Source organism: Marinobacter sp. UBA3607 (assembly GCF_002375525.1).
GTDB lineage: Bacteria > Pseudomonadota > Gammaproteobacteria > Pseudomonadales > Oleiphilaceae > Marinobacter > Marinobacter vinifirmus.
On sequence record NZ_DFLY01000017.1, the window covers coordinates 164805 to 220215 of the forward strand.

The 55411-nt window shown below is 57.4% G+C and carries 41 protein-coding genes (1 of these 41 running past the window's edge); 34 read left to right on the plus strand and 7 right to left on the minus strand.

Annotation, left to right across the window (positions count from 1 at the left end):
* Both recB and recD read left to right on the plus strand, forming a co-directional pair.
* Positions 1 to 3320, plus strand: the 3' portion of a protein-coding gene (gene recB, locus B2589_RS06980) for an exodeoxyribonuclease V subunit beta (protein WP_286816051.1). 406 nt of this gene lie to the left of the window's left edge; only the last 3320 of its 3726 coding nucleotides appear in the window; its start codon lies off the left edge, out of view; it ends in the stop codon at positions 3318 to 3320.
* Positions 3317 to 5569, plus strand: coding sequence for an exodeoxyribonuclease V subunit alpha (gene recD / locus B2589_RS06985; protein ID WP_286816052.1), 2253 nt, complete (start codon positions 3317 to 3319; stop codon positions 5567 to 5569). The genes recB and recD overlap by 4 nt, the downstream gene beginning before the upstream one ends.
* Before the next feature lie 150 nt (positions 5570 to 5719).
* On the opposite strand, the gene B2589_RS06990 is transcribed toward recD, so the two are convergent.
* A complete protein-coding gene (locus B2589_RS06990; RefSeq protein WP_286816053.1) occupies positions 5720 to 7516 on the minus strand; it encodes an ABCB family ABC transporter ATP-binding protein/permease in 1797 nt (598 codons plus the stop codon).
* A gap of 109 nt (positions 7517 to 7625) precedes the next feature.
* Between B2589_RS06990 and B2589_RS06995 the strand changes: the two genes are divergently transcribed.
* On the plus strand, positions 7626 to 8393 hold the full coding sequence (locus B2589_RS06995; protein WP_199457680.1) for a VC0807 family protein: 768 nt from the start codon (positions 7626 to 7628) through the stop codon (positions 8391 to 8393).
* 93 nt (positions 8394 to 8486) lie between these two features.
* Here B2589_RS06995 and gyrB read toward each other — a convergent pair whose 3' ends face one another.
* Genes gyrB through dnaA form a run of 5 tightly spaced genes read right to left on the minus strand, consistent with a single transcriptional unit; the run spans position 8487 to position 16004 of the window.
* Positions 8487 to 10901 (minus strand): DNA topoisomerase (ATP-hydrolyzing) subunit B, encoded by a 2415-nt coding sequence (gene gyrB, locus B2589_RS07000; protein ID WP_094624305.1) that lies wholly within the window; start codon positions 10899 to 10901, stop codon positions 8487 to 8489.
* A gap of 28 nt (positions 10902 to 10929) precedes the next feature.
* On the minus strand, positions 10930 to 12057 hold the full coding sequence (gene recF / locus B2589_RS07005; protein ID WP_286816055.1) for a DNA replication/repair protein RecF: 1128 nt from the start codon (positions 12055 to 12057) through the stop codon (positions 10930 to 10932).
* Positions 12058 to 12088: 31 nt separating this feature from the next.
* The gene (locus B2589_RS07010; protein WP_058342179.1) at positions 12089 to 13360 is read right to left on the minus strand and encodes an ABC1 kinase family protein; all 1272 of its coding nucleotides are present in this window, start codon (positions 13358 to 13360) and stop codon (positions 12089 to 12091) included.
* Between the two features lie 18 nt (positions 13361 to 13378).
* Positions 13379 to 14482, minus strand: coding sequence for a DNA polymerase III subunit beta (gene dnaN, locus B2589_RS07015; protein WP_058342178.1), 1104 nt, complete (start codon positions 14480 to 14482; stop codon positions 13379 to 13381).
* 52 nt (positions 14483 to 14534) lie between these two features.
* Positions 14535 to 16004 carry a chromosomal replication initiator protein DnaA gene (gene dnaA, locus B2589_RS07020; protein ID WP_094624301.1) on the minus strand — a complete coding sequence of 490 codons (1470 nt, stop codon included), beginning with the start codon at positions 16002 to 16004 and terminating at the stop codon, positions 14535 to 14537.
* 641 nt (positions 16005 to 16645) lie between these two features.
* Here dnaA and rpmH point away from each other — a divergent pair.
* From rpmH to B2589_RS07055, 7 genes are all read left to right on the plus strand, one after another.
* Complete coding sequence (gene rpmH, locus B2589_RS07025; protein ID WP_008172542.1) at positions 16646 to 16780, plus strand: 50S ribosomal protein L34; 135 nt, start codon at positions 16646 to 16648, stop codon at positions 16778 to 16780.
* A 15-nt stretch (positions 16781 to 16795) separates the two neighbouring features.
* The gene (gene rnpA, locus B2589_RS07030; RefSeq protein ID WP_232901983.1) at positions 16796 to 17218 is read left to right on the plus strand and encodes a ribonuclease P protein component; all 423 of its coding nucleotides are present in this window, start codon (positions 16796 to 16798) and stop codon (positions 17216 to 17218) included.
* Positions 17218 to 17502 (plus strand): membrane protein insertion efficiency factor YidD, encoded by a 285-nt coding sequence (gene yidD / locus B2589_RS07035; protein ID WP_082641126.1) that lies wholly within the window; start codon positions 17218 to 17220, stop codon positions 17500 to 17502. The genes rnpA and yidD overlap by 1 nt, the downstream gene beginning before the upstream one ends.
* Before the next feature lie 4 nt (positions 17503 to 17506).
* The gene (yidC, locus tag B2589_RS07040) at positions 17507 to 19210 is read left to right on the plus strand and encodes a membrane protein insertase YidC (RefSeq protein ID WP_199457676.1); all 1704 of its coding nucleotides are present in this window, start codon (positions 17507 to 17509) and stop codon (positions 19208 to 19210) included.
* 72 nt (positions 19211 to 19282) lie between these two features.
* On the plus strand, positions 19283 to 20653 hold the full coding sequence (mnmE, locus tag B2589_RS07045; RefSeq protein ID WP_286816056.1) for a tRNA uridine-5-carboxymethylaminomethyl(34) synthesis GTPase MnmE: 1371 nt from the start codon (positions 19283 to 19285) through the stop codon (positions 20651 to 20653).
* A gap of 8 nt (positions 20654 to 20661) precedes the next feature.
* A complete protein-coding gene (locus B2589_RS07050) occupies positions 20662 to 21321 on the plus strand; it encodes a DUF2959 domain-containing protein (protein ID WP_286816057.1) in 660 nt (219 codons plus the stop codon).
* Between the two features lie 136 nt (positions 21322 to 21457).
* Positions 21458 to 23650 carry a TonB-dependent receptor domain-containing protein gene (locus tag B2589_RS07055; protein WP_286816058.1) on the plus strand — a complete coding sequence of 731 codons (2193 nt, stop codon included), beginning with the start codon at positions 21458 to 21460 and terminating at the stop codon, positions 23648 to 23650.
* 144 nt (positions 23651 to 23794) lie between these two features.
* Here B2589_RS07055 and B2589_RS07060 read toward each other — a convergent pair whose 3' ends face one another.
* Positions 23795 to 25615, minus strand: a complete 1821-nt coding sequence (locus tag B2589_RS07060) for an acyl-CoA dehydrogenase C-terminal domain-containing protein (RefSeq protein WP_286816059.1) — start codon at positions 25613 to 25615, stop codon at positions 23795 to 23797.
* Between the two features lie 246 nt (positions 25616 to 25861).
* Between B2589_RS07060 and B2589_RS07065 the strand changes: the two genes are divergently transcribed.
* The 24 genes from B2589_RS07065 (at position 25862) to B2589_RS07180 (ending at position 55122) form a co-directional block, all read left to right on the plus strand.
* The gene (locus B2589_RS07065; RefSeq protein WP_414673937.1) at positions 25862 to 26431 is read left to right on the plus strand and encodes a DUF3833 domain-containing protein; all 570 of its coding nucleotides are present in this window, start codon (positions 25862 to 25864) and stop codon (positions 26429 to 26431) included.
* 30 nt (positions 26432 to 26461) lie between these two features.
* A complete protein-coding gene (locus B2589_RS07070; RefSeq protein ID WP_286816062.1) occupies positions 26462 to 27556 on the plus strand; it encodes an efflux RND transporter periplasmic adaptor subunit in 1095 nt (364 codons plus the stop codon).
* A 3-nt stretch (positions 27557 to 27559) separates the two neighbouring features.
* Entirely contained in the window at positions 27560 to 30706 is a 3147-nt protein-coding gene (locus B2589_RS07075; protein WP_286816063.1) for an efflux RND transporter permease subunit, read from the plus strand.
* Complete coding sequence (locus B2589_RS07080; RefSeq protein ID WP_286816065.1) at positions 30706 to 32001, plus strand: MFS transporter; 1296 nt, start codon at positions 30706 to 30708, stop codon at positions 31999 to 32001. The genes B2589_RS07075 and B2589_RS07080 overlap by 1 nt, the downstream gene beginning before the upstream one ends.
* Positions 32002 to 32339: 338 nt before the next feature.
* Positions 32340 to 34226 (plus strand): tRNA uridine-5-carboxymethylaminomethyl(34) synthesis enzyme MnmG, encoded by a 1887-nt coding sequence (gene mnmG / locus B2589_RS07085; protein ID WP_199457668.1) that lies wholly within the window; start codon positions 32340 to 32342, stop codon positions 34224 to 34226.
* Position 34227: 1 nt separating this feature from the next.
* Positions 34228 to 34875, plus strand: a complete 648-nt coding sequence (gene rsmG / locus B2589_RS07090) for a 16S rRNA (guanine(527)-N(7))-methyltransferase RsmG (protein ID WP_199457667.1) — start codon at positions 34228 to 34230, stop codon at positions 34873 to 34875.
* A 23-nt stretch (positions 34876 to 34898) separates the two neighbouring features.
* A complete protein-coding gene (locus B2589_RS07095) occupies positions 34899 to 35693 on the plus strand; it encodes a ParA family protein (protein ID WP_058342165.1) in 795 nt (264 codons plus the stop codon).
* A gap of 60 nt (positions 35694 to 35753) precedes the next feature.
* A complete protein-coding gene (locus B2589_RS07100; RefSeq protein ID WP_286816079.1) occupies positions 35754 to 36629 on the plus strand; it encodes a ParB/RepB/Spo0J family partition protein in 876 nt (291 codons plus the stop codon).
* A gap of 228 nt (positions 36630 to 36857) precedes the next feature.
* Complete coding sequence (locus tag B2589_RS07105; RefSeq protein ID WP_232901992.1) at positions 36858 to 37238, plus strand: ATP synthase subunit I; 381 nt, start codon at positions 36858 to 36860, stop codon at positions 37236 to 37238.
* 15 nt (positions 37239 to 37253) lie between these two features.
* A complete protein-coding gene (gene atpB / locus B2589_RS07110) occupies positions 37254 to 38108 on the plus strand; it encodes a F0F1 ATP synthase subunit A (RefSeq protein WP_058342164.1) in 855 nt (284 codons plus the stop codon).
* A gap of 53 nt (positions 38109 to 38161) precedes the next feature.
* A complete protein-coding gene (gene atpE, locus B2589_RS07115; RefSeq protein ID WP_014423137.1) occupies positions 38162 to 38389 on the plus strand; it encodes a F0F1 ATP synthase subunit C in 228 nt (75 codons plus the stop codon).
* Positions 38390 to 38476: 87 nt separating this feature from the next.
* Positions 38477 to 38947, plus strand: a complete 471-nt coding sequence (locus B2589_RS07120; protein WP_058342163.1) for a F0F1 ATP synthase subunit B — start codon at positions 38477 to 38479, stop codon at positions 38945 to 38947.
* Between the two features lie 12 nt (positions 38948 to 38959).
* A complete protein-coding gene (locus B2589_RS07125; protein WP_058342162.1) occupies positions 38960 to 39496 on the plus strand; it encodes a F0F1 ATP synthase subunit delta in 537 nt (178 codons plus the stop codon).
* A 28-nt stretch (positions 39497 to 39524) separates the two neighbouring features.
* The gene (gene atpA, locus B2589_RS07130; protein WP_058342161.1) at positions 39525 to 41069 is read left to right on the plus strand and encodes a F0F1 ATP synthase subunit alpha; all 1545 of its coding nucleotides are present in this window, start codon (positions 39525 to 39527) and stop codon (positions 41067 to 41069) included.
* 70 nt (positions 41070 to 41139) lie between these two features.
* Positions 41140 to 42000, plus strand: coding sequence for a F0F1 ATP synthase subunit gamma (gene atpG, locus B2589_RS07135; RefSeq protein ID WP_058342160.1), 861 nt, complete (start codon positions 41140 to 41142; stop codon positions 41998 to 42000).
* Positions 42001 to 42054: 54 nt separating this feature from the next.
* Positions 42055 to 43449, plus strand: a complete 1395-nt coding sequence (gene atpD / locus B2589_RS07140) for a F0F1 ATP synthase subunit beta (RefSeq protein WP_286816070.1) — start codon at positions 42055 to 42057, stop codon at positions 43447 to 43449.
* A 38-nt stretch (positions 43450 to 43487) separates the two neighbouring features.
* Positions 43488 to 43910, plus strand: a complete 423-nt coding sequence (locus B2589_RS07145) for a F0F1 ATP synthase subunit epsilon (protein ID WP_058342158.1) — start codon at positions 43488 to 43490, stop codon at positions 43908 to 43910.
* Between the two features lie 149 nt (positions 43911 to 44059).
* Complete coding sequence (gene glmU / locus B2589_RS07150) at positions 44060 to 45424, plus strand: bifunctional UDP-N-acetylglucosamine diphosphorylase/glucosamine-1-phosphate N-acetyltransferase GlmU (protein ID WP_286816071.1); 1365 nt, start codon at positions 44060 to 44062, stop codon at positions 45422 to 45424.
* Positions 45425 to 45453: 29 nt separating this feature from the next.
* On the plus strand, positions 45454 to 47286 hold the full coding sequence (gene glmS / locus B2589_RS07155) for a glutamine--fructose-6-phosphate transaminase (isomerizing) (RefSeq protein ID WP_286816072.1): 1833 nt from the start codon (positions 45454 to 45456) through the stop codon (positions 47284 to 47286).
* Between the two features lie 141 nt (positions 47287 to 47427).
* The gene (locus B2589_RS07160) at positions 47428 to 48249 is read left to right on the plus strand and encodes a TnsA endonuclease N-terminal domain-containing protein (protein ID WP_091704497.1); all 822 of its coding nucleotides are present in this window, start codon (positions 47428 to 47430) and stop codon (positions 48247 to 48249) included.
* Positions 48233 to 50308, plus strand: a complete 2076-nt coding sequence (locus tag B2589_RS07165; protein ID WP_286811843.1) for an integrase catalytic domain-containing protein — start codon at positions 48233 to 48235, stop codon at positions 50306 to 50308. The genes B2589_RS07160 and B2589_RS07165 overlap by 17 nt, the downstream gene beginning before the upstream one ends.
* Positions 50305 to 51966 (plus strand): AAA family ATPase, encoded by a 1662-nt coding sequence (locus tag B2589_RS07170; protein ID WP_286816073.1) that lies wholly within the window; start codon positions 50305 to 50307, stop codon positions 51964 to 51966. Before B2589_RS07165 ends, B2589_RS07170 begins: the two co-directional genes overlap by 4 nt.
* 5 nt (positions 51967 to 51971) lie before the next feature.
* Positions 51972 to 53537, plus strand: a complete 1566-nt coding sequence (locus B2589_RS07175) for a TnsD family Tn7-like transposition protein (protein WP_286811842.1) — start codon at positions 51972 to 51974, stop codon at positions 53535 to 53537.
* Positions 53473 to 55122, plus strand: a complete 1650-nt coding sequence (locus tag B2589_RS07180; RefSeq protein ID WP_286811841.1) for a Tn7-like element transposition protein TnsE — start codon at positions 53473 to 53475, stop codon at positions 55120 to 55122. The genes B2589_RS07175 and B2589_RS07180 overlap by 65 nt, the downstream gene beginning before the upstream one ends.
* Positions 55123 to 55411 lie beyond the last annotated feature (289 nt).

The following is a 55411-nucleotide window of genomic DNA, read 5'->3' on the forward strand; positions in this document are numbered from 1 at the left end:
TGGACGAAGCCGCGGTGTCCACCATCCACGGCTGGTGTAACCGCATGCTCAGCGAACACGCCTTCGACAGCGGCAGCCTGTTCAAACTCACCCTCGCCACCGACCAGAGCGAACTGCTGGAAGACGTGGCACGGGATTACTGGCGTACCTTTGTCTACCCGCTGCCGCCGGCCCTGATGGACGAAGCCCTCAGCCACTGGAAAACCCCCACCGACCTGCGCAAAGCGGTGCGCAACCTGATCGACGATCCGGACGCCCTGGGCACACCGCCAGAGAACGTGCACCAGGCCATCAACCAGGTGGTCAGCGAACGGCAGGCACGGGCCAATGAACTGAAAGCCCACCCCTGGGCCCAGTGGCAGCAGGAAGTCACCGATCTGTTGAACGACCTGCACAAAGCCAAGCGCCTGCACGGCGGCAGCAAGAACGCCATGATCAAGGTCTGGGACAACCTGCTGGCCTGGGCCGATTCCGACGAACTGCTGCCGGAGAAACTGGACAGCGCCGCCGGTTACAAGAACCAGACCCCCGAAGGCCTGGATAACATCCTGAAAGGGGAGGAGCCCGGCCCCCATCACCCGGCCTTCGACGCCATCGAAGCCTTGATGGAGTTCGGCCAGAACCAGCCCAGCGCCAAGTCCGACATCCTGCGCCACACCAGCCACTGGATTGCCAACCGGCTGGAAGCGGAGAAACAGCAACGGTCGGAAATGGGCTTTGACGACCTTCTCACCCGCCTGGACGATGCCCTGCACGGCCCCCGGGGCGACCAGCTGGCGGCCACCATTCGCCGGCAGTTCCCGGTGGCGCTGATTGACGAATTCCAGGACACCGACCCGGTGCAGTACCGCATCTTCAACCGGGTCTATAACGTGGAAGCGAACAGCCCGGACACCTGCCTGCTGATGATCGGTGATCCGAAACAGGCCATTTACGGCTTCCGGGGCGCCGATATCTACACCTACCTGCAGGCACGGCTGGGTGTGCAGGCCCGCACTTACACCCTGGGCAAGAACTTCCGCTCCGCCGAATCCATGGTGAGCGCCGTCAACCGGGTGTTTGAACACAGCGACCAGCACAGCGCCAAAGGCGCCTTCCTGTTCGGCAAGGGCGACAGCACGCCGCTGCCATTCCAGGGTGTGGATGCCAACGGCACCAAACGCCTGTGGGCGGTGAACGGAGAAATCCAGCCCAGCCTGGTGTTCTGGACCCACGAATCCGCTGAAACCGACAAGGAAGGCAACCCGAAGGGGCTGGCCAAGGGCACCGCTACCACCGAGGTAGCCGAAACCTGCGCCAGCGAGATCGCCCGGCTGCTGACCCTGGGCCAGGCCGGACAGGCCGGCTTTGCCCTGCCGGATAACCCCGCCGACCTGGAGCCGGTGGCACCGAAAGACATCGCCGTGCTGGTGAACAATCGCAACGAGGCGGCCGCGGTGCGGGATGCCCTCGGGCGCCGGCGCATCAAGAGCGTGTACCTGTCAGACCGGGATTCGGTGCTGACCTCCCAGGAAGCCAAGGAAGTGCTGTGCTGGCTGCGGGCCTTCGCCGAGCCCCGGCAACTGGCGTTTATCCGCGCCGCACTGGCCACACCAACCCTGGGCCAGAGCTGGCAAGCGCTGGATTTACTACTGACCGACGAGCTGGTACTGGAACGGGAAATCGAGCGCTTTCAGGGCTACCAGCAACAATGGCAAAGCCAGGGCGTGCTGCCCATGCTGCGCAGCTTTCTGATGGACTTTGAAGTGCCGGGCCGTCTGCTGCAGCGCCCGGATGGTGAGCGAAGACTGACTGACATCCTGCACATTGCCGAACTGCTGCAGCAGGACAGCCTGCAACTGGACGGCGAACATGCGCTGGTGCACCACTTCACCCAGATCCTGCGGGCCGCGGATGAAGAGGACGAACACCGCACCCTGCGCCTGGAAAGCGACGCCGGGCTGGTAAAGGTAATTACCGTGCACAAATCCAAGGGCCTGGAATACCCGCTGGTGTTCCTGCCTTTCGGCACCGCCTTCCGGGCAGAGAACCAGAAGCAGGCGTATGTTCGCTACCACGACGACTCCGGCAAGCTGGTAACGGTGTTCGACCCCACGCCGGAAGACATCGAGCAAGCCGACCAGGAACGCCTGGGCGAGGACATCCGCAAACTCTACGTGGCCCTGACCCGGGCCCGGTTTGCCACCTGGGTGGGCGCGGCAGCTGTGGATAACTGGCATCAGAGCGGCCTGGGTTACGTGCTGGCCGGCTCACCGGAGCAGGGCATCAGCCAGGCGCTGGCAACCCTGGCCCAGGGTCGCCCGGAAATCCGGATGACCCCGCTGCCGGAAGCCGAAAGCACGGTATTCACCGAAACCGCCCCGGAAGCCCTGGGGCCGGCGCTGGTCTCCAGCCGGGAAGCGAAGGAAGACTGGTGGATTGCCAGTTACTCCAGCATCGAATACACCGGCATGGCCGGCACCGGTATTACCTTCACCGGCGAGGTGGAAGACGCCCAGACCCAGAACCTGCTGGAAGAAAGCGCCCAGGAACCAGCCGAAGAAGCCCCGGCCATGCCCAGCGTACGGAACCATCACCACTTCCCCAAAGGCGCCGGCCCCGGCACCTTCCTGCACGAATTACTGGAATGGTGCACAGCCCAGGGCTTCCAGCGGGTTGTGGATAACTCCGAGCCGCTAAACGAACAGCTCACCCGCCGTTGTGGTACCCGGGGCTGGGGCGATTGGGTGGAACCCCTGCAACAGTGGCTGCTGGCGTTGATCCGGAAACCGCTGAAACTGGACCGGGACGGGCAGCAAAGCGCCAGCCTGGCAGAGCTGGGCAACCTGCGCCCGGAGCTGGAGTTCTGGTTTGAAAGCCGCAACGTCAGCATCCGACAACTGGATGCGCTGGTCACCCGTCACACCCTGAACGGTGCGGACCGGCCCCGGGCCGAAACCTACCGCTTCAACGGCATGCTCAAGGGCTTTATCGACCTGGTGTTTGAACACAAGGGGCAGTATTACGTGCTGGACTACAAATCCAATGCTTTGGGCGAGGACGACGCCGCCTACACCGACCAGGCCATGGGCCAGGCGATCCTGGACAAGCGCTACGACCTGCAATACGTGCTCTACCTGCTGGCCCTGCACCGGCTGCTGAAAGCCCGGCTGCCGGGTTACGACTACGACCAGCACATCGGCGGCGCGGTGTACCTGTTCCTGCGCGGGGTGAATTCCGCCAGTGGCGGCGCGTTTACCGACAAGCCCCCGAGAGTGCTGATTAAACAACTGGATGCCCTGTTCGATGGCGAGCCAGTCTCCGGGGAGGTAGCCGCATGAGCCGTACCCGCCACACCGAAAACCAGTTTGCCCTGGACCTGGGAGACGACTCGCCGGTGAACACAACAGCAACGGAGCCGCGCAAGCCTGTGGATAACTCACAGCTACTGGCCAGCCTGAACGAAACCGAAACCCTGTTAGGGCAATGGCAGCAGGCCGGCTGGATTCGCCCGCTGGATACCGGCTTTGCCCGACTGATCCGGGAACTCAGCGAAGAGCAGGGTCAAAGCCCGCAGCCTCTGGTGCTGCTGTTGGCCGCGCTGACCTCCCACCAGGTGGGGCGGGGGCACGTGTGTATCGACCTGGCCACGCTGCTGGCCGATGCCGGCCATACCCTGGCGCTGCCGCCGGAAGAACCGGCCAACACCGGACTGTCCGAAGCCGAGGTAGCCAACCTGCAAGGGATTTATCCACAGGATCTGCTGGCCCGGGTGCAACTGGCCGACTGCCTGGTGGGTCTGCAAGGCTCTCTCGCTGTTAGCGATGGCTCCGAGCCGGCACCGCTGGTACTGAACGGCACCCGGTTGTACCTGCGCCGGTTCTGGCGCTACGAACAGCGTATTGCCGACGGCATCCAGCAACGGCTGGCCTTGCCATCAACCCTGGCTGACCCGCAATCAGTGGCCGCGCAAACCTTATCCACAGCCCTCAACACGCTGTTCCGGTCCACCGAACCGGTGGATTACCAGAAACTGGCCTGCGCCCTGGCGGCCCGCAACCGCTTTGCGGTGATCACCGGCGGCCCGGGTACCGGCAAAACCACCACCGTGGTGAATCTGCTGGCTGCGTTGCAGGCGGTAGCGGGAGAAACTCCGGAGCGGGCCGGGCGCAAGTACCGTATCCGCCTGGCCGCGCCCACCGGCAAGGCCGCCGCCCGCCTGAACGAATCCATTGGCGGCGCCGTCAGCAAACTGCCACTGGCAGACTTACCGGGTTCCGTGCAACTGGACGACATTCCCACCAAGGTCACCACATTGCATCGGTTGCTGGGTAGCCGGCCGGATACCCGCCAGTTCCGCCACAACCAGGACAACCCGCTGCTGGTGGATATCCTGGTGATCGACGAAGCGTCCATGGTGGATGTGGACCTGATGGCCTCGGTGTTCGACGCCCTGCCCGCCAACGCCCAGCTGATCCTGCTGGGTGACAAAGACCAGCTGGCCTCGGTGGATGCCGGTGCGGTTCTGGGCGAGCTGTGCCAGCGGGCCTTCGACGCCCATTACACCCCGGACACCGCCAGCTGGCTGGCCGCCATCACCGGCGCCCGGGTACCCGATGGCCTTGTGGATAACTCAGGCCAAGCCTTGGACCAGGCCGTGGCCATGCTGCGCAAGAGCTACCGGTTCGGGCAGGACAGCGGTATCCGCGAACTGGCGGAAGCTGTGAACACCAGCGCGCTCACCAGCCGTGTATTGGGGCAGATCCGGGGCGCCGAGTTCGAGGATGTGATCTGGCTGAACGGCGACACGCCGAGACCCGACCCGGAACAGACGCTTGAGCTGATCTGCCGCCACGCCATCACCGGCACCCCGGAGAGCTTCCGCAACGCCGGGCAGGGACGGGTGGTGAATGGCAAAGCACTGCCACCGCCGGTGGGCTATCGTCATTATCTGGAAGTTATCCACAGCTCAGGTTTAACCGCGGACAGTCCCCGGGAAGCCTGGGATGCCCACGCCGCAGAGGTGCTGGAAGCCTTCAACGATTTCCAGGTTTTGTGTGCGTTAAGGAAAGGACCTTGGGGCGTAGAGGGCCTGAACCAGCGCATAGCCCAAGAGTTGCTGGCAGAAAAGCTGATCGACAAAACCGACGGCTGGTACGCCGGCCGGCCGGTACTGGTCACCGGCAACGACTACAACCTGGGCCTGATGAATGGGGATATCGGGATTACCTTCAGTGTACCCTGGGATAAAACTGCCAGTGGCGAGCCCAAAGACACCCTGCGTGTGGCGTTCCCCAGTGGCGACAGCACCGGCGGCATTCGCTGGATTTCCCCCAGCCGTCTGCAGCAACTGGAAACCGTATACGCGATGACTGTACATAAGTCCCAGGGCTCGGAGTTCAACCACACCTGCCTGGTGCTACCAGATCGCCTCAGCCCGGTGCTTACTAAAGAGCTGGTTTATACCGGCATCACCCGGGCCAAGAACTGGTTCAGCCTGATTACCGGCGATGCGCAGGTGTTCAAGGACAGCGTAGGACAGCAGGTGGTGCGGGCTTCGGGTCTGGCGCTTCGGCTTGTGGATAACTAGGCCCTGGTATTCGGTCTTTGAGGGCTCCGGGTCGCCAGTAAGCGGAGGGCCTTGCCAAAACACGCTCCTTCGGCACATCCCTGTGACGCTTGAGCTCCGCCATCCATGGCTCCGCACAGTTTTGGCAAGGCCCTCCGCTCACTGGCTCAGCTAGGAGTTGTCCTCACTCCGGTGCTGCTGCTCCCACAGATGGGCGTAGTGACCACCGGCAGCTAACAGTTCATTGTGACTACCACTTTCCACAATCCTGCCACCGTCCATCACCAGAATGGTATTGGCGTCACGAATGGTAGACAGCCGGTGAGCAATTACCAGAGTGGTACGCTGACGACTAACCTCCTTCAAAGCACCGAGGATTGCCTGTTCGGAAAGGGAATCCAACGAAGAGGTCGCCTCGTCCAAAATCAATAACGGCGGGTTCTTCAAAATCACCCGGGCAATGGCCACCCGCTGCTTTTCGCCACCGGATAACTTCAGGCCACGCTCTCCCACTTTAGTTTCGTAACCTTCCGGCAGGCTGTGGATAAAGTCTTCCAGATGGGCCATGCGGGCGGCCCGGTAGACTTCTTCCTCGGTCGCTTCGGGCCGACCGTAGGCGAGGTTGCGGTAGAGGGTGTCGTTGAACAGGACGGTGTCTTGCGGAACCACACCAATGGCTGAACGCAGGCTGTCCTGGGTTACTTCACGAATATCCTGGCCATCAATCCGGATGGCACCTTTATCCACATCGTAGAAGCGGAACAGCAGCCGGGCGAGGGTAGATTTGCCGGCACCGCTGGCACCCACCACCGCTACCGTGTGGCCAGCCGGAATGGTGAAATTCACATCCTGAAGGATGGGGCGGTCCGGGCGGTAGGCGAAGTGGATGTGTTCGAAGCGTACCCCGCCGTTATCCACAGCCAGAGGTTTGGCATCCGGTGCGTCCTGGATAGCGGGTTTATCCCCAAGCAGTTTGAACAGGCGCTCCACGTTTACCAGGGCCTGGCGGATTTCCCGGTAGACAAAGCCCAGGGCGTTCAGGGGAATGAACAGCTGGATCAGGTAGGCGTTGATCATGGTGAAGTCACCCAGGGTGATCTCGCCGCTGGCCACTTCGCCCACTGCCATGGCCATGATCACAATCAGCGCCACGCCGATGATCAGGGCCTGGCCGGCGTTCAGGGTGGCCAGGGACAAGCGGTTTTTCAGGCGGGCCTTTTCCCAGTCGTCCAGGTCCTGGTCGTACAGTTCGGTTTCGTAGCGTTCGTTATTGAAGTATTTGACGGTTTCGTAGTTGAGCAGGCTGTCGATGGCCCGGGAGTTGGACTGGTTGTCCCTTGCATTCGCTTCCCGCACGAACTTCGTTCGCCACTCGGTGATCTTGATGGAGAACACCACGTAAACCACCACTGCCACCAGGATGGCCAGTACATAGCCGACGTTGAACACGACTAACAGGATGCCCGCGACCAGCAGGATTTCCAGGATGGTGGGCACGATGTTGAACAGGGTGAAGCGCAGCAGGAAGCTGATGCCGTTGGTGCCCCGTTCGATATCCCGTGCCAGGCCACCGGTTTTTCGGTCCAGGTGAAAGCCCAGCTCGCGCTGGTGCAGGTGTTCAAAGATCCGCAACGACACCCGCCGCATGGCCCGCTCGGCTACCCGGGCAAAGACGGCATCCCGAAGCTCGTTGAACAGGGTGGCGCCAAAGCGCAGGGAGCCGTAGGCCACCACCAGTACCACCGGAATCCACAGCAGCATGTCCGCGCCGCGGTTCTGGCCCAGGTAATCCACGATGTATTTCAGGGCGACCGGTGTGGCTACCGTGGCCAGCTTGGCCAGTACCAGCAAAGACAACGCCAGTGCTACCCGGCCCCGGAACTCAGTCAGATAGGGCCAGAGCCCGGCTATCACTTTCCAGTCGGGTTTGTGGTCGGCGGGGTAGTCGTTATCAGCGTAGGCGCGCACGGGATTTCCTGTTCGGTTGGTAAGGAGCAGATTGTGCCAGATTCATCGTATACTGTGGGCATTCACAGGGTGCCTGAACAGCACCAAATTTTCAGACTCAGGTATTTACATGACTTCGGATAATTCCCAGCCCAAGACCACGCCGGATCACCAGCCGCGCCCCTGGATCGATTTGCTGGTCAGTATCGTGATTCCCTCCGTTATTCTGATGAAGTTCAGTGGCGATGAGCACCTGGGCAGTGTTAATGCGTTGATCCTCGGCCTGGCCTTCCCGTTAGGCTGGGGCTTGTTCGAACTCATCCGGTACCAAAAGAAGAACTTCATTGCCCTGCTGGGCCTGATCAGTGTGGGCCTGACCGGTGGTATCGGCCTGCTGGAGCTGGACGCCGGCTGGCTGGCTATCAAGGAAGCGGCGGTACCCGCGGTGATCGGGCTGGCAGTGCTTATCTCCACCCGCACCAAATACCCGCTGGTGCGCACCCTGCTGTATAACCCCAATGTTCTGGATGTGGATAAAATCCATGCTTCATTGGAGGAGCGGGGCAGTGTGGATGAATTCGAAGAGCGGCTGATGAAGGCCAGTTACTTCTTTGCCGGAACCTTTCTGTTCTCGTCTATCATGAACTACGTGCTGGCGAAGTGGATTGTGGTGAGCCCGTCTGGCACCCAGGCGTTCAATGAGGAGCTGGGGCGGATGACCCTGGTCAGCTACCCGATGATCGCCATTCCCTCCATGGTGATGATGATGCTGATTTTCTGGTATCTGTGGCGCACCATTCGCAGGCTTACCGGCCATACCCTGGAAGAGGTGATGGCACCGCACCTCGTGGAGAAAGAGAAAGAGAAGGAACGGAAGCGGGCACAGTCTTCCAAATAGTACGAACTGGAATATCCTTTCGGTACTGATAACAAAAAACGGTGGCTTCCTGCGGATGCCACCGTTTTTTTTGCCCTGGATAGCGCCCGGGAATCAGACGTCCAGGTTGGTCACTTCCAGTGCATTGGTCTGGATAAACTCACGGCGCGGTTCCACATCGTCGCCCATCAGGGTGGTGAAGATCTGGTCCGCCGCAAAGGCGTCTTCAATGGTGACCTTCATCATCCGGCGGGTTTCGGGATCCATGGTGGTTTCCCACAGCTGTTCCGGGTTCATTTCACCCAGACCCTTATAGCGCTGGATGTTCAGGCCACGTGAGGCTTCCTTCATCAGCCACGCCAGGGCGCCTTCAAACGACAGTACCGCCTGCTTGCGCTCACCACGCTGGATGTAGGCACCCTCCTCGATCAGGCCTTCCAGGGTTTCGCCAAGGCGGGCAATGGCCTTGTAGGAAGCAGATTCGAAGAAATCGTGGCTGAAGACGTGCTCGTAGGGAATACCGTGCACGTAGATAGTCACTTTCGGCAGGTACAGGCCACGCTCTTCGTCACGGGTAACGGAGAAGGTGTACTTGGTGCCGGTCTTGGTGTCCAGTTCCAGGCCTTCGCCCAGACGTGCCACCCAGCGTGCGACCGGTTCTTCGTCCTTCAGCTGCTCCGGTGTCAGGGTGCTGTTGTAGATCATCTGCTGCAGCACCATGGCCGGGTAGGCACGGGACAGGCGATCAATCATTGCCATAACGGCCTGGTAGTCCTTCACCATGGTTTCCAGGGCGGAATCCTTGATGGCAGGTGCCTCAGGGTTCACGTACAACTGGGCGCCTTCCAGGGCGGTCTGGGTCAGGTAGGCTTCCTTCGCCTTTTCATCCTTCAGGTACTGTTCCTGCTTGCCGCGCTTGACCTTGTACAGGGGCGGCATGGCAATGAACACATGGCCACGCTCGATGATTTCACGCATCTGCCGGAACAGGAAGGTCAGCAGCAGGGTACGAATGTGAGAGCCGTCTACGTCGGCGTCGGTCATGATAATGATGGAGTGGTAACGCAGTTTGTCCGGGTTGAACTCTTCCCGACCGATACCGCAACCAAGGGCGGTAATCAGCGTACCCACTTCGGCAGACGACAGCATCTTGTCGAAACGGGCTTTCTCTACGTTGAGGATCTTACCCTTCAGGGGCAGGATGGCCTGGGTTTTCCGGTCACGACCCTGCTTGGCACTACCACCCGCAGAATCACCCTCCACTATGAACAGTTCAGACAGGGCCGGGTCTTTTTCCTGGCAGTCGGCCAGCTTGCCGGGCAGGCCGGCGATATCCAGCGCACCCTTGCGACGGGTCATATCCCGGGCTTTACGGGCGGCTTCACGGGCACGGGCCGCTTCGATCATCTTGTTGACGATAACCTTGGCTTCGTTCGGCTTTTCCTGCAGGTAATCGGCAAACTTCTGGTACAGCTCCTGCTCAACCGCGGTTTTCACCTCGGATGAAACCAGCTTGTCCTTGGTCTGGGAGGAGAACTTCGGGTCCGGCACTTTCACGCTGACAATGGCTGTCAGGCCTTCCCGGGCATCATCACCGGAGGTGGCTACCTTGGCTTTCTTGCCCAGGCCTTCGTGCTCGATGTAGTTGTTCAGGGAACGGGTCAGAGCCGCCCGGAAGCCGGCCAGGTGCGTACCACCATCCCGCTGGGGGATGTTGTTGGTGAAGCAGTAGATGTTCTCCTGGAAGGCATCGTTCCACTGCATCGCGACTTCCACGGCAATTCCGTCTTCACGTTCGTGGGTGAAGTGGAAAACCTGGTTCAGCGGGGTCTTGTTGGTGTTCAGGTGCTCAACAAAGGCCCGCAAGCCGCCTTCGTACTCGAAAATCTCTTCCTTGCCGCTGCGCTCGTCTGTCAGGCGGATACGCACACCACTGTTCAGGAACGCCAGTTCCCGCAGGCGCTTGGCCAGGATGTCGTAATGGAATTTGATGTGAGTGAAGGTTTCCGGTGAAGGAATAAAGTGAACCTTGGTACCGGAATCCTGGGTGTCGCCCACTTCGGCCAGCGGTGCGTTGGGAACACCGTGGGTATAGGTCTGCTCGTAGACCTTGGCATCACGACGGATGGTCAGGGTCAGGGTAGAGGACAGGGCGTTAACCACTGACACACCCACACCGTGCAAACCACCGGAAACCTTGTAGGAGTTGTCGTCGAACTTACCGCCGGCGTGCAGCACCGTCATGATAACTTCGGCGGCGGATACACCTTCTTCTTCATGGATATCCACAGGGATACCACGGCCATTATCCTTGACCGTGATGGACTCATCGGGGTGGATGATCACGCCGATTTCAGAGCAGTAACCCGCCAGAGCCTCGTCGATGGAGTTATCCACCAATTCAAAGACCATGTGGTGCAGGCCGGTGCCATCGTCGGTATCGCCGATGTACATACCCGGGCGCTTGCGCACCGCATCCAGTCCCTTGAGGACTTTGATGCTGGAGGAATTGTAGTTCGATTCACTCATTAACGAGACTCCTGAGGTGATTCCCGGTCTATTCTTCCGTCAATTTTCCATGTTCCACGTGGAACATTCTGTATTCAGGGGCATCGACACCGGCCCACAACACGTCGGGTTCCGGGTGTTCGATGGAGGTAATAAACACCTGACAACGCAATTCCTGGAGCTTGCGAGCCAACATAATCCGGTTGCGCACATCCAGCTCCGCATTGATGTCATCCAGCAGGAAGGTAACCTGTTTACCGAGATCGCTCAGAACCTTGCCCTGGGCAATCTTCATCAGGATCACGAGGGTTTTCTGCTGTCCCCGCGAAAAGGTTTCTGCCACCGGACGCCCGCCTAGCTTCAAGCGAATGTCCGCACGGTTGGGGCCGTACAGGGTGTGCCCCATCCGGCGTTCCTGTTCCCGGTGACCGGCCAGTACCTCAACCAGTGACTGGCTGCGATCCCAGCCCGGATAGAACTCCAGCTTGAGGCCTTCTGTCCATCCGGCATCCAGTTCCTTTAGCACTTCATTGAAGGCTGTTTTGAACTTCCTGAAAACCTGTTCCCTGATGTCGCTGAGGGTTTCTGCAAGGGCACCAAACTGATTGTCCCATACCCGCATCAATGATTCGTCCAGTCTACCATTTCTGAGCGTTTGATTCCGCTGTGATGTCACTCTCTGGCATTGTTGCCAGGTTAAAGAAAAGGAAGGTTCCACGTGGAACACTAACCAATCCAGAAACTGGCGACGCTTGCCCGGCCCCCCGGCCACAATGTCGAAGACGCCGGGATCAATAACCGACACCGGAAGATGCATAGCCAGTGCCGACAAACTACGAACAGCCTCACCGTCCACGCGAAGAGAGGTTTCCTTGGCTGAAACATCCCGGGCGATGCCCAGGCGATGAACAACAGGTTCCTGGCTATCATCCGGAGATCCTGCCATGCCTTTATCCAGGCCACCAAACACTGTGAGTTTGCTCTGACCATGGGCAACCACCGCCTGGTGCCGTGTGACCCGGAACGAGCGACCGAGCCCCAGATAACCAATGGCTTCCAGAATGCTGGATTTACCACTGCCATTGGCACCGTAGATCAGGTTAAAGGAGGGAGAGAAGCTGATGGGATCCGGCGCCAGGTTACGAAAATTCTGGGTCTGAAGTTTCACTAGCGCCATAGGGAGAAAATCTCGATAAACCTGGGCCCCGTTAATGCAGCATGGTCAGGCGTTCATCCATAAACACATCCATTTCCGGCGCCAGGATATGCACATAACGGTCGAAGTACAGGAACTGTTTCAGTAACAGCGCGAACTCACGCGGGAAGTGCAGCCCGTGGCTTTCGCCAACCTTAACCATATCCATCAGGATGTTGTTCACGTCATCCTCGGCCTGGTCCACCTGATAGGGCACATCGTCCGGCACCATGCGATCCATCTGACGGTATAGTTTCTGCAAATCCGCAGACAAATCTTCCACCCGCACAGAGCGACGGGTCACGCCGATACGAATCATGGCATCGGCCATGCCATCGAAGTTGCCCACCATGATGGCGGAAATAAAATCGCTTACCGCCTGCCAGGTGTCCGGCTTGATACGGCCCACAATGCCGAAATCGATAAACCCGACCCGTCCGTCCTTCAACACCATCAGGTTACCGGCGTGCACATCCGCGTGGAAAAATTCGCACTTGGTCAGGCTGGCAAACCAGGTATTCATGGCCGTAATCAGGGTGCGTTCCGGATCGCTGGAAAATCCGCGAATACTTTCCAGGTCGGTCAGCGGTACGCCATGGAAGCGTTCCATGGTGAGGATCCTACGGCTGCTGCAATGCTCGTACACCAGGGGAACCGTGGCGTCTTCGTTGTGGGTATCGTTCAGGAACTGTCGGAAAACCTTGAGGTTATTGGCTTCCTTGATGAAATCACATTCTTCCATCATGGTTTGCTGGATTTCATCGACAATGCCCGACAGGGAAGTCCAGGACAGTTTCGGAGCCAGGGTTTCCAGGATACGGGCAGACAGATACAGAAAATTCAGGTCCGTCAGCAGGATGTTTTCCACACCCGGCTTCTGAACCTTGATCACCACATCTTCACCGGTCACCAGCTTTGCCGCATGTACCTGGGCAATGGATGCGGAGGCGAGGGCCACCGGATCGATCTCGGCAAACACCTGGTCAATCGGCCGGCCCAGTTCATCCCGGATAATCTTGCGGATGACGCTGAAGGGCAGGCTCGGGGTTTTATCCAGGCAATACTGGAACTCCTCCACATACTCCTTCGGGAAAAAGGTAGGCGAGCTGGCGATAAACTGGCCCAGCTTGATGTAGGTAGCACCCAGGTTTTCGAAGGTCTGGCGCAGCAGCTGCGGGGTAGGGGGGCGATCGCCCCGCACCCAGTTCAGCCCGGTACGGCCCAGCACCGACAAGGTCTGGCCAATTCGGAAAGCACCTTTGATTCCATTCGTTACGGCACCCATAAAGTCCTCCGGAAATAATTACAGCCGCATGGGCATGACAACATACAGACAGCTGTTGTCATTTTCGGCTTCAATCAGCGCACTGCTGTTTGGATTAGACAGAGTGATCTTCACCTGGGCATCGTCCAGGACGTTCATCACATCCACCAGGTAGCCTACATTGAAACCGATCTGCAGGGATTCGCCCTGGTAGTCTACCGGCAGTGCATCTTCGGCCTGTTCCTGGTCCGGGTTGTTGGCAAATACCTGCAACTGTCCCGGGGACAGGTTCAGGCGTACGCCGCGAATGTTTTCGTGGGACAAAATACCGGCCCGCTGCAGGGTATTCTTCAGGGTCGCGCGATCGGCCAGGACAATCTTGTCGCCGCCACGGGGAATAACCCGGTTGTAGTCCGGAAACTTGCCTTCAATCAGCTTGGAGGTAAAGGTGTACGCACCCACCGTGGCCCGGAGGTGGTTATCGCCGATCACCAGGGTGACGGGGGACTCGTCGTCATCCAGCAGGCGGGCCAGCTCAAGCACCCCTTTTCTCGGCACAATCACCTGGCGCAGGTCCGGACAACCGGTCTGCAGATCACAGTGAGCCATGGCGAGGCGGTGGCCATCGGTAGCCACGGCACGGACATGGCCGCTGTCCACTTCCAGTAACAGACCGTTCAGGTAATAACGCACATCCTGCTGGGCCATGGCGAAGGCAGTGGCATCGAACATGCGGCCGAGTTCCTTCTGGGGCAATTCCAGGCGGAAACTTTCCGGCTCGTCTTCCACATTCGGAAAATGCTCAGCCGGCAGGGTGGACAGGGTGAAGTGGGAATTACCCGCGCGCACGTGCAAGCGATCGCCTTCCAGTGCCAGGTCAATCGGCGCCTCGTCGCCAAGCGCACGACAGATATCCGACAGCTTGCGGGCCGGAACCGTGATCCTGCCAGGCTGGTCCACGTGTACCGGGGTTACCCGGCCTACCAGCTCCACTTCCATATTGGTACCGGTCAGCGTCAGGGTGTTGTCTTCCGCTTCCAACAACACGTTGGACAGCACCGGCATGGTCTGTTTCTTTTCCACAACGCCCGCAATGCTTTGCAGCGGGGTGAGCAGGGATTCACGGCTGATTGTCAGTTTCATGGCACTCGGCTTCAGTTATCGGAAGTGAATGTTATTGGTTTTGCCACCCCGGTCAGGTGGTCAGCAGTCTCATAAAGTTCTGGTAGTCTTCCCGGATGCCCGGATCGGTTTCCTGCAATTCGATTATCTTCTTGCAGGCGTGCAGCACCGTGGTGTGGTCACGGCCGCCAAAGGCATCGCCAATTTCCGGCAAACTGTGGTTGGTCAGTTCCTTGGCCAGGGACATCGCCACCTGGCGGGGCCGGGTGACGGTACGGGTCCGGCGCTTGGACAACAGGTCCGATACTTTGATCTTGTAATACTCCGCCACGGTACGCTGGATATTATCAATACTGACCTGCTTTTCATGCAGCGCCAGAAGGTCTTTCAGGCTTTCCCGGATAAACGGCGGGGTAATCTCAGAGCCAGTGAAGTGAGCATTCGCTATCACCAAACGCAGCGCGCCTTCAAGCTCCCGGACGTTGGAGCGTATTTTCTGGGCAATGAAAAACGCCGCTTCGCTGCTCAGCTTCACATTGGCCTGCTCGGCCTTCTTCATCAGAATCGCGACCCGGGTTTCCAGCTCCGGCGGCTCGACCATCACCGTCAGGCCCCAGCCGAACCGGGATTTCAGTCGCTCTTCCATATCCACGATTTCTTTCGGGAAACGGTCACAGGTCACAATCACCTGCTGACCACCCTCAAGCAGCGCATTGAAGGTGTGGAAAAACTCTTCCTGGGAGCGCTCCTTGCGGGCGAAGAACTGGATATCGTCAATCAGCAAGGCATCGACCGAGCGGTAGTAGCGTTTGAATTCATTGATGGCGTTCAGCTGCAGCGCCTTGACCATATCGGCCACAAACCGTTCCGAGCGCAGGTACGCCACCTTGGCCTTCGGGTTGCGACGGACAATCTCGTTACCGATGGCGTGCATCAGGTGGGTTTTACCCAAGCCTACGCCACCATAAAGGAATAACGGGTTATAGGCGCCACCGGGGTTCTCTGCCACCTGCATGGAGGCCGCGCGGGCCAGCTGGTTGGATTTACCTTCTACAAAGGTATCGAAGGTAAAGGTTTCGTTCAGGAAACTCTGGTGCTTGATATCACCCTCAACCTGCACCGGGCGCCGTTCGTTACCACCGGTCCTGCCGGCAGACGTGCTGCCTGGCGCCTGGCGCGGACTGGCCACCGTAGCCGCCACGCTTTTCTCTTCTTCAGTAACGGTCTCGCCGGTTTCATCAGACAGGCGTTCCGGAACCGGCTCGGCCACCGAACGCACCACCGGCTCGCTCGCCTTGGGGGCAGACCCCACTTTCATCTGAACCCGGGGGGCCTGACCGCCTCCCAGCTCCTTTAATACTTCTTCTATACGGCGCAGGTATTTTTCATTCACCCAATCCATCACGAAACGGTTGGGAGCGAACAGCATCAACTGCCCTTCGCGCTGATCCGACTGGAGGGGCCTCAACCAGGTATTAAACTGCTGTGCGGGAAATTCATCCCGGAGTACTTCAAGACATTGATGCCACATACTGTTCGGCACGACCGCCTGCTCCCGACTACCTGACTGTTCTTACACCGGAAAGGGCTTTCCCGTTGCTCAAGGTGACCCCGGATTCTACCCCGAGCCGGGGTTCAGTAAAAGGCCGGCTGTGCAGGTCATGAACAGCCTGTGGAAACTTTTTATTTTCAGTTTCAAATTCTTACAAACCTATCTACAGCCTTGTGTACAGAAAACCCCTGAAAAAAAGTTATACACAGGGCTCTGTGTAAACCACCGCTTCAACCCTGTGTGCAACACCTTGACCGAACCATGGATAACTCGCTCCCTGATTCCGAACCGGACTTGTTCACAATTCGACAGGGTGTTCTCCACAGGGCTCAGAGCGACCTTTCACAAGCCTTATCATTATTCTATTTTTTTGTTTCTGTTGAGATTTTTAGGCTTTTCCACAGAAATCATGGTGCGTAATAACAGTAATAAATAATCTTTGAAAGAATTTAAAAAAGACTTATAGATTCTGTTAGTGAGCCTTGCGGGTTTTACCCATACGGAAAACTTGCTTTACCTGTCGCTCAAACATTGAACTTGTCTCAGGATTTGACTAGAATGCCGCTCCTGTTTTGGCTGTCTATTTTCCAGCCAGTTACCAATGTCCATTGACGATTTGTGAGATCATCACCATGAAAAGAACATTCCAGCCAAGCGTCCTGAAGCGCAAGCGTGTTCACGGTTTCCGTGCCCGTATGGCGACTGCGAACGGCCGTAAGGTAATTTCCCGTCGTCGTGCCAAAGGCCGCGCACGTCTGTCTGCGTAACTTTACGCTCGCCTCATGAAGGCTTTGACGTTTCCGAAGTCTCATCGACTGTTGAAACCTTCGGACTACAGCAAGGTCTTCGATGGCGTACAGCTGAAAGTTCCGCACAGGAATTTTCTGATCCTGGCTGCTCCCAATAATCTGGGTCACGCCAGGGTCGGACTGATTTTCTCGAAGAAAAACCTGAAACTGGCGGTCCAGAGAAACCGGATCAAACGCCAGGTACGGGAAACCTTCAGAAATCAGCAGGATTTACCCGCCCTGGACATTATTGTTCTTGGCAGACAAGGCCTTGCCCAGCTGGAAAATCCAGCGGTGCATTCCGCTTTGGACGATATCTGGCGCAGAGTGAAAAAGCAGTTCAACAAGCAACTCGAAAAAACGTACCGAAAATCAACGTCTGAGGGCTCAGACGCGACGTCCCGAGGTACAGATTGATGCGCCAATTACTGCTTTTACCCATCCGGTTCTACCAATATGCCATCTCTCCAATGATGGCGAGCCATTGCCGGCACTACCCTACCTGTTCACAATACGCTGTCGAAGCCATTCAGCATCATGGCGCTCTCAAAGGCAGTTACCTGGCAGGTGCGCGTCTACTCAGATGTCATCCCTGGGCCGAAGGCGGTTATGATCCTGTACCGGGAACCGGGCACGTTGCTCCAGAGCCAACCGGCAACCTGACTGAATCCACTCACACCACTACTCAGACCAGACCCTAAGTTTATGGATATTCAACGCATCGTTTTGTTTGCCGGTCTTGCGATTGTCAGTTACCTGATGGTGCTAGCCTGGAACGAAGATTATAACCAGCCGCAAACTACCCAGGTGGTAGAGGCTGAGTCCTCCGTTAACGGCAACGCAATGGCAGACGATATGGTGTTGCCGGAGTCCGGATCGACAGCATCAGGCAACGATGAATTCGCGACACCGGAAACCGGTAGCCTGTCGTCAACGTCTGCAGCTGCGGAAGGTTCAGTCAGCAACCGCTACATCACCGTAACCACCGACGTTTTCCAGCTGAAGATTGACCGCATTGGCGGCAACGTGGTGGAAAGTTCACTGCTCCAGTACGACGAATCCCTCAACAGCGAACAACCCCTGAAACTGTTGTCCAGCACCCAGACCCGTACCTACCTGCTGGAAAGCGGACTGATCGGCCGTGATGGCCCGGATGGCCGTAACGCCTCCCAGGCTCCGGTATTCAACGCTGAAAGCAGCGAGTTCGAATTATCTGAAGGCCAGGACGAACTCAACATCGACCTGACCTTCACCACCGATCAGGGCGTGGCTATCACCAAGCGTTACCAACTGGCCCGGGACAGCTACGAAATCGGTGTCCGTTACCTGATCAGCAACAACTCGGAATCCGACTGGCAGGGCAACTTTACCGGCAAAATCGTTCGTGACCAGGCTCCGGACCCCACTTCCCAGGCCAGCATGGGTATCAAGGCCTATCTGGGTATGGTGGTCAGTACGCCGGAAGACCCCTACGAAAAATACGACTTTGATGATCTATCCGAAAACCGCATCAACCAGTCTGTTACCAACGGCTGGCTGGCGTTTCTGCAGCACTACTTCCTGACCGCCTGGGTTCCTGACCGTGATCAGACAGCCCAGTTCCAGAGTACCCGTCGGGATCAGTTGCACGTGATGGGCTTTGTTTACCCCGCCACCACGGTGGCTGCCGGTGATACCGCGGAAATTGGCGCAACCGCCTACGTGGGCCCGAAGATCATTGATCGCCTGGAAGCCCTGGCACCCAACCTGGACCGCACCGTTGATTTCGGCTGGTTGTTCTTCATCTCGCTGCCGCTGTTCATCATCCTGGAATGGTTCTATGGCCTGGTGGGTAACTGGGGTGTGGCCATTATCCTGCTGACGGTTCTGGTAAAGGCGGTGTTCTTCCACCTGTCTGCCACCAGTTACAAGTCCATGGCCAAGATGCGTGCGGTCGCTCCGCAGCTGACCCGCCTGAAGGAACTCTATGGCGACGACCGCCAGCGTATGTCCCAGGAAATGATGGCGCTATACAAGCGCGAAAAAATCAATCCGCTGGGTGGCTGTCTGCCGATCCTGGTTCAGATGCCGGTGTTCATTTCCCTGTACTGGGTACTGTTTGAAAGTGTGCAGCTGCGCCACGCGCCGTTCATGCTGTGGATCCAGGATCTGTCCCAGATGGACCCGTACTTCATCCTGCCAATCCTGATGGGTGCCAGCATGTTCATCCAGATGAGCCTGAACCCGACACCGCCGGATCCCATGCAGGCCAAGATCATGAAGCTCATGCCGCTGATCTTTACTGTGTTCTTCCTGTGGTTCCCGGCAGGCCTGGTACTGTACTGGTTGGTGAACAACATTCTTTCGATCTCCCAGCAGTGGTACATTACCCGCAAGATCGAAGCGGAAACTGCAGGCAAGAAGTACTGATTTAACAGTCCTTCTGACCTGACAAAGGCTCCCTTGGGGAGCCTTTGTTTTTTCTATCCCGGGAAAATGAAGATGCAGCCAGCTACAGACACCATTGCCGCCATAGCCACTGCTCCGGGCCAGGCCGGTGTAGGTATTGTTCGGGTGTCCGGCCCGAAAGCCATGACTATAGCCCGCGCCATGCTGGGCTTTGAGCCCAGACCCCGATATGCCCATTATGGTCCGTTCCGGGACCAACAGGGTGAACTGATCGATGAAGGCATCGGCCTGTACTTCCCCAATCCGAACTCCTTTACCGGCGAGGATGTATTCGAACTACAGGGCCACGGCGGTACCGTGATCCTGGATATCCTGTTGCGGGAAGTCTGCAGCCTGGGTGCCCGGCTGGCCCGCCCCGGTGAATTCTCCGAAAGAGCCTTCCTGAATGACAAGCTGGACCTGGCCCAGGCCGAAGCCATTGCCGATCTGATCGAAAGCAGCTCGGAACAGGCCGCCCGATGCGCCGTCCGTTCCATGCAGGGGGTATTCTCCAAGCGTGTGGATAACCTGGTGGAGGCTATCACCCATCTGCGCATTTACGTGGAAGCGGCCATCGATTTTCCGGAAGAGGAGATCGACTTCCTGGCGGATGGCAAGGTGGCAACCGACCTGCAGAACCTGCTGGAACAGGTAGAGCAGATCCTGGGCGAAGCCCAGCAAGGCACTATTTTGCGGGACGGCATGAAAGTGGTGATCGCTGGCCGGCCCAATGCCGGAAAATCCAGCCTGCTCAATGCCCTGGCGGGCAGGGAAGCGGCGATTGTGACCGCTATCGAAGGCACTACCCGGGATGTGTTACGGGAACATATCCACATCGATGGTATGCCGCTGCACATCATCGACACGGCCGGCCTGCGGGACAGCCCGGATGAAGTGGAACGCATCGGCATTGCCCGGGCCTGGGAAGAAATCCGCCAGGCCGACCGAATCCTGCTTATGGTGGATGCCACCACCACCGACAAAACCGAACCCCATGAAATCTGGCCGGACTTTATCGACCAGCTGCCCGCCAGCGCACCGGTCACCGTTATCCGTAACAAGGTGGATTTGTCCGGTGAAGCGGTAGGTATCACTGCAGAGCCGCATCAAACCGCCCCGGTTATCCGGCTTGCCGCCAAGGTCGCGGAAGGCCTTGAAGTACTTCGGGATCACCTGAAACAGTGCATTGGCTTTGCCAGTACCACCGAAGGCGGCTTCCTGGCCCGGCGCCGGCACCTGGATGCGCTCGAACGGGCACGGGATTCCTTGCTCCAGGGCCAGACTCAACTCGAAGGTTACGGCGCCGGTGAATTACTGGCGGAAGACCTGCGTGCGGCCCAGGATGCCCTGGGGGAAATCACCGGGCATCTGACGCCGGATGAGCTTTTGGGTAAGATTTTCAGCAGCTTCTGCATCGGAAAATAGGAACAACCATGAAAAACAACTCCCTGAACACCATTGGCATATTCACTCTGTTCGCGGCGCTGGTGCTGACCGGCTGCAGCACCGTGTACTACAACACCATGGAAAAGCTCGGGTTCGAGAAGCGGGATATCCTGGTCGACCGGGTCGAGAACGCCCGGGATGCCCAGACCGACGCCCAGGAAACCTTCCGCTCGTCGCTGGAACGGTTCCAGAGTGTGGTGGCCATTCCCGACACTGAATTGAAGGCGAAGTACGAAGAAATCCGCGATGCCTATGAAGACAGCGAAGATGCTGCCGAGAACGTCCGGGACCGGATCGACAGCGTCGAGGATGTGGCGGGTGCCCTGTTTGCGGAGTGGGAAGACGAGCTGGACCTGTACGAAAGCGCATCCCTGCGCCGCAGCAGCGAGCAGCAACTTCAGGAAACCCGCAATCAGTACGGGCAGCTGATTAACCGGATGCACCAGGCGGAATCCCGCATGGATCCGGTGCTTCAGGCGTTTGAAGACCAGGTGTTGTACCTCAAGCACAACCTGAATGCCCAGGCCATCGGTGCGCTGGAAACGGAGCTGGGTAAAATCCGCAGCGATGTCGACAGTCTGATCCGCAACATGGAAGCCTCTATCGCCGAATCCGAAGCCTTTATCCGCCGCTTTCGGGATCAATAACCTCGGCGAAAAGGTGGCGACGGCTTGACTGTTCCAGTTTTCGGCACACATTGTTCCAGTTAACTTGCTGTAATTCTCAATTGATAACAAATATCATTCGCTCCTGAAATTCATTGCTTAATTTTGGGAGCGACACATGGTGTTCAGGTCTTCATTGCTGGCGACCTCGGTTGCGGTAATCTCTGCCGGTTATTCACTGCAAGCCACTGCGCAGCCGGTGCAAATGGACGAGCTGGTGGTCTCCGCCGCCGGTTTTGAGCAGAAGGTTACCGATGCGCCGGCGAGCATCAGTGTGATCAATCAGCAAAGCCTGCAGCAGAGTCAGTTTTCCAACCTGGGGGAAGCACTCGAAACGGTAGAGGGCGTGGATGTACGCCAGAGCACCGGCAAAACCGGCGGCCTGAACGTCAGCATTCGGGGCCTGCCCAGTGAATACACCCTGATCCTTATTGATGGCCGTCGCCAGAACCCACCGGGTGACGTTACCCCGAACGGATTCGGCGACACCTCCACCAGTTTCATTCCGCCCCTTTCCGCCATTGAGCGTATCGAAGTCATTCGTGGCCCCATGTCTACTCTCTATGGTTCCGATGCCATCGGCGGTGTGGTCAACATCATCACCAAGAAAGTCTCGGATGAGTGGACAGGCTCGGTCACCCTGGAGCATACCTTCCAGGAAAACCGGGACTATGGTGATACCGGCAAGACCAGTTTCTACACCAGCGGTCCGTTGATCGAGAGCGTATTGGGGCTGGCCTTACGGGGCAGCGTGCTCGACCGGGAAGCGGCCGACCTGGACTTTGAAGACGGTAGCGAGGCACCCAAGCGCGGTGTTGCACCGGTGGATGGCCGCAATCATACCCTGGGTGCCCGCCTGACCCTGGTGCCGGCCGCCGGCCACGAGTTCTATCTGGATGCGGAGCAGGGCCGTCAGGTTTACAACAACGAGTCCTGTCAGCTTGGTACGCTGGATGGCCGGGACCGCAGTTGTGGAGACGACCCTGGCGTGGCGAATGGCTATTCCGATGAACTGCGTTTCAACCGGGACCAGGTGGCGTTGGGTCACTCAAGCCAGCTTGGCTTTGGCACCTGGAGCAATGACCTGACCTACAACGTGACGGAGACTGAAGGTCGTACCCTGCCGGGGACTATCGGTACTGCCTACGACGCCCCCTACCAGAACCTGGTGGGAGGGGCCGAGCGGGAACTGGAATCCAAAGACACCGTCTTTGACACCAAGCTGGTCGCTCCGCTAACCGATAACCATATCGCAACCTTCGGGGCCCAGTACCGGGACACCGAACTAACCGACGGCATTGCCGACACGACCTTTGAGCAGAATTCCTGGGCGGTTTTTGCTGAAGACGAGTGGTATCTGAGAGACAACCTGGCGCTGACGCTGGGCGGTCGCTACGAAGATCACGATGCCTTCTCCGGCCACTTTACGCCACGAGCCTACCTGGTGTGGAACAGCACACCGTCGTGGACCTTCAAGGGCGGGGTCAGTCAGGGGTATCGTACGCCGGACATCAACGATCTCCACGATGGCATCAACGGTGTCACAGGACAGGGTGAAGATATCACCATCGGCACTCCGGACCTGGAGCCGGAGAAGAGCACTAACTACGAAGCCGGCGCCTACTTTGACAACCTTGACGGCTTCAAGGCCAATGCCACCGTGTTCTTCACACGCTTTGAGGACAAGATTGATGATGGCTCAGAGGTGACCATCAGCGGTGATCCCCGGATTCCCGATGGCACCTACGATCAGCTGGATAACATCGGCAAGGCGGAAACCCGGGGTATCGAGCTGGCCTCCAGCTGGCAGTTTGCCCCGGACTGGAGCCTTCGCGGCAACTACACGTATACCGATTCTGAGCAGAAAAGCGGTGACAACAAGGGTGAAAAGCTGACCAACACACCCGAACATGTGCTGCACGCCCGGCTTAACTGGCAGGCAACAGCCAAACTGGGGTTGTGGCTGTCAGGTGAATACCGGGGCGAGCGTACCCGCTACCTGAAGACCCGGGAAAACCTGAGTACGGAAGAGCTGGCCATTGACCAACAGGTCGGAGAGCTGAGCGATTATGCGCTGTTCCATCTGGGTGGCTCTTACCAGGCCAGCGACAAGGTTCGACTGACGGCGACCATCTACAACCTGTTTGACAAGGACTTCCTCGAGGGCAGCAATTACAGCTATATCAACGCGGACGGTGACCAGGTAACCGACTGGGCATCTGATTACATCTACGTGTTCCGCGGCATGGCCAGCGGCGGTACGGTGGAAGAGGGCCGCCGCCTGTGGCTTTCCGCCACTGTGGATTTCTGAGTTATCCACAGCTTCTGTTAATAAAATCCGACAACGTAAAAAGGGGAAGCCAGGTGCTTCCCCTTTTTGTGGAACCGGGATTCCAAGGCCCCGGATCCGGAAGAAAAAAGTCCCGGGAAAACCCGGGACCGGAAGTTACCGGGGTTACCCGGTAAAGGCCATGTTCTCGGCTTCAATCTGCATCAGGCTGCGGGTCGGGCTGAGCATGCTGGTGGCATGGGTCTGGGCCCGGGGCAGCAACCGCTCGTAGTAGAACTCGGCGGTGTTGAGCTTGGTCTGGTAGAAGGATTCAGACTCTTCACCGCCATTATCCAGTTTATCCACAGCCACGGCGGACTGGCGCAGCCACATGTAGGCCATACTCACGTAGCCGCTGTACATCAGGAAGTCGTAGGCTGCTGCACTGACCACATCCCGGTCTTTGCGGGCCGCCAGCATCACCCGTACCGTCAGCACGTTCCACTGGGCCGTGAGTTTCAGCAGCTCCACCGCCATCGGGCGCAGGCGCTTGTCGGTCAGGTGCTTGCGGGCAAAGTTGGCCACCTTGAAGGTGAACTCGCGCACCGCGCCGCCCTGGGTCATCAGCAACACCTTACGGCCCAGCAGGTCCAGGGCCTGGATACCGGTGGTGCCTTCGTACAGGGTGGCAATACGGGTATCGCGGGCGATCTGTTCCATACCGTGTTCGCGGATGTAACCGTGGCCGCCGAACACCTGCATCCCCAGGTTGGCCGCTTCACAACCCAGTTCGGTCAGAAAACCTTTCAGGATCGGGGTCAGGAAGCCCAGTTTGTCGTCGTACTTCTCGGCTTTTTCAGTATCACCTGCGGTATGGGCTTCCACCATGTGGTCGGCTACCCGGGCCGCGTAATAGAGCATGGCCCGGCCACCTTCGGCGATGGCTTTCTGGGTCAGCAGCATGCGCCGAACATCGGCGTGGTGAATCAGGCTGTCGGCCACCTGGTCCGGCTCTTTCTTGCCAGACAGCGCGCGCATGGAGCGGCGTTCTTTGGCATAGTCCAGCGCCCACTGGTAAGACAGCTCGGCCGGCCCCACACCCTGAATGGCGGTACCAATCCGGGCGGTGTTCATAAAGGTGAACATGCACTCCAGGCCCTGGTTTTCCGGGCCGATCAGGTAACCGGTGGCGTCGTCAAAGTTCATGACGCAAGTAGCGGACGCCTTGATGCCCATTTTCTTTTCCAGGCTGCCGCAGCTTACGCCGTTGCGCTCGCCCACACCGCCATCGGCGGCCGGCATGAACTTGGGCACAATGAACAGGCTGATGCCCTTGGTGCCTTTCGGGGCATCCGGCAGGCGGGCCAGGACAATGTGCACAATGTTCTCGGTCAGGTCATGCTCGCCGGAGGAGATAAAGATCTTGGTGCCGGTCAGTTTGTAGCTGCCATCGGCCTGGGGTTCAGCCCTGGTTTTCACCTGGCCCAGGTCGGTGCCGCACTGGGGCTCGGTCAGGCACATAGTGCCGCCCCAGCGGCCTTCGGTGAGAGGCACCAGGTAGGTTTGTTTCTGCTCGTCCGTACCGTGCAGGAAAATGGTGTTCATGGCACCCAGCGACAACCCCGGGTACATGGAGAACGACCAGTTGGCCGTGCCCATCATTTCCTGCTTGAACAGGCCCATGGAAGCCGGCAGGCCCTGGCCGCCAAACTCTTCGGGGGCAGACAAGCCCTGCCAGCCACCCATCACATACTGCTGGTAGGCTTCTTTGTAGCCCTTGGGGGTGATTACTTCGCCGTTTTCCAGCTTGCAGCCTTCTTCGTCGCCGCTCTGGTACAGGGGGCTCAGCACTTCTTCACAGAAGCGGCCACACTCGGTAAGGATTGCATCTACAATGTCCGGAGTGGCGTTTTCGCCGGAGGCCAGGCCCTGGTAATGGGTCGGGTAGTCGAATACATCATTCAGCAGGAATTTCATGTCCCGCAGGGGCGCTTTATACACAGGCATAGCCGGTCCTCGTTTAATCTCAGTCCGATTCGTGCGGGCCCGAAAGCCCGGATGAGTGCAGTTTTACGGCATTCCCGTGGGGCTGCCATTGACGGAAAGCGCCTGAATGGCTGTCAGAATGGACAATTGGCTGAAATGACGCAGTGGCGATTTTCTGATCGGAAACGGCAAGCAGGCCGTAGATCTCTGCACTGTCAGGCTGTTCTGGCGTTAACCCGGAGTGTAAAAGTCATGCAAAATTCCCGGATGCGACCCAAGGCCAGTGGTCTGGGGCCGTTGAGTCTTATATTGTTGATGTCTCTGGTGCTGGCAGGCTGTGCCGGGCCCGCACTGGATGATTACCAGAGCACCGGGCCAGACCTGGTGCCAAGCCAGTTCTTTACCGGCGAACTTTCTGCCCGGGGTGTGGTCAAGGACTTCTCCGGCGAGGTCATCCGCACCTTCGATGCGGATATCGTGGCCAGCTGGGACGACAACGGGGTGGGCATCCTGGATGAAGTGTTCCGTTTCGATGATGGCGAAGAGCAGACCCGGGTCTGGACCCTGACGCCATCGGAGCAGGGCTACCACGCCGAGGCTGGCGATGTCGTTGAACCGGGCACCATGCGCTGGCAGGGCAATGCCATCCACATGAACTATGTTCTGCGGGTGTCATACGGCGATGGCACGATTGATGTCAGAATGGACGACTGGATGTATCTGGTTACCCCCGATACCCTGATCAACCAGACCACCATGAGCAAGTGGGGTGTGGACGTCGGGGAAGTGGTACTGGTGATCCAGAAAAAAGGCGCGGGGCCGGCTCCGCAATCCTGATAACAGAATACGGACAGGTAACTGATACCCATGTGGAAGCAATGGCTGGTGGCGCTTGTGTTGGTTGGAGTTGTGGTGGCAGGTGCCGGCGTGTATCTGAGCCTGGAAGACCCGGCTGATGCGGAAGCCGAAGACGAACCCACGGCATCCACGGTAAATATCTCGGCACCGGAAATGCGCAGGGTGCGGGATGAGGTATCGGCCGTTGCCAACCTGAATGCCATGGATGCGGTGGCCCTGACCACCGAAGTCAGCGGTCGGGTAGTGGAACTCAACCTGCAAACCGGGCGCAAGGTGCAGCAAGGCGATGTACTGGTGCGGCTGGATGATCGCCAGGCGACCGCCGATCTGGCCGTAATTGAAGCCCAGCTGGCAGACGCCCGCCGGCAATATGACCGGGCCCGCAGCCTGCGGGCCAATAACAGCGTATCCCAGTCCCAGGTGGACGAGCTGAGAACTGCGGTGGATGTTGCCATTGCCCAGCGCGAAGCAGCCCGGGTCCGGCTTCAGAATCACCGGATTGAAGCGCCGTTCTCCGGTGTGGTCGGGCTGTCGGACATCAGTGTGGGCGCCTACCTGCAAGCCGGCACTGTGATTACCACCCTGGATTCCATGGATCAGCTGGAACTGAACTTTGCAGTGCCCGAGCGGTTTGTTGGCCAGGTTCAGCTGGGCCAGCCGGTGCGGGCCACCTCTCCGGCATTCCCCGATGAAATCTTTGAAGGCGAGCTGGTAGAGCTGGCTACCCGCATCAGCGAGCTGAGCCGCACCCTGGCGGTGCGGGCCCTGATTAATAACCTCGATGGCCGCTTGCGGCCGGGCCAGTTTATGTCCGCCTCTTTGACCCTGCAGGAACGGGAAGGCCTGGTGGTACCGGAGCAGGCGGTGATGCTGCGGGGCGACCAGAAATACGTATTCGTGGCTGAAGATGGCCAGGCCCGCCGGGTTTCGGTAAAAACCGGCAGCCGCCTGCCCGGATGGGTGGAAGTCACCGATGGCCTGACCATGGAGGATGCGGTGATTATTACCGGCCAGGACCGGCTGAGTTCCGGCAACCGGGTTCGGGTGATCGAGTCAGATCGTGCCATTCCGGAGAACCGGTTCGACTCTGTGCAGGGGTCCTGAGCCATGGTGCTGTCAGACGTCTCCATCAAGCGCCCGGTCTTCGCCACGGTTCTGAGCCTGCTGATTGTTGTGTTCGGGCTGGCCGCCCTGATGGGCCTGCCGGTTCGGGAATATCCGGACATTGATCCGCCGGTGGTCTCCGTAGCTACCGACTACACCGGTGCCGCCGCCGAAGTGGTGGATACCCAGATTACCCAGGTGATCGAAGGTGCCATCAGCGGCATTGAAGGCATTCGTTCTATTGAGTCCTCCACCGAGCAGGGTGAATCCCGCACCACCATCGAGTTCAACACGTCCCGCGATATCGATATCGCCGCCAACGATGTGCGTGATGCGGTCTCCCGGGTGTTGAACCAGATGCCGGACGAAGCCGATCCGCCGGTGGTTAGCAAGGCCGATTCCGATGCCCGGCCGATGATGTGGATAACTCTGACCAGCGAAGTCTGGGATGCCGCCGAACTGAGTGATTTTGCCGACAGAGTGCTGAGCGACCGGTTGTCGGTGCTGGACGGCGTGGCTGATGTGCGCATCGGTGGCGAACGCCGCTATGCCATCCGGGTCTGGCTTGACCGGGAACGGCTGGCGGCCCGCAATATCACCGTGTCGGAAGTCGAGCAGGCCCTGCGGGCCAACAACGTGGAATTACCCGCCGGCTCGGTGGATTCCTCTACCCGCAACTTTACCGTGCGGGCCGAGGGCCGGTTATCCACAGTGGAAGAATTCCGTAACCTGGTCGTACGCCGGGATGGCAACGACCTGCTGCGACTGGGTGAAGTAGCCAACGTGCAGATGGGTGTGGAATCGGATATCGGCCGCCTGCGGGCTGCCGGCCGCACGGCCATTGGCATGGGGGTTATCCGCCAGTCCAAGGCCAATACCGTTGCGGTGTCTGACGGCGTGCGGGCCGAGCTGGACAAGATCCGTGAAACCCTGCCACCGGAAGTGTCGATCAGCGAAAGCTACGACGAATCCATCTTTATCCGTGCCTCCATCAAGGAGGTTCTGGTGACCCTGGCGATCTCGGTATCGCTGGTCATCCTGGTGATTTTCCTGTTCCTGCGGTCCTGGCGCGCCACGTTTATTCCGGCGGTCACCATTCCGGTGGCGGTCATCGGTGCCTTTATCGGCCTGGGCTTTCTGGGCTTTTCCATCAACGTGCTGACCCTGCTGGCGGTGATCCTGGCTATCGGCCTGGTGGTGGATGACGCCATCGTGATGCTGGAGAACATCCAGCGCCGGATTGATGAAGGCGAGCCACCGTTGCTGGCGGCCTATCGTGGTGCCAAGCAGGTTGCCTTTGCGGTCATTGCCACCACCCTGACGCTGGTGGCGGTGTTTGTGCCCATCTCGTTTATGGGCGGTAACGTGGGCCGGTTGTTTGCCGAGTTCGGGTTTACCCTGGCGGCGGCGGTGATCTTCTCCAGCCTGGTGGCGCTCACCCTGGCCCCGATGCTGTGTTCCAAGTGGCTGCGCCACAGTCCGGAATCGGCGGAAGGCCACCGGCTCTGGGCCTTCAGCGAGAAGGTGCTCAATGGCCTGACCAATGGCTACAAGCGCCTGCTGGAGTTTTCCCTGAACCAGCCAGGCCTGTTGCTGGGCCTGGGGATTGCCGGGCTGATCGTGGCGGCGGTGATTTATCCCCGCTTGCCGCAGGAACTCGCGCCCATTGAAGACCGTGGCGTAATCATCATGCCCACCAGTGCACCCCGGGGCTCCACCGTCGAATATACCGACCACTTCGTGCAGCAGGCCGAGCAGCGGTTGCTGACCTACCTGGAGGAGGGCACCGCCGAGCGGTTACTTTCCATTGTCGGTTTCCGGGATGAAGAAGACAGCGCCTTCATGATCATGGGGTTGGTGCCCTGGGAGCAGCGGAATATCAAGCAACAGCAGGTGACTACGGATATCCGTGACAAGCTGTCGGATATATCCGGTGCCCGCATCAACGTCATCAACCCGCCGGGCCTTGGCCAGCGGGGCTTCAGCCAGCCGGTGGAATTTGTGATTGCCGGCCCGGACTACGAATCGGTCCAGGCCTGGAGTGAAGAGATCATGGAGCGGGCCAGGGAAAACCCGAACCTGCTGAATGTGGATACCGATTTCGAGCTTACCCGCCCGGAACTCCGGGTGAACATCGACCGCGACAGGGCGGCCGACCTGGATATCACCGTGCAGGATGTCGGGCTCACCCTGCAGACCATGCTGGCGTCCCGACAGGTGACCACCTACCTGGACCGGGGCCAGGAGTACGATGTGATTATCCAGGCCGAGGATGCCAATCGCGCCACCCCGGATGACCTGGAGCAGATTTTCCTGCGGCCGAGGGCAGGGGGGGAGCTGATCCCACTGAAAGCCCTGGTGTCGGTGGAGGAAATCGGCGCTAACCCGGATCTGCGCCGGATCGACCGCCTGCCGGCGGTAGTGATCAGCGCTTCCCTGGCCGATGGCTACGATCTGGGTACGGCCCTGAATTACCTGAATAACCTGGCTGTGGATAACTTGCCGCCGGAAGCCCGGCTGAGTTACAAGGGCTTGTCTCGGGAATTCGAGGATTCCTCGGCGGCCATCTTTATCACCTTTGCCCTGGCCTTTGTGATTGTGTTCCTGGTGCTGGCGGCCCAGTTTGAAAGCTGGATTCACCCGATGATCATCATGCTGTCGGTGCCCCTGGCGGTTACTGGTGCGCTGATTGCCCTGGCCTGGTCCGGCATCAGCCTGAACATCTACAGCCAGATCGGGATCATCATGTTGCTGGGGTTGATGGCCAAGAACGGTATCCTGATCGTGGAATTCGCCAACCAGCTGCGGGACAAAGGTTACAGTGTGCGGGATGCCATTCTGGAAGGCGCCACGCTTCGCTTCCGCCCGGTACTGATGACCACCATCTCCACTGTGTTTGGTGCAGTACCCCTGGTGATTGCCACCGGGGCCGGTGCCGAAAGCCGCGCGGCGATCGGTATGGTGATTCTGGGCGGGCTGATCTTCGCCACCACCCTGACCCTGTTTATTATCCCGGTGCTGTATAACCTGCTGGCCCGGTTCGCCAAGTCTGCCAACGCGGTGGAAAAAGAGCTGGACCGGCTGGCGGCCGGCCCGTCCGGGGGCTCCGGCCTGGCAAGCAGCCCGGCAAAGAAGGCCGATGAGTTCTGATGCCTGTGCACAGCCAGTTCCGGTTGCTGGGCCAGCGGCGGTTTCTGCCGTTCTACCTGACCCAGTTTTCCGGTGCCTTTAACGACAACCTGTACAAGAATGCCCTGCTGTTGCTGATCACCTATCAGGCGGGTGGCCTGATGGGCTTGTCGATCAATGTGGTGGTCAATATTGCCGCCTTCCTGTTTATCCTGCCGTTTTTCCTGTTCTCCGGCATTGCCGGCCAGATGGCCGACCGCTATGAAAAGGCCTGGATTATCCGCCGGGTCAAGGCGGCGGAAATCGGCATCATGTCCCTGGCGGCGCTGGCTTTGTGGTTTGGCTGGTACGAACTGCTGCTGGTGTTGTTGTTCCTGATGGGCGCGCAGTCCACGTTCTTCGGGCCGGTGAAATACTCCATCCTGCCCCGGGTGCTGGCAAACGACGAACTGGTGGGTGGCAACGGCCTGGTCAGCATGGGGACCTTCGTGGCCATTCTTCTGGGCACCATTGCCGCCGGTGTTATCGCCGGTGCCGAGCAGGCAGCACGTATTACTGCTGTGGCCGTGCTGGTGATGGCGGTGCTGGGCTACCTGGCGGCGCGCAAGGTACCGGATACCCGGGATGAAGCACCGGAAGTGATGGTGCGTTTCCGGCCCTTGCTGGAAACCTGGCGGCTGATGGCCGTGGCCCGGGAACGCCCCAAAGTGTTGGGGGCGATCCTCGCCATTTCCTGGTTCTGGTTCCTTGGCGCGGCGTACCTTACCCAGTTTCCCAACTTTGCCAAAACCTGGCTGGCGGGTGACGAAACCGTGGTCACCTTGCTGCTGGCCATGTTCATTATGGGTATCTCCGCAGGCTCCATGCTGTGCGAACGGCTGACCAAGCATCGAATAACCCTGGCGCCGGTACCCTGGGGCGCCCTGGGCCTGACCTTGCTGGGCATTGACCTGTTCTTTGCGGTACCGGCCAACCCGGAACCGTCCACCTGGCTCAGCCTGATGACGGAACCTGTGTATATCCGGGTGTTGCTGGACCTGGTGGGTATTGGCATCTGCGGTGGCCTGTTCATTGTGCCGCTGTATGCGTTTATCCAGTATGAAACCCCGGATCACAAGCGGGCCCGCATTATTGCTGCCCTGAATGTGATCAATTCCCTGTTCATGGTGGCCAGTGCCATTGCCGGTATCCTGGTGCTCGGGGTCTTTGACCTGGGAATCCCGACCTTTTTCCTGATTTTATCCCTGGTGAATGCGCTGGTGTGGGTAAGTGTGCTGGGGCTCCGGCGCCGTGCCGCCCAATCTGTGGATAATTAATGGGAAAAGCTACGGATAACCGTTGGATCGTTTTTTATAAATGCAATAATAACACTAAGTTATAGTCGTAAAGCCGGGTCTGAAAAGCCTTTGTAAATGTGGATAACTTTCTTGAAAACTTTTCTGAACTGCCGGCTACAAGCTTCTGAAAAACCGATAGTTTCGGTTTTTACCTAGATTAAAACCGGTCGCCGAACCCGGGTTGTACCCGGTTCCCCCACCTGGCGGCTTTCGGATACCCGAAGTTCTGGTTAAAATTTGCACATTCTGACTGTAATTTCCCGGGCGAGGCGTTATACTCGCCGCCCTGTTTTTTTCCCCGATTTCCGAGGTGTAGTGTGGAGTTTCCGACCCGTTTCGATGTCATTGTCATTGGTGGTGGCCATGCCGGCACTGAAGCTGCGTTGGCGGCTGCGCGCATGGGCTCGCAAACCCTGCTGCTGACCCACAACATTGAGACCCTGGGGCAGATGTCCTGCAACCCGGCCATCGGTGGCATCGGCAAGAGCCACCTGGTGAAGGAAATCGACGCCCTCGGCGGTGCCATGGCCCGGGCGACAGACCAGGCCGGTATCCAGTTCCGGGTACTCAACAGCCGCAAGGGCCCGGCCGTACGCGCCACCCGCGCCCAGGCTGACCGGATTCTGTACAAGGCAGCCATTCGCCACATGCTGGAAAACCAGCCCAACCTGACCCTGTTCCAGCAGGCCGCGGACGACCTGGTTGTGGAAAACGACCAGGTAGTAGGCGTGGTCACCCAGACCGGCATCCGCTTCAACGCCAAGACCGTTGTGCTGACCACCGGAACCTTCCTCGGCGGAGTTATCCACATCGGTATGCAGAACCACGCGGGTGGCCGTGCCGGTGATGCGCCGGCCAATGCCCTGGCCAGGCGCCTGCGGGAACTGCCGTTCAACGTCGGCCGCCTGAAAACCGGTACACCGCCGCGTATCGACGCCCGCACCGTGGATTTCTCCGCGATGCAGCAGCAGTGGGGTGACGACCCGACCCCGGTGATGTCGTTTATCGGCAGCCGTGACGAGCATCCGGAGCAGATCTGCTGCTACGTGACCCGCACCACCGAAGAAACCCACGACATCATCCGCAGCGGTTTTGACCGCTCGCCCATGTTCGCCGGTAACATCGAAGGCGTGGGCCCGCGCTATTGCCCGTCCATCGAGGACAAGGTCAACCGCTTTGCCGATAAAGACTCGCACCAGATTTTTGTGGAGCCGGAAGGCCTGACCACCAACGAGTTGTACCCGAACGGCATTTCCACCAGCCTGCCGTTTGATATCCAGCTCAAGGCCGTGCGTTCCATTCCCGGTTTCGAGAATGCCCACATCCTGCGCCCGGGCTACGCCATCGAGTATGACTACCTGAACCCGCAGGACCTGCGCCATACCCTGGAAACCAAGTTTATCCAGGGCCTGTATTTTGCCGGCCAGATCAACGGCACCACCGGTTATGAAGAAGCCGGCGCCCAGGGCTTGCTGGCGGGTATCAACGCTTCGCTGCGGGCTCAGGACAAAGACGAGTGGTACCCGCGCCGGGACGAAGCCTATCTGGGCGTGCTGGTGGACGACCTGATCACTATGGGCACCCAGGAGCCGTACCGCATGTTCACCAGCCGCGCCGAATACCGGCTGATCCTGCGGGAAGACAACGCCGACCTGCGCCTGACCGAAACCGGCCGCAAGCTGGGCCTGGTGGATGACGAGCGCTGGCAGAAATTCAGCGACAAGTGCGAAGGCATAACCAAAGAGCGCAGCCGCCTGGAAAGCACCCGCATCCACCCGAACACCGAAGCGGGCGAGCGTGCCAACGGCTACCTGAAACAGCCGATGACCCGGGACCAGTCCCTGGCTGAGCTGCTGCGCCGGCCGGAAATTGTCTACGACCACATCGCCGAGATCAGTGCCGAGCGGGCTGAAGACCCCAATGTAGCCGATCAGGTGGAAATCGAGATCAAATACGAAGGCTACATCTCCCGTCAGGCGGACGAGATCGAGCGCCTGCGCAAGAACGAGAACACCGCGCTGCCGCTGGATCTGGATTACGACGTGATCGGTGGCCTGTCCAACGAGATCAAACAGAAGCTCAAGGATGTGCGCCCGGAAACCGTGGCCCAGGCCTCCCGCATCCAGGGAGTGACCCCGGCGGCAGTCAGCCAGATCCTGGTACACCTGAAAAAGCGTGACCTGTTGAAAAAGCAGAGCGCCTGAGATGAGTTATCCACAGCTATGGCAAAGCCAGCTGCAGGATGGCCTGGCGCAAATGGGTGTTGCCCTCAGTGACAGCCAGCAGGCTCAGTTGCTGGCGTTCCTGGCCCTGCTGAACAAGTGGAACAAGGCCTACAACCTGACCGCGGTCAGGGATGAACAGGTCATGGTGTCGCGCCAGTTGCTCGACAGCCTCAGCATCATGCCCTGGGTAACCACCGACCACCTGCTGGACGTAGGCGCCGGCGGCGGCCTGCCCGGCATTCCCCTGGCCATCGTATTTCCGGACAAGTGCTTTACCCTGCTCGACAGCAATGGCAAGAAAACCCGGTTCCTCAACCAGTGTGTGCTGGAACTGGGCCTGGCCAACGTTGACGTCATCCACGGCCGGGCCGAAGATTGCCAGCCGGAACAACCTTTCAGCCAGATCAGCAGCCGCGCCTTTACCGCGCTGGAGAACCTGGTTAGCTGGTGTGGCAGCTTGCTGGCGAATGACGGCCAGTTCCTTGCCATGAAAGGTCTGTATCCGGATGATGAAGTGGCTGCCCTTCCGGAAGGCTGGCAGGTAGAATCCAGCCATTCCCTGAAGGTACCCGGAGCAGACGGCGAACGGCATTTGCTGATCGTCACCCGGGCCGACCAATCCCGGTAACCCGAAACAGCAGGAGGCAAGGCATGGCGCGCGTGATTGCAGTGACCAATCAGAAAGGCGGTGTGGGCAAAACCACCACCTGCGTGAACCTTGCTGCCTCACTGGCTGCTACCAGGCGCCGGGTGCTTTTGGTAGACATGGACCCCCAGGGCAACGCCACCATGGGTAGCGGTGTGGATAAAAACGCCCTGGAACTGTCGGGTTACGATGTGCTGACCAAGCGTGCCAGCCCGGCAGAAGTCATCGTGAAAACCGACGCCTCGGGCTTTGACCTGCTGCCGGCCAATGGCGACCTGACGGCCGCCGAAGTGGAACTGATGAACGAAATCGGCCGGGAGCACCGGCTGCGGCTGGCGCTGAACAGCGTCCGGGAAAATTACGACTACATCCTGATCGACTGCCCGCCGTCGCTGAACCTGCTGACCGTAAACTCCCTGTCGGCGGCGGACTCCGTACTGATTCCGATGCAGTGTGAATACTACGCGCTGGAAGGCCTGGCGGCACTCATGAACACGGTCGAACAGATCAAGGAAACGGTCAATCCGAACCTGGAGATCGAAGGCATCCTGCGTACCATGTACGACCCCCGCAACAGCCTGACCCTGGATGTTTCCGGCCAGCTCAGTGAATACTTCGGCGAGAAGGTGTACCGGGCGGTGATTCCCCGCAACGTGCGCCTGGCCGAAGCCCCCAGCTACGGTATGCCGGCACTTGCCTACGACAAGACCTCGAAGGGTGCGGTGGCCTACCTGGCCCTGGCGGGCGAGATGGTGCGCCGGCACGGTTCAAAAAAGACATCCGCCGCCGTTGCGGTGTAACATAGTTTGCCGTCGGGCAACCATGCACCAACTTTTTCAACAGGAAGAATGACAAACACCATGGCGGCGAAGAAACGAGGCTTGGGCGAACGGGGTTTGGGAGCGCTGTTACAGGGTTCGAAGGTTAACCTGAACCAGCAAGTGGCCGAACACGACGGCGAACTGCGGGAGATTCCCGTAGACCTCATCCAGCGTGGTCGTTACCAGCCGCGCCGGGATATGGACCCCGCCGCCCTGCAGGAACTGGCAGATTCCATTCGCCAGCAGGGTGTGATGCAACCGGTGGTGGTGCGCCCGGTTTCCGAAGGCCGCTATGAACTGATTGCCGGTGAACGCCGCTGGCGCGCGACCCAGATTGCCGAGCTCGACAGCATTCCCGCCATCATTCGTGATGTGCCGGATGAAGCCGCCATCGCCATGGCGCTGATCGAGAACATCCAGCGCGAAAACCTGAACCCGATCGAAGAAGCCTTTGCCCTCCAGCGCCTGCAGGAAGAGTTTGGCCTGACCCAGGCCCAGGTGGCAGAGGCTGTGGGTAAATCCCGCACCACCATTACCAACCTGTTGCGGCTGATCGGCCTGACCGAAGATGTGCGCACCATGCTCGAGCATGGTGACCTGGAAATGGGCCATGGCCGCGCGATGCTGACCTTACCCCCTGAACAGCAGATGCAGGTGGCCCGCCAGGTGGTGGCCAAGTCGCTTTCCGTGCGCCAGACCGAAGCCCTGGTGCGCCGCATCCAGCAGGAAAAGCCCGCAACGGAAGATGCCGGCAGTAAGGCGCTGGACCCGAACATCCGGGCCCTGCAGGATGACCTTTCCGACCGGCTCGGTGCCCGGGTGTCCATTGCCCACGGCAAGCGGGGCAAGGGTAAAGTGGTGATCGAATACAGTTCGCTGGATGAGCTGGACGGTATTCTGGGCCATATCCGCTGAGCGCCCGGAAATTCCTGAAAATCATCCTAAAGTATCCATTCAGGCCAGAAACACCACATCTGGGTGCAGCCGAAGCCTGATAACACAACCTGTGTAAAAGCAGGCCTTTTCATCTTGAAATCTGGTTAAATTTTCGCCATTTTTTCCGTCGGGTTATGTTGAACAGCTACCGGTTAACACATATAATTCCGCGCGCTTGGAATGACAGCTGGTGATATGAGCCGTTCAATGAAAGCCATCACGTACGTGCCGCTGAAACAGTGGCTGACCATAGAGATGGCCGCTCTCACCGTTCTGAGCCTTTTGTGGTTGCTGGAAAGTCGTTTGGCCGGTTATTCCGCGTTTATCGGCGGTCTTATTTTTGTCATACCAAACGCTTACTTTGCTCACCGGACGTACCGGTACCAGGGCGCAAGGCAGATGCACCTGGCAGTCAGCAACATTTTCAGGGCAGAGAGCATCAAACTCGCCCTTACCGCAGTGTTTTTTGCGGCCGTTTTCACTTTAATGGAGCCAGTACACGTACCGGCTCTGTTATTCACTTTTGCTGTGATGGTTGTGTTGGGTACGGCATTGCGCTGGCTCATCCGGCCGCGACCACAGCGATGACTGGACGAGAGCAGTATGGCAGCTGATACCCCAGTAGAGTATATAAAACACCACCTCACCAACCTTACCTATGGCAAGCTTCCGGAAGGCTATGAGCGCGCAGACGGCAGTGTTGTGCAGGAGGCCACCTGGACCTTCGCACGCACCGGCCAGGAAGCCGCAGACATGGGCTTCATGGCGCTCCACGTCGATACCCTCGGCTGGTCTATCGCCATGGGTATCCTGTTCCTGGGTCTGTTCCGCTTTGTGGCCAGCCGGGTCACCGACGGCGCACCGAGCGGACTGCAGAACCTGGTCGAAATGACCTTTGAATTCGTTCAGGGTATCGTGCGCGATGTTTTCCACGGCAAGAACCCGTTGATTGCCCCGCTGGCACTGACGATTTTTGTCTGGATCCTGCTGATGAACATCCTGAAGCTGATCCCGATCGACTATATTCCGTCTATCGCCCATGCGATGGGTCTTGAGTACTTCAAGATTGTGCCGACCACCGATCCCAATGGTACGTTCGGTATCTCCATCGGTGTGTTCCTGCTGATCCTGTTCTACAGTTTCAAGGTGAAAGGCGTAGGTGGCTTTACCAAAGAACTGGCCTTTAACCCGTTCAATCACTGGATCATGGTTCCGTTCAACCTGTTGCTGGAAATCCTGGCGCTGATCATCAAGCCGATCAGCCTGGCACTGCGTCTGTTCGGTAACATGTACGCCGGCGAAGTTGTCTTTATCCTGATTGCGTTGTTGCCGCTGTGGGTCCAGTGGACACTGAACGTTCCCTGGGCGATCTTCCACATCCTGGTGATCCCGCTTCAGGCCTTTATTTTTACTGTGCTTACTGTGGTTTACCTCAGCGCAGCACACGAAGATCACTGATAAACCCTTAAATACACAAACCCTTAACTATCTGAAAAACTGAGGAGTCTTCAATGGAAATGGTATTTATCGCAGCTGCGTTGATCATCGGTCTGGGTGCCCTGGGCGCTGGTATCGGTTTTGGTCTGCTGGGCGGCAAACTGCTCGAGTCCACTGCGCGTCAGCCGGAAATGGCTAACCAGCTGCAAACCAAGGCATTCATCATGGCTGGTCTGCTTGACGCGGTTCCCATGATCGGTGTTGGTATCGCGATGTACCTGATCTTCGTTGTTGCTGGTTAATCAGCCGAGAATTGAGGGTGGCAGTGCCCGGCACTGCCACCGCATTCCGGACACCAGGACGCAACGAATAGCAAGAGGTATATTGCCGTGAATATAAACCTTACGTTGATAGGGCAATCGATTGCCTTCGCTATTTTCGTCTGGTTCTGCGTCAAGTATGTATGGCCGCCGATTACGGCTGCCATGGAAGCGCGCCAGAAGAAAATTGCAGACGGCCTCTCTGCCGCAGATCGGGCTTCCCTCGATCTGGAACTTGCGCAGGAAAAAGCCGCTAAAGAACTGCAGAAGGCGAAAGAAGAAGCTGCAGCCCTTATTGACCAGGCCAACAAGCGTGCCGCCCAGATCGTCGAAGCCTCCAAGGACGACGCTCGCAAAGAAGGCGACAAGCTTATTGAGCAGGCAAGGGCGGAAATTCAACAGGAGCGTGTTCAGGCTCGCGACGCACTGCGTGCAGAAGTGGCCACTCTGGCCATTGCCGGTGCCGAGAAGATTCTGGAAACCTCTGTAGACGCCAAAGCTCACAGCGAGATGCTGGACAAGCTGGCCGCAGAACTCTAAAAGAGGGTCATCATGGCAGAACTTACAACGTTAGCCCGACCCTACGCGAAAGCCGTTTTTAAAGCCGCGCAGGACCAGAATGCCGTTGATCAGTGGGATCAGGCCCTGGCTTTCGCAGCTATGGTTGCGGCTGACCAAGAGGTAAAGAACATCCTGGCCAACCCCGGCCTGTCTGAGCAACGCAAGGCGGAACTCTTCGCTGACTGTTTTGAAGAGCCGCTGCCTGAAGCACTCAGAAACTTCCTGTTGATTCTTGCTGAAAACAAGCGTCTGGCCCTGTTGCCGGAGATTTCTGCTTTGTTCCGTTTGTACCGTGCAGACCTCGAGAAGTCTGTGCACCTGACAATCGATACCGCATTCGAATTGTCTGCAGACGAACAGCAGAAACTGATCGACGCATTGTCCAAAAAGCTGGAGCGCAAGGTTGAGCTTGAAACCGCAGTTGATCAGAATCTGATCGGCGGCGTGGTAGTACGTACAGGCGACCTGGTTATCGACGCTTCAGTTCGTGGCAAGCTGGCCAGAATGGCCAAGGCTCTGGGCTCCTGATTTCAGCACAAGGTTTGAGGACAAAGGCATGCAGCAACTGAATCCATCCGAGATCAGTGACATCATCAAGAAGAGAATCGAGAACCTCGATATCTCTTCCGAAGCTAAGAACGAAGGTACGATCCTGTCTGTTTCTGACGGTATCGTACTGATCCACGGTCTGGCCGACGTTATGTACGGCGAGATGATTGAATTTGCCAACGGCACATACGGCATGGCGCTGAACCTGGAGCGTGATTCTGTTGGTGCGGTTGTTCTGGGTGACTACGAAGGTCTGGCGGAAGGCCAGAAGGTACGTTGTACCGGTCGTATCCTGGAAGTACCGGTTGGTAACGAACTGCTGGGCCGTGTTGTAGACGGTCTGGGTAACCCGATCGACGGCAAGGGCGAGCTGGGCAACAGCCTGACGTCCCCGGTCGAGAAGGTTGCACCGGGCGTTATCGCTCGTCAGTCCGTTGATGAGCCGGTTCAGACTGGTCTGAAAGCCATCGACACCATGGTTCCCATCGGTCGTGGCCAGCGTGAGCTGATCATCGGTGACCGTCAGATCGGTAAGACTGCGGTTGCGATCGACGCGATCATCAACCAGAAGCACACCGGCATCAAGTGTATCTACGTTGCCGTTGGCCAGAAGCAGTCTTCCATTGCCGCCGTAGTGCGCAAGCTGGAAGAGCACGGCGCCATGGACCACACCATCGTGGTTGCTGCCGGTGCCGCGGATCCTGCAGCCATGCAGTTCCTGGCTCCGTACTCCGGTACCTCCATGGGTGAGTTCTTCCGCGACCGCGGTGAAGACGCACTGATCGTATACGATGACCTGTCCAAGCAGGCCGTTGCCTACCGTCAGATCTCCCTGCTGCTGCGTCGTCCGCCAGGACGTGAAGCATACCCGGGTGATGTTTTCTATCTGCACTCCCGTCTGCTGGAGCGCGCTTCCCGCGTAAACGCTGACTACGTTGAGCAGTTCACCAACGGTGAAGTGAAAGGCAAGACCGGTTCCCTGACCGCGCTGCCGATCATCGAAACCCAGGCTGGTGACGTTTCTGCATTCGTACCGACCAACGTAATCTCCATTACCGATGGTCAGATCTTCCTGGAAACCAACCTGTTCAACTCCGGTATCCGTCCGGCCATGAACGCCGGTATCTCCGTATCCCGGGTAGGTGGTGCAGCCCAGACCAAGATCATGAAGAAGCTCGGCGGTAACATCCGTCTGGCCCTTGCCCAGTACCGGGAACTGGCGGCATTCGCCCAGTTCGCTTCCGACCTTGACGAAGCAACCCGTAAGCAGCTGGAGCACGGTCAGCGCGTAACCGAGCTGATGAAGCAGAACCAGTACAGCCCGATGACCGTTGCGGAAATGGGCACTTCACTGTTCGCAGCCAACGAAGGCTTCCTGGACGATGTTGAAGTAAACAAGGTTGTGAAGTTCGAAGCACAGCTGCTGGACTGGATGCGTTCCGAGCAGAAAGAGCTTCTGGACAAGATCGGCCCTGAAGGTAACTTCAATGACGACATTGCTGCCGGCCTGAAAGCTGCTCTGGAGAAATTCAAGACCACTCAGAGCTGGTAAATCCACCGGGCCCGCCATTGTGCGGGCTTGCTGGTCCCTTTGAGTGTCTAACTTGAAAAGGCAGTGACTTATGGCCGTCGGAAAAGAAATACGTAACCAGATCGGAAGCATCAAGAGCACGCAGAAGATCACTTCCGCCATGGAAATGGTGGCGGCGAGTAAGATGCGCAAGGCTCAGGATCGGATGCAGGCAACTCGCCCGTATGCCGAAAAGATGCGTCAGGTAATCGGACACATTGCTAAGTCCAACAAGGATTACCGTCATCCGTTCATGCAGGAGCGTGAGGTCAAGCGGGTAGGCTATATTGTAGTTTCCTCTGACCGCGGCCTGTGTGGTGGCCTGAACACCAATGCGTTCAAGCTGCTCGTGCGCGAAATGCGTGAATGGAAAGAGAAAGGTATTGAGACTGATATCTGTGCCATTGGCCAGAAAGGCGCATCCTTTTTCCGCAGCTATGGCGGAAACGTGGTTGCAGCCCTGACCCACATGGGCGACAGCCCGAGTGCGGAAAAGCTGATTGGCAGTGTCAAGGTGATGCTGGATTCGTTCGAGGCAGGCAAGATCGACCGTCTGTTCCTGATCAGTAACGAGTTCGTCAACACCATGACCCAGAGCCCGAAGTCAGAGCAGTTGTTGCCTCTGCCGGAAGGTTCCGATGAAGACATCGGTCGCCAGTGGGATTATATCTACGAGCCGGACTCACGTCCGATTCTTGACGGGTTGATGCCACGTTATATCGAATCCCAGGTGTATCAGGGTGTGGTAGAGAATCTGGCCTGTGAACAGGCCGCCCGGATGATCGCTATGAAGAGCGCCACCGACAACGCTGGCAGCATCATTGACGAGCTTCAGCTGGCCTATAACAAGGCCCGTCAGGCAGCGATCACACAAGAGATTTCGGAGATTGTGAGCGGCGCCGCATCTGTTTGATAGCGCTCACAAACCTACTGGTTTTATTGACTACTAGATAACGAGGAACCGAGCATGAGTAGCGGACACATCGTTCAGATCATTGGCGCGGTTATCGACGTGGAATTTCCACGTGACTCCGTGCCAAGCGTTTACGACGCACTGCTGCTTGAAGGTGGCGAAACAACTCTGGAAGTCCAGCAGCAGCTGGGCGACGGCATTGTTCGTACCATCGCCATGGGCAGCACCGAGGGCCTGAAGCGTGGCCTGAAAGCAGAAAACACCGGCAAGCCGATCTCTGTACCGGTTGGTACCAAGACTCTGGGCCGGATCATGGACGTTCTGGGTCGTCCCATCGACGAGCAGGGCGAAATCGGTGAAGAAGAGCGTTGGGGTATTCACCGCAAAGCTCCGGGCTACGCCGACCAGTCAGCGTCTGCCGACCTGCTGGAAACCGGTATCAAGGTTATCGACCTGATCTGCCCGTTCGCCAAGGGTGGTAAGGTTGGCCTGTTCGGTGGTGCCGGTGTAGGCAAAACCGTAAACATGATGGAACTGATCAACAACATCGCGAAAGAGCACTCCGGTCTCTCCGTATTCGCCGGTGTTGGTGAGCGTACCCGTGAGGGTAACGACTTCTACTACGAAATGAAGGAGTCTAACGTTCTCGATAAGGTTGCCATGGTTTACGGCCAGATGAACGAGCCCCCTGGAAACCGTCTGCGTGTGGCCCTGACCGGTCTCACCATGGCCGAGAAGTTCCGTGACGAAGGCCGTGACGTACTGTTGTTCGTTGACAACATCTACCGTTACACCCTGGCCGGTACCGAAGTATCCGCACTGCTGGGCCGTATGCCTTCAGCGGTAGGTTACCAGCCGACCCTGGCCCAGGAAATGGGTGAGCTGCAGGAGCGTATCACCTCCACCAAGAACGGCTCTATCACCTCTATCCAGGCGGTATACGTACCGGCGGATGACTTGACTGACCCGTCTCCGGCCACCACCTTCTCGCACCTTGACGCGACCGTGGTACTGAGCCGTGACATCGCTTCCAAGGGTATTTACCCGGCGATCGACCCGCTCGACTCCACCTCCCGTCAGCTGGATCCGCTGGTGATCGGTGAGCAGCACTACAACGTTGCCCGTGGCGTTCAGAACGTTCTGCAGCGTTACAAGGAACTGAAAGACATCATCGCGATCCTGGGTATGGACGAGCTGTCAGAAGACGACAAGCTGATCGTTTCCCGTGCCCGTAAGATTGAGCGTTTCCTGTCTCAGCCTTTCCACGTTGCTGAAGTATTCACCGGTTCCCCCGGTAAGTACGTGTCTCTGAAGGAAACTATCGCCAGCTTCGAAGGTATCCTGAACGGTGACTACGACGACATGCCGGAGCAGGCCTTCTACATGTGCGGTGGTATCGAAGAGGCAATCGAGAAGGCTAAGGCAATGAAAGAGAAAGAAGGCAAGTAAACCTCCTTCTTCCCTTTCTGACCCAAGAGGCGTAAGAAATGGCTATGACCGTACATTGTGACGTCGTAAGTGCCGAGGAAAAAATTTACTCCGGTCTGGTGGAGATGCTGATCGCCACCGGTACCGAGGGTGAGCTTGGTATCCAGTTTGGCCATGCTCCGCTGCTGTCTGCGCTCAAGCCGGGCGCAGTGCGGATCATCAAGCAGGGTGGCACCGAGGAGATTCTGTACGTTTCAGGTGGCTACCTGGAAGTGCAGCCTAACCTGGTTACCCTGATGGCTGATTCTGCGGTTCGTGCAAAGGATGTAGACGAAGCCGCAGCACTGGAAGCCCAGAAGGAAGCCGAGAAGGCACTGGCGAATAAGACAGGCGAGTTTGAGTACTCCCGGGCCGCCGCCGAGCTGGCAGAAGCCGCCGCTCAGCTGCGTACCATCCAGAAACTGCGCAAGAACCTGCGTTAAGCAGGCTTGCGTCAGTGCCCGGACTGGCCTGACAGTGAACCGCATCCTCAGGTGGAGGGCTCTGTGTTTCCTACCGGAAACAGAGGGGTTTCCGCCGGGACGCGGTTTTTTATTTTCTACCGGATAAAGAGTTTGGAGCTGTACGCCCCATGAACCCGCTACACGTTGTGATCCTGGCCGCCGGTCAGGGTTCAAGGATGAAATCCGCCCTGCCGAAGGTATTGCACCCGGTAGCCGGCAAGCCCATGTTGCACCATGTGGTCGACACCGCAAAGCAACTGGGCGCGGAGAAAATTCACACGGTGATCGGCCATGGCGCGGACCAGGTACGGGCGTCGCTGCATGACGACTCGGTGAACTGGGTGCTCCAGACCGAACAACTGGGTACCGGCCATGCCGTGGCCCAGGCCCTGCCGGACCTGCCGGATAACGCCCGGGTACTGATACTCTATGGCGATGTTCCGCTGACCCGAAAAGATACCCTGGAATCCATGGTCAGTGACCTGGACGACCGCAACCTGGCCCTGCTGACCGTGGATATGGACAACCCCCACGGTTATGGCCGGATTGTCCGTAACGACCAGGGGCAGGTTCAGGCGATTGTAGAGCAGAAAGATGCCACCGCCGAGCAGCAGGATATCAACGAAGTAAACACCGGCATCCTGGCGGTATCGGCCAGCCACCTGAAAAGCTGGTTGCCGACGTTATCCAACAGTAATGCCCAGGGTGAATACTACCTGACCGATATCATTGCCATGGCTGTGGATAACGGCCTGTCGGTCACGGTTTCCCAGCCCCTGAACCCGTTTGAAGTTCAGGGTGTGAATAACCGCCTGCAGCTGGCCGAGCTGGAACGCTGGTACCAGCGCCAGCAGGCCGAGCGCCTGATGACCGAAGGTGCCACCCTGGCCGATCCTGCCCGCATTGATGTTCGCGGCGAGCTGACCATCGGTAACGACCTGTGGATTGACGTTAACGCCGTGTTCGAAGGAAAGGTAAGCCTCGGCAACAACGTGGTAATCGGCCCCAACTGCGTGATCAAGGACGCGACCATTGCCGACGGTGCCGAGATCAAGGCCAACAGTGTCATCGAAGGTGCGGTGGTGGGCGCCAACGCCCAGATTGGCCCGTTTGCCCGCCTGCGCCCGGGCACCGAACTGGCCGCCAACACCAAGGTTGGCAACTTTGTGGAAACCAAGAAAGCCGTGGTAGGTGAGGGCAGCAAGATCAACCACCTGAGCTACGTGGGCGACGCCTCACTGGGCCGTAATGTGAATGTTGGTGCAGGCACCATCACCTGTAACTATGATGGCGTGAACAAGCACAAGACTGTGTTGGGCGATGGCGTATTTGTGGGTTCCAACACCTCGCTGGTGGCCCCGGTGTCTGTTGCGGACCAGGCGACCATCGGTGCCGGTTCCACCATCACCCGGGACATCAGTGAAGGCGAGCTGGCCGTGGCCCGCGGCAAGCAGCGAAACATCTCCGGCTGGGAACGGCTGAAAAAAGCGTAACCAACGATTAACGAACAGGTGATAACAGCATGTGTGGGATTGTAGGAGCGGTATCTGAACGGGATGTCCAGGGTATTTTGCTGGAGGGCCTGCGCCGCCTTGAATACCGGGGTTACGACTCCGCCGGTATGGCCGTAATCAGCAGCGCCGACCAGGTACAGCGGGCCCGGGAAGTGGGCAAGGTAGCTGCCCTGGCAGACGCTATCGCCGCGAACCCGGTTGCAGGCCACGTGGGCATTGCCCACACCCGCTGGGCGACCCATGGCGAGCCGTCCAAGCTCAACGCCCATCCCCACATGTCTGGTGACCGCCTGGCCATCGTTCATAATGGCATAATCGAAAACTACCAGGAACTGCGGGACGAACTGAAAGCCGAGGGCTTCGAGTTCACGTCCCAGACCGACACCGAGGTAGTGGCGCACCTGATCGCTAAAAACTACCGGGCCGGTGGCGGCCTGTACCAGGCCGTGAAAACTGCCCTGGATTGCCTGCGCGGCGCCTATGCCCTGGCCGTTGTCCACGCTGATGAGCCGGATCACATGGTAGTGTGCCGTCAGGGAAGCCCGCTGGTAATTGGTGTGGGAATCGGTGAAAACTTCATCGCTTCCGATCAGCTGGCCCTGCTGCCGGTGACCGACCGTTTCATGTTCCTGGAAGAAGGCGATATTGCCGACATCCGCAAAGGCAGCATCGAGATCCATGATCGCGAAGGCATGGCCGTAGAGCGCGCCATTACCCGTTTCGAGCACGGTGCCGATTCCGCCGACAAGGGCGAATACCGCCACTACATGCTCAAGGAAATCTACGAGCAGCCGAAAGTGATCAAGGCCACCATGGAAGGCCGCATCACCGACAGCCGTGTGCTGGAACAGGCCCTGGGCACCGACGCCGCCAACCTGCTGGAAAACGTGCGCCATGTGCAGATCATCGCCTGTGGTACTTCCTACCACGCCGGCATGGTGGCCCGTTACTGGATTGAAGACCTGGCCGGCATCCCTTGCTCCGTGGAAGTTGCGTCCGAATTCCGCTACCGCAAGCACGTGATCCAGCCGGATACCCTGTTCCTGTGCATCTCCCAGTCCGGCGAAACCGCCGATACCCTGGCCGCCCTGCGCCAGGCCAAGAAAGCCGGTTTCCGGGCGGCCCTGGCCATCTGCAACGTACCGGGCAGCTCCCTGGTGCGGGAATCCGACCTGGTGATCATGACCCAGGCCGGCCCCGAGATTGGCGTAGCCTCCACCAAGGCGTTCACCACCCAGCTTACCGCACTGCTGATCTTCACCCTGGCCCTGGCCCGTCACAACGGCCTGAGCGAAGAGAAGGAAGCGGAGATCGTGGGCGCTATCCACCAGCTGCCGAAGCAGGTCAGCGATGTGCTGGCACTGGATGCAGACATCGAAGAAATGTCCAAGGCCTTTATGGACAAGCACCACAGCCTGTTCCTGGGCCGTGGTTCCCAGTTCCCGGTGGCCATGGAAGGGGCGCTCAAGCTTAAAGAGATCTCCTACATCCATGCCGAAGCCTATCCGGCCGGTGAGCTCAAGCACGGCCCGCTGGCGCTGGTGGACAGCGAGATGCCGGTGGTCACCGTGGCGCCGAACAACGACCTGGTTGAGAAGCTGAAGTCCAACCTGGAAGAAGTCCGGGCCCGGGGTGGTGAGCTGTTTGTGTTTGCCGACAAGGCTGCACAGGTGAAAGCGGAAGAGGGCATCCATGTGATGCAGATTCCGTCGGTACACGAGATTACCGCGCCGATTGTCTACACCGTGCCATTGCAGTTGCTGTCTTACCACGTTGCCGTTATCAAGGGCACTGACGTAGACCAGCCCCGTAACCTGGCCAAGAGTGTGACGGTGGAATAAGCACGGTCACCCGTGCCAAAAGCCTTGTGGGGTCATAATAAAGTTGGTAACACCATAAAAGAGTTGGTAACTTTATAATAAAGTTGGTAACTAGCGGCCTATGTGGCAAAGTTAGGCTATTCTCCTCGGGAGTGATAGGGAATGGCCAACTACAAACTCGACAAGAAAACCCAGAAGTGGATCAAAGAAGAACGTGGTAAAGGCAGCGGTAAGGATTACCATCCATGGCTGACCGTCAGAGATCTATCTTCCAGGGGGCGCTCGCATCGAGTGATGGGCCACCTGACAGGACGAACTCATCATTTCTTCTCAGATACAGAGTTAGCCGCGTTCCTGCTACTTGAATGGAACCCGGATGTCACCGACATCCGTGAACAATTTCCTCTCCGAATAGAAGACACCCTCTCAGTGGCTGAGCAAGCCAATATTCGCCACCCCGAAGCAGGCGGATACCATCAGATCATGTCCAGCGATTTTGTGGTTGACCTTTCCACGCCTTCCGGGCCAAAGAGATTCGCCGTTCAGGTGAAAACCTCGCCCGACCTCATGGATTCGCGCACAGTCGAAAAACTGGAAATTGAGCGCCGGTATTGGAAACGTAAAGGCATCCCCTGGTATCTGATAACCGAGAAGCAGATGCCTCCTATCGTAATGGCAAATCTGGATCTGCTTTACTCGGCCCGGGTCCAAAGTGAGAGCCTGGAGATCCTATTCCAGAGTTTGCCAATCTATGTCGAGGTGTTGGCAAACAATCCTAATGCCAGGCTATCCGATGTCGGCATGATGGTTGACCATTCCTATTCACTGGAGCCAGGCACATCGCTCGCAAGATTACGGGCGCTGGCAGCTTTAAGGGCATTGACGTTTGATATATCCATTCCCTGGATCAAGCTGGTATCACAAGACTTACAGGTGGTTGAGGACATCGCGCTGCTGAGGGCAAGTTATGCTGCGAATCAATGACGTCTTCCAGCTGGAGCAGGAACGGCATCGCATATTGGCACTGGCGGACCAACATGTGCTCTGGATAAATATTGACTCAGATAAAGCATGGCCGGAGTTGGTAAGAACCGCTGAGATCGAACAATGGATACTTGATGAATCACTGCGCCGGGTAGAAGATCCCTATCAGGAGCTTGCCGCACTGATCGTCGAACAAGGCAGTAAAGCCCAGGTGATTCGGGATCAGCGATATGAATTAATAGCTCATCTGCTTGCTGATGAAGAAATTTATTACCGTAGTGGCAGGGGCCGGTTAGTTCAGTCGCGTAGCGATGAAACTGGCACACCCAGGAAATCGCTTTATAAAAACCTTCGGCAGTACTGGCAGCGCGGTGCAATGCCCAACGCTCTGTTGCCGGATTACCGAAAATCCGGGGGAAAAGGGCAGAAAAAAGTTTCCAAGAAGAAACTGGGTCGACCCCGGAAAACCTCACCGGGTACCGGGATTACCGTTGATGCCTCCATCGAAAAGATGTTCCGTCTGGTACTTGATCGCTACTATGTGAACGACAAAGGCCATTCCCTGCCATACGCCCATAGACGATTCATCGACATGTTCGAGGCCGCCAACCCGAATGTGCAGCCCGAAGATTATCCAACAATTGCTCAAATAAGATATTTCTATCACCGAGAGTATGAGAATGCGGACCGCATTCGCCTTAGAGTAAACAGAATCTCCTACCAAAAAGATATTCGGCCCTTAATAGGGACTGCCACAGCAGGAGTGGTGGGGCCAGGCTCAAGGTATGAAGTTGATGCGACGATTGCCGATGTTTACCTGTTATCGGCCGACCGGCAACGAGTCATCGGTCGTCCTACTCTGTATGTGGTGGTTGATGTTTTTAGCCGCATGGTGACCGGCTTCTACATCGGTTTGGAAAACCCATCCTATGTGACAGCAATGAATGCACTGTCTACGTCGATGTTAGACAAGTCTGAACTCTGTGCCCGTTATGGCGCGGAGATTACTTCAGAGCAGTGGCCAACCGTTGGCGTGCCAGATGCGATTCTCGCGGACCGTGGGGAATTACTGGGGCACCAGATTGAATCCCTGGAAAAAGCATTTGGCGTGCGCATTGAGACCACCCCGCCATACCGGGGAGATGCAAAAGGCATTGTCGAGCGTTATTTCCGAACCCTCCAAGCAGAATTCAAGCCGTTTACGCCCGGTGTGGTAACAGGCACAAAAGTTAGAAAGCAGGGCGGAAAGGACTACAGGCTGGATGCAACGCTAACTCTGGACGATTTCACCCAAATCATGGTCGCCTCGATTCTTCACCGAAATCAATATGCCGTGTTGTCGAAGTACGACCGTGATCCGGATATGCCAAACGATATGGCGTTAACCCCGCTCAATATCTGGAATTGGGGCATAAAGAATCGAACTGGTCGGTTGAAGAACGTATCGGAACAAGCCCTGCGGATTGCTTTGTTGCCGCGTCAAAAAGTCTATCTTTCTGATCTGGGGGTTAGTTGTTTTGGCGCTTACTACACGTCGAAGGAGTTGTTAGCCTCCGGATGGCTCCACCGTAACGGAGAACGCAGAGTCACAGACCTTCAGGCAGCCTACGATCCTGCAGTGGCTGATCATATTTATCTGTTCCCGGAAAAAGACAGTTCGGAATACTGGGTGTGTTCTCTGACCGATCGCTCACGCCAGTTTCGCGGCAAGTCCATGTGGGAGTTATGGACCAGCCAGGAAGAACAGCGAAAAGCCACGAGCGCCGCAAAAGTGGCCGAGACAATCAGTAAACGGGACCTGGAAAATCTGGTCAGCAACACCATCAAAAACGCCGAGCGTTCCCGTCCCACCATCAATAAACAGCAATCCAAAGCCGAAACGGTCAGGGGCATACGAGATAATCGCAAGCAAGAGCGAGATGCTCAAAGGGCCGAACAGACAAAAGCCCGGCAGCCCGACAATAGGAAACCGAAATCTGATGTAACCTACCTACATGGCAAACCCGACGATGGCGCCTATCCGGATTTACTGGATGAGCTGTTTGGAGACGACGAATGACCTTACCTTCCGGCATGGTAACTGCTGTTTACCAGGACACGGGAATACCGTCATACCATGGAAATCCACTGATTGAGGCTTTACCGCCAATTCCAGACCGTAAACAGCTCATAGCCGGGCTCAGTGAGACCACGGAGCTCCGACCGTCCGAAATATATCTGGACGGTCAGAGACGGGTTCATATCATCTCCCAGCTACTGGACGGCTTCTTTCAGCCGCTGGCACGCCATATTGAGCTGGAAGCAAAAATCTCGATCATGCTGCGCCAGGGGTACGTGGGTCGAAACATTGCTACTGGCGACCTCTCGGCCCACTTACAGAACGGCTATGAGCGCATCAAGAGTGGAGACTTGAAGGCATTCCGGTTTGACCATGTTGAGTCGACTGCGAAAAGCTTGGCGTTTATCGGGTGCTCGGGCTCCGGGAAAACCAGCTCTCTGAACCGTATTCTGGCAACGTATCCGCAGATGATTCACCACCCGGAACACAATTTCACACAGATTGTCTTCCTGAAAATCGACTGCCCCCACGATGGTGCTCTCAAGAGCCTATGCCATAACTTTTTCCGGGAAATCGATTCCATTCTAGGAACAGATTATGTCCGGCGCTACGGAGAAAAACGCCACGGCGTAGAAACAATGATTGCGTTGATGTCGCAGCTGGCAAACACCTATGCGATTGGCTTACTGGTCATTGATGAAATTCAGCACTTGAATGTTCGCGCCTCAGGCGGAGCGGAGAAAATGCTGAACTTCTTCGTAACGTTGGTAAACGAGATCTCCGTGCCGGTGGTAATGGTCGGAACACCAAAGGCTCGACCTGTCTTTGAAACCGACCTGAGGTCTGCTCGGCGCGGGGCGGGGTTTGGCTCCATATTATGGGAACCCCTGCGCCAGCCCACAGCTGAAGAAAATGTAGATCGAACCGAATGGGGCGCATTCACAAAAAAGCTCTGGAAGTACCAGTGGCTGACCAAAGCCAGTGACACTATGCCGGATGATTTAAGGGATCTTTGGTTCGACTTGTCTCAGGGCATCATGGATGTCGTCATCAAGTTGTTCGTGTTGTCCCAGATACGGGCGGTTGTAACAGGCACGGAACGAATCACGCCCAATATCATGAAAAAGGTTTATCACGACGAACTGAAGCCGATACACCCGATGATGGAAGCTCTGCGTTCCGGAGACCCGAGCAAGATAGCCCAATACTCAGACCTCACGATCCCTGATGTGGATAAGAAGATTTTGGAGCTCAGTACCCTCCTGGATTCAAGCAAAGACCAGATCCGGAAATCCGTTCAGTACAACGGCAACGATCAGGCAATTCGGCTGCACAACCTGCTGGTTGATTTGGGCCATGAATCAGACCTGTTGGAACCGTTAATTCAACGAGCGTTCGAGGAGTACCCTGACCTACAGCTGAAAGACCTGATGCCCATCATTCTTAACTGGTACCCGTCTTTCGAGCAGGCGCCACCGGTTACGGAAAAGCAAAAAATCAAATCGATCAAAGTGAAAGAATGGCACACCCTTGAGTCAGACGATTTGCGCTTTATGCACTCCCAGGCGGCGAACGAGGACGAAATGCTGGATGCCGCGCGTCAATCGGGTCTGGTTTTTAACAGCGACGAGTGGCTCGGTTTTGGTAACCAGGCTTAGCTGCCATGCTGAACTTCCCGGTTCCGTACCCTGAGGAGCTGATATATAGCACAGTGGCCAGGGCAGGTATTCGGAAAGGAATTGCCAGCCCCAAGGAATTACTGACCGAAATTTATGGCAACCGCAATGTTATTGCAACGCTGGATTTGCCCAATCAATTGTCGAGGATTTCTCGGTGGCTGCCCCCTGATTATAGCGTTGAAGTGATTGCCTACTGCCACACGCTATTCCCCTTGTATGCCCCGTTTATCCCGGAAGAACGCCGAAAACGGTGCCTGGCATGGATGGCTGGAAAATCTCGAGGTGCGGCCCACCTGGCGATGGGTGTCGCTGCATCGCTTGTAAAAGTGCCTGGCCGTGTTCGATATTGTCCCGGGTGCCTCAAAGAGCAACAACGTACCTATGGAGAGTATTTCTGGAAGCGGGAGTGGCAGATAGCCGGAGTGGACTGTTGTGAGAAGCACGGCGAACTCTTACATACGGCCATTACCCGCCCCTTAGTCGATCAGCACCGCTACCATGACGCTTCGCCAGCCACTTGTCCGATATTCCCTCAAAAACCTGCTCGTAACGAATCAAAGATGGTTCTGACTCAGGTTAGGGAGCTATTGGAACAGCGACCGGCCATTTCACCGAGTTATGACCAGTGGTCTTCTCACTACCACCGATTGGCTCAACAGTCTGGTTTTATTCGCGGCCAGGCTCACATTGACCATGCCGCCATTGCCAAGTCTGTTTCAGATCACTGGCCTGCGAGGTTTTTGCGCCGATATGGTTTGGGAATAGATCGGAATTCGGATTACTGCTGGCTACGAGCGATTTTCCGGAAGCACCGGAAATCCTTTAGCTATCTGCAGCACATCGTTGTTCACCAAGCGTTGATCCCTGAGTGCTGGTCTATTACCGATGTTATTGAGGGTGTCAGAGAATTGCCCTTGCCCGTACCTCCAGAATCATTAGAGTCAACCGGAAAGGCACACATTGGGTCTAAAGATGGTTTGACGCCAGATCAGAACGACTGGATTAAAATGCTGGCAGACCGGTCACCGAAAAAGGCCCGTGTGGCGGCCCCGGCACTTTACGCCCGGTTGTATCGGTACGATCGATTGTGGCTGAAGCAGGTCAATCAAGCTCAACCACGAACACAGGTTCTTAAAAGAAAACCGAGAATTGATTGGCGGCAGCGGGACCGGCATTATTTAACCAAACTGCGGGAAATTCTCAGGTTTTTGCGTGCGGCCCCACGCGGCCCCCGGCATTCACAAACGTATTTGCTGAAACAACTGGGTAAGCTCTCCACGCTGGAAAAGACACTCGATCGGTTGCCGCGAACCCGGCGACTGCTGGCACGTTATACCGAAAGCGTTCCCGAATACCAGGTACGGCGGCTGAGAAACGCTTGGTGGGAATTAAAGCAGGAGTTTCAGTACCCACCACGTTGGCGTTTGATCCGTATCGCCGGGCTAAGTGAAACACGGCTTACCGACCAAGCACGGGATTACTTGCATGGCCTCGAAGAGAACGAAGAAGACACCAACGATCAAGGGAATCAAGGACAACAGCCAGGTTAAAGAAATTGGCTCAATGGTTCGTGATCTGCGAACTCCAAACTGGTACATCGAGGTGAAGCTGGATCCGGCCCAAGAAAAGGAAAAGTTTGGCATATCCCAGCTGGGCCTGATACCGAGGCGGCGTGCGTTAAATGTGACAAAGGCCGGAGGCTCCAAAGTTGCCGGTTATGAAAAGGACTTAAAGATAAACAGTACCAGCACCTGGTCGTCTTGCCGGATAGCCGACTGTCCAATAGTAAACATTCGCAGGCAGGGAGACCGGCAGCAATGGTGTTTTAGCTTTGAAGCCGGCGATACACAGTTTTTCCTGCCACAAATAGAAATGGCCCGGGCCCTTTTTTTCCATTCTGCCTACCTGACTCGCCTAGCAATGAACCCGAATGGATTAGACGAGGAATTCGACGTTCAGATGGGTGAGAACCCGAATAGGGCAGAGATCCATATCTTGCCAAGTAGCTCACTGCCTAGGGTAGTGCGAGGTAACCCCAGCCAACGCAGAATGCTGGCGTGGCTTCTGTTGGATAAAAAGGTTCGGAACTCGTTTCAAAGCATCGCCCAATACCAACTGACAGAGGGCGAAGTTAGAAATGGTCGCCGGTACTGGCCGTTCCGTTTCGATCCCCCGCCTTTAGAAAACGTGAAAATGAAGGTGCGAGGTCAATACGCCAAAGAGTCTGAGCTTTTTTTCGTGTATGAAATACACAGTCTTACAAACCTGAGCAGCCAGATCCCGAAAGAGATAGAGTTCTTCGATCCGAAATTCAAGGAGCAAAAAGCAGGGAAAAAAGGCAGTACCACAGAAAGAGGGGGAACGGATGGCCCACCGGAGATTAATGATGACGAGCTGCCAACTACCGGTGCAGATGAGTACGTGCTGGAGGTCCCGGAAGTAGAATTGGAGTTCTCCGAGCCTGCTTACACTACCCGCAAGCCTTCGGATGGCAGACGTAAGTCTGCTGCCAGAAAGGGAAAATCAGAGGGAGGCGTTGTTGATCTGGCTGACGGCACAACGGATGTCAGTACTGATGAGCCAACCGTTCGAGGAGAGCTGCCAGCGGGTGTTTCTGATGGCATTGATGACCAGAGTGAGGATTCACATCTATTCACCCACAAATTTGAAGCATTTATTGCCATGAGCGACCTGTTGGAAATCAAAGGTTGCCGAATCGTGGCTGAAGAAATGATTCCGCTACCGGCGCTGAAAGGTCACTCGAAATATCGACTGCCAGATGGCAACCCAAGATACTTGCTTTACCGTGTGTTCAGATATCAAAACCAGAATTATGCATTGGTGGAGGTTGATACCGTAGGCTCTGAAGCAAGACTCTCGACACTGCTTCTGAAGCAACCATCTGAAAAATACGATTGGCACTCAAAGCTTTCGGCTATGGGCTGGTCGTTGGTGAAGACTTCCTTACGTTGGCCCACCAATAAGAGGCTTGAAAAGGACTTTCCTGCCGGGTTTCGTCGAGTTCCTCATCAACAAAACATCCAATCAAGACTGGGCCGAAAAGACACCGCTACATTGAGCCATTGGATGGGCCGGCTCTATTCTGTACTTGCTGATTTACATACATCCATTTGATCCAGTATGATTGGCGGAGCAAATCGCGGGCGCTCAATGATTACATGGCAGAGATGGCCATGCTTGGCTAAGCTATCGTTTCATTGATTTATGTGTGGCGTGATTGATGGTTTACCGGCAGTAATGATGACCCAGTCAAATTTCTTCAATGATAAAGCGCGCTGCCTAATTGCTGTTATAAATCAGGGAGTAGCGATCAATGGAATGGCGCAAGGATGATTACCTAATAACTGACGATACATCCAAGGTGCAACTGGATGTCGTTCACTGAGGTGGACCCCATCAGTTG

Bases quoted from the DNA above. Each gene is read 5' to 3' on its own strand.
- recD (WP_286816052.1), top strand. From the start codon at position 3,317: ATGAGCCGTACCCGCCACACCGAAAACCAGTTTGCCCTGGACCTGGGA.
- B2589_RS06995 (WP_199457680.1), top strand. From the start codon at position 7,626: ATGACTTCGGATAATTCCCAGCCCAAGACCACGCCGGATCACCAGCCG.
- gyrB (WP_094624305.1), bottom strand. From the start codon at position 10,901: ATGAGTGAATCGAACTACAATTCCTCCAGCATCAAAGTCCTCAAGGGA.
- recF (WP_286816055.1), bottom strand. From the start codon at position 12,057: ATGGCGCTAGTGAAACTTCAGACCCAGAATTTTCGTAACCTGGCGCCG.
- B2589_RS07010 (WP_058342179.1), bottom strand. From the start codon at position 13,360: ATGGGTGCCGTAACGAATGGAATCAAAGGTGCTTTCCGAATTGGCCAG.
- dnaN (WP_058342178.1), bottom strand. From the start codon at position 14,482: ATGAAACTGACAATCAGCCGTGAATCCCTGCTCACCCCGCTGCAAAGC.
- rpmH (WP_008172542.1), top strand. From the start codon at position 16,646: ATGAAAAGAACATTCCAGCCAAGCGTCCTGAAGCGCAAGCGTGTTCAC.
- rnpA (WP_232901983.1), top strand. From the start codon at position 16,796: ATGAAGGCTTTGACGTTTCCGAAGTCTCATCGACTGTTGAAACCTTCG.
- yidD (WP_082641126.1), top strand. From the start codon at position 17,218: ATGCGCCAATTACTGCTTTTACCCATCCGGTTCTACCAATATGCCATC.
- yidC (WP_199457676.1), top strand. From the start codon at position 17,507: ATGGATATTCAACGCATCGTTTTGTTTGCCGGTCTTGCGATTGTCAGT.
- mnmE (WP_286816056.1), top strand. From the start codon at position 19,283: ATGCAGCCAGCTACAGACACCATTGCCGCCATAGCCACTGCTCCGGGC.
- B2589_RS07050 (WP_286816057.1), top strand. From the start codon at position 20,662: ATGAAAAACAACTCCCTGAACACCATTGGCATATTCACTCTGTTCGCG.
- B2589_RS07055 (WP_286816058.1), top strand. From the start codon at position 21,458: ATGGTGTTCAGGTCTTCATTGCTGGCGACCTCGGTTGCGGTAATCTCT.
- B2589_RS07060 (WP_286816059.1), bottom strand. From the start codon at position 25,615: ATGCCTGTGTATAAAGCGCCCCTGCGGGACATGAAATTCCTGCTGAAT.
- B2589_RS07065 (WP_414673937.1), top strand. From the start codon at position 25,862: ATGCGACCCAAGGCCAGTGGTCTGGGGCCGTTGAGTCTTATATTGTTG.
- B2589_RS07070 (WP_286816062.1), top strand. From the start codon at position 26,462: ATGTGGAAGCAATGGCTGGTGGCGCTTGTGTTGGTTGGAGTTGTGGTG.
- B2589_RS07075 (WP_286816063.1), top strand. From the start codon at position 27,560: ATGGTGCTGTCAGACGTCTCCATCAAGCGCCCGGTCTTCGCCACGGTT.
- B2589_RS07080 (WP_286816065.1), top strand. From the start codon at position 30,706: ATGCCTGTGCACAGCCAGTTCCGGTTGCTGGGCCAGCGGCGGTTTCTG.
- rsmG (WP_199457667.1), top strand. From the start codon at position 34,228: ATGAGTTATCCACAGCTATGGCAAAGCCAGCTGCAGGATGGCCTGGCG.
- B2589_RS07095 (WP_058342165.1), top strand. From the start codon at position 34,899: ATGGCGCGCGTGATTGCAGTGACCAATCAGAAAGGCGGTGTGGGCAAA.
- B2589_RS07100 (WP_286816079.1), top strand. From the start codon at position 35,754: ATGGCGGCGAAGAAACGAGGCTTGGGCGAACGGGGTTTGGGAGCGCTG.
- B2589_RS07105 (WP_232901992.1), top strand. From the start codon at position 36,858: ATGAAAGCCATCACGTACGTGCCGCTGAAACAGTGGCTGACCATAGAG.
- atpB (WP_058342164.1), top strand. From the start codon at position 37,254: ATGGCAGCTGATACCCCAGTAGAGTATATAAAACACCACCTCACCAAC.
- atpE (WP_014423137.1), top strand. From the start codon at position 38,162: ATGGAAATGGTATTTATCGCAGCTGCGTTGATCATCGGTCTGGGTGCC.
- B2589_RS07125 (WP_058342162.1), top strand. From the start codon at position 38,960: ATGGCAGAACTTACAACGTTAGCCCGACCCTACGCGAAAGCCGTTTTT.
- atpA (WP_058342161.1), top strand. From the start codon at position 39,525: ATGCAGCAACTGAATCCATCCGAGATCAGTGACATCATCAAGAAGAGA.
- atpG (WP_058342160.1), top strand. From the start codon at position 41,140: ATGGCCGTCGGAAAAGAAATACGTAACCAGATCGGAAGCATCAAGAGC.
- atpD (WP_286816070.1), top strand. From the start codon at position 42,055: ATGAGTAGCGGACACATCGTTCAGATCATTGGCGCGGTTATCGACGTG.
- B2589_RS07145 (WP_058342158.1), top strand. From the start codon at position 43,488: ATGGCTATGACCGTACATTGTGACGTCGTAAGTGCCGAGGAAAAAATT.
- glmU (WP_286816071.1), top strand. From the start codon at position 44,060: ATGAACCCGCTACACGTTGTGATCCTGGCCGCCGGTCAGGGTTCAAGG.
- glmS (WP_286816072.1), top strand. From the start codon at position 45,454: ATGTGTGGGATTGTAGGAGCGGTATCTGAACGGGATGTCCAGGGTATT.
- B2589_RS07160 (WP_091704497.1), top strand. From the start codon at position 47,428: ATGGCCAACTACAAACTCGACAAGAAAACCCAGAAGTGGATCAAAGAA.
- B2589_RS07165 (WP_286811843.1), top strand. From the start codon at position 48,233: ATGCTGCGAATCAATGACGTCTTCCAGCTGGAGCAGGAACGGCATCGC.
- B2589_RS07170 (WP_286816073.1), top strand. From the start codon at position 50,305: ATGACCTTACCTTCCGGCATGGTAACTGCTGTTTACCAGGACACGGGA.
- B2589_RS07175 (WP_286811842.1), top strand. From the start codon at position 51,972: ATGCTGAACTTCCCGGTTCCGTACCCTGAGGAGCTGATATATAGCACA.
- B2589_RS07180 (WP_286811841.1), top strand. From the start codon at position 53,473: ATGGCCTCGAAGAGAACGAAGAAGACACCAACGATCAAGGGAATCAAG.